This is a genomic window from Roseateles sp. FW305-36 (genome assembly GCF_058787015.1).
The window spans coordinates 55,644-109,596 of the sequence record NZ_JBYSZK010000002.1 but is presented as its reverse complement, the minus strand read 5'-3'; the positions used below and the strand labels follow the sequence as shown (position 1 = coordinate 109,596).

General features: G+C 68.3%; 51 protein-coding genes (2 of these 51 only partly in view). 25 read left to right on the top strand and 26 right to left on the bottom strand.

The window, feature by feature from the left end; genetic code table 11:
- The 3 genes from AC3WOE_RS04760 to AC3WOE_RS04750 form a co-directional block, all read left to right on the top strand.
- A protein-coding gene (locus tag AC3WOE_RS04760) for a hypothetical protein (protein WP_492688644.1) crosses the window boundary here: on the top strand, window positions 1-370 show its 3' portion. 11 nt of this gene lie to the left of the window's left edge; the window shows 370 of its 381 coding nt (coding positions 12-381); the start codon falls outside the window, past its left edge; its stop codon occupies window positions 368-370.
- 4 nt (window positions 371-374) lie between these two features.
- Complete coding sequence (locus AC3WOE_RS04755) at window positions 375-773, top strand: VOC family protein (RefSeq protein WP_492688642.1); 399 nt, start codon at window positions 375-377, stop codon at window positions 771-773.
- A 78-nt stretch (window positions 774-851) separates the two neighbouring features.
- A complete protein-coding gene (locus AC3WOE_RS04750) occupies window positions 852-1,142 on the top strand; it encodes a GlsB/YeaQ/YmgE family stress response membrane protein (RefSeq protein ID WP_492688641.1) in 291 nt (96 codons plus the stop codon).
- 33 nt (window positions 1,143-1,175) lie between these two features.
- Here the strand turns inward: AC3WOE_RS04750 and AC3WOE_RS04745 are convergent, their stop codons facing one another.
- The 5 genes from AC3WOE_RS04745 to AC3WOE_RS04725 form a co-directional block, all read right to left on the bottom strand.
- Window positions 1,176-2,684: a SpoVR family protein gene (locus AC3WOE_RS04745; RefSeq protein ID WP_492689212.1), complete on the bottom strand. Its 1,509-nt coding sequence runs from the start codon at window positions 2,682-2,684 to the stop codon at window positions 1,176-1,178.
- Window positions 2,685-2,773: 89 nt separating this feature from the next.
- Window positions 2,774-4,054 carry a YeaH/YhbH family protein gene (locus tag AC3WOE_RS04740; protein ID WP_492688639.1) on the bottom strand — a complete coding sequence of 427 codons (1,281 nt, stop codon included), beginning with the start codon at window positions 4,052-4,054 and terminating at the stop codon, window positions 2,774-2,776.
- Between the two features lie 15 nt (window positions 4,055-4,069).
- Window positions 4,070-5,992: a PrkA family serine protein kinase gene (locus AC3WOE_RS04735; protein WP_492688638.1), complete on the bottom strand. Its 1,923-nt coding sequence runs from the start codon at window positions 5,990-5,992 to the stop codon at window positions 4,070-4,072.
- 426 nt (window positions 5,993-6,418) lie between these two features.
- Entirely contained in the window at window positions 6,419-7,321 is a 903-nt protein-coding gene (locus tag AC3WOE_RS04730) for a ParB/RepB/Spo0J family partition protein (protein WP_492688637.1), read from the bottom strand.
- Window positions 7,322-7,420: 99 nt separating this feature from the next.
- On the bottom strand, window positions 7,421-7,960 hold the full coding sequence (locus AC3WOE_RS04725) for an RBBP9/YdeN family alpha/beta hydrolase (RefSeq protein ID WP_492688636.1): 540 nt from the start codon (window positions 7,958-7,960) through the stop codon (window positions 7,421-7,423).
- 51 nt (window positions 7,961-8,011) lie between these two features.
- Between AC3WOE_RS04725 and argC the strand changes: the two genes are divergently transcribed.
- From argC to AC3WOE_RS04705, 4 genes are all read left to right on the top strand, one after another.
- Window positions 8,012-8,959: an N-acetyl-gamma-glutamyl-phosphate reductase gene (gene argC / locus AC3WOE_RS04720; protein WP_492688635.1), complete on the top strand. Its 948-nt coding sequence runs from the start codon at window positions 8,012-8,014 to the stop codon at window positions 8,957-8,959.
- A 66-nt stretch (window positions 8,960-9,025) separates the two neighbouring features.
- The gene (locus AC3WOE_RS04715; protein WP_492688634.1) at window positions 9,026-11,320 is read left to right on the top strand and encodes a hypothetical protein; all 2,295 of its coding nucleotides are present in this window, start codon (window positions 9,026-9,028) and stop codon (window positions 11,318-11,320) included.
- Window positions 11,317-12,609 carry an esterase/lipase family protein gene (locus AC3WOE_RS04710; protein WP_492688633.1) on the top strand — a complete coding sequence of 431 codons (1,293 nt, stop codon included), beginning with the start codon at window positions 11,317-11,319 and terminating at the stop codon, window positions 12,607-12,609. The genes AC3WOE_RS04715 and AC3WOE_RS04710 overlap by 4 nt, the downstream gene beginning before the upstream one ends.
- Before the next feature lie 9 nt (window positions 12,610-12,618).
- Entirely contained in the window at window positions 12,619-12,993 is a 375-nt protein-coding gene (locus AC3WOE_RS04705; protein WP_492688632.1) for a VOC family protein, read from the top strand.
- Here AC3WOE_RS04705 and AC3WOE_RS04700 read toward each other — a convergent pair.
- From AC3WOE_RS04700 to AC3WOE_RS04645, 12 genes are all read right to left on the bottom strand, one after another.
- A complete protein-coding gene (locus tag AC3WOE_RS04700; protein ID WP_492688630.1) occupies window positions 12,987-14,015 on the bottom strand; it encodes an OmpA family protein in 1,029 nt (342 codons plus the stop codon). The genes AC3WOE_RS04705 and AC3WOE_RS04700 overlap by 7 nt on opposite strands.
- A gap of 17 nt (window positions 14,016-14,032) precedes the next feature.
- Window positions 14,033-14,227, bottom strand: a complete 195-nt coding sequence (locus AC3WOE_RS04695; RefSeq protein ID WP_492688628.1) for a hypothetical protein — start codon at window positions 14,225-14,227, stop codon at window positions 14,033-14,035.
- A 53-nt stretch (window positions 14,228-14,280) separates the two neighbouring features.
- Window positions 14,281-14,811, bottom strand: a complete 531-nt coding sequence (locus tag AC3WOE_RS04690; protein ID WP_492688626.1) for a GNAT family N-acetyltransferase — start codon at window positions 14,809-14,811, stop codon at window positions 14,281-14,283.
- Complete coding sequence (locus AC3WOE_RS04685; RefSeq protein ID WP_492688624.1) at window positions 14,808-15,554, bottom strand: GNAT family N-acetyltransferase; 747 nt, start codon at window positions 15,552-15,554, stop codon at window positions 14,808-14,810. Before AC3WOE_RS04685 ends, AC3WOE_RS04690 begins: the two co-directional genes overlap by 4 nt.
- Window positions 15,547-16,095 (bottom strand): GNAT family N-acetyltransferase, encoded by a 549-nt coding sequence (locus tag AC3WOE_RS04680; protein ID WP_492688623.1) that lies wholly within the window; start codon window positions 16,093-16,095, stop codon window positions 15,547-15,549. Before AC3WOE_RS04680 ends, AC3WOE_RS04685 begins: the two co-directional genes overlap by 8 nt.
- Window positions 16,088-16,543 (bottom strand): hypothetical protein, encoded by a 456-nt coding sequence (locus AC3WOE_RS04675; protein ID WP_492688621.1) that lies wholly within the window; start codon window positions 16,541-16,543, stop codon window positions 16,088-16,090. The genes AC3WOE_RS04680 and AC3WOE_RS04675 overlap by 8 nt, the downstream gene beginning before the upstream one ends.
- 14 nt (window positions 16,544-16,557) lie before the next feature.
- On the bottom strand, window positions 16,558-17,331 hold the full coding sequence (locus AC3WOE_RS04670; protein WP_492688619.1) for a ParA family protein: 774 nt from the start codon (window positions 17,329-17,331) through the stop codon (window positions 16,558-16,560).
- A 77-nt stretch (window positions 17,332-17,408) separates the two neighbouring features.
- Window positions 17,409-18,035 (bottom strand): 16S rRNA (guanine(527)-N(7))-methyltransferase RsmG, encoded by a 627-nt coding sequence (gene rsmG / locus AC3WOE_RS04665; RefSeq protein ID WP_492688617.1) that lies wholly within the window; start codon window positions 18,033-18,035, stop codon window positions 17,409-17,411.
- Entirely contained in the window at window positions 18,032-19,981 is a 1,950-nt protein-coding gene (gene mnmG, locus AC3WOE_RS04660; RefSeq protein ID WP_492688615.1) for a tRNA uridine-5-carboxymethylaminomethyl(34) synthesis enzyme MnmG, read from the bottom strand. The genes rsmG and mnmG overlap by 4 nt, the downstream gene beginning before the upstream one ends.
- 77 nt (window positions 19,982-20,058) lie before the next feature.
- Complete coding sequence (locus AC3WOE_RS04655; protein WP_492688613.1) at window positions 20,059-21,405, bottom strand: ATP-binding protein; 1,347 nt, start codon at window positions 21,403-21,405, stop codon at window positions 20,059-20,061.
- Window positions 21,402-22,061: a winged helix-turn-helix domain-containing protein gene (locus AC3WOE_RS04650; RefSeq protein WP_492688611.1), complete on the bottom strand. Its 660-nt coding sequence runs from the start codon at window positions 22,059-22,061 to the stop codon at window positions 21,402-21,404. Before AC3WOE_RS04650 ends, AC3WOE_RS04655 begins: the two co-directional genes overlap by 4 nt.
- Before the next feature lie 2 nt (window positions 22,062-22,063).
- Window positions 22,064-22,816: a cytochrome b/b6 domain-containing protein gene (locus AC3WOE_RS04645; protein ID WP_492688610.1), complete on the bottom strand. Its 753-nt coding sequence runs from the start codon at window positions 22,814-22,816 to the stop codon at window positions 22,064-22,066.
- Between the two features lie 77 nt (window positions 22,817-22,893).
- Between AC3WOE_RS04645 and AC3WOE_RS04640 the strand changes: the two genes are divergently transcribed.
- The 4 genes from AC3WOE_RS04640 (at window position 22,894) to AC3WOE_RS04625 (ending at window position 24,589) form a co-directional block, all read left to right on the top strand.
- Window positions 22,894-23,532 carry a Crp/Fnr family transcriptional regulator gene (locus AC3WOE_RS04640; protein WP_492688608.1) on the top strand — a complete coding sequence of 213 codons (639 nt, stop codon included), beginning with the start codon at window positions 22,894-22,896 and terminating at the stop codon, window positions 23,530-23,532.
- 68 nt (window positions 23,533-23,600) lie between these two features.
- Window positions 23,601-23,795, top strand: a complete 195-nt coding sequence (locus AC3WOE_RS04635) for a YgaP family membrane protein (protein WP_492688607.1) — start codon at window positions 23,601-23,603, stop codon at window positions 23,793-23,795.
- A gap of 24 nt (window positions 23,796-23,819) precedes the next feature.
- On the top strand, window positions 23,820-24,080 hold the full coding sequence (locus AC3WOE_RS04630; RefSeq protein ID WP_492688606.1) for a YkgJ family cysteine cluster protein: 261 nt from the start codon (window positions 23,820-23,822) through the stop codon (window positions 24,078-24,080).
- Window positions 24,081-24,091: 11 nt separating this feature from the next.
- A complete protein-coding gene (locus tag AC3WOE_RS04625) occupies window positions 24,092-24,589 on the top strand; it encodes a DUF2867 domain-containing protein (RefSeq protein WP_492688605.1) in 498 nt (165 codons plus the stop codon).
- A 27-nt stretch (window positions 24,590-24,616) separates the two neighbouring features.
- Here AC3WOE_RS04625 and AC3WOE_RS04620 read toward each other — a convergent pair whose 3' ends face one another.
- The 5 genes from AC3WOE_RS04620 to AC3WOE_RS04600 all read right to left on the bottom strand — a co-directional run bounded on the left by AC3WOE_RS04620 (window position 24,617) and on the right by AC3WOE_RS04600 (window position 30,325).
- A complete protein-coding gene (locus AC3WOE_RS04620) occupies window positions 24,617-26,290 on the bottom strand; it encodes a tetratricopeptide repeat-containing diguanylate cyclase (RefSeq protein WP_492688604.1) in 1,674 nt (557 codons plus the stop codon).
- Window positions 26,291-26,407: 117 nt separating this feature from the next.
- On the bottom strand, window positions 26,408-26,905 hold the full coding sequence (locus tag AC3WOE_RS04615) for a hypothetical protein (RefSeq protein ID WP_492688602.1): 498 nt from the start codon (window positions 26,903-26,905) through the stop codon (window positions 26,408-26,410).
- Window positions 26,902-28,065 carry an ABC transporter permease gene (locus AC3WOE_RS04610; protein WP_492688600.1) on the bottom strand — a complete coding sequence of 388 codons (1,164 nt, stop codon included), beginning with the start codon at window positions 28,063-28,065 and terminating at the stop codon, window positions 26,902-26,904. Before AC3WOE_RS04610 ends, AC3WOE_RS04615 begins: the two co-directional genes overlap by 4 nt.
- On the bottom strand, window positions 28,062-28,856 hold the full coding sequence (locus AC3WOE_RS04605) for an ABC transporter ATP-binding protein (RefSeq protein ID WP_492688599.1): 795 nt from the start codon (window positions 28,854-28,856) through the stop codon (window positions 28,062-28,064). Before AC3WOE_RS04605 ends, AC3WOE_RS04610 begins: the two co-directional genes overlap by 4 nt.
- Complete coding sequence (locus AC3WOE_RS04600) at window positions 28,853-30,325, bottom strand: alpha/beta fold hydrolase (RefSeq protein WP_492688597.1); 1,473 nt, start codon at window positions 30,323-30,325, stop codon at window positions 28,853-28,855. The genes AC3WOE_RS04605 and AC3WOE_RS04600 overlap by 4 nt, the downstream gene beginning before the upstream one ends.
- 189 nt (window positions 30,326-30,514) lie before the next feature.
- Between AC3WOE_RS04600 and AC3WOE_RS04595 the strand changes: the two genes are divergently transcribed.
- On the top strand, window positions 30,515-30,697 hold the full coding sequence (locus tag AC3WOE_RS04595) for a hypothetical protein (RefSeq protein ID WP_492688596.1): 183 nt from the start codon (window positions 30,515-30,517) through the stop codon (window positions 30,695-30,697).
- Here the strand turns inward: AC3WOE_RS04595 and AC3WOE_RS04590 are convergent.
- The 3 genes from AC3WOE_RS04590 to AC3WOE_RS04580 all read right to left on the bottom strand — a co-directional run bounded on the left by AC3WOE_RS04590 (window position 30,694) and on the right by AC3WOE_RS04580 (window position 33,380).
- Window positions 30,694-31,716: a DUF3667 domain-containing protein gene (locus AC3WOE_RS04590; protein WP_492688594.1), complete on the bottom strand. Its 1,023-nt coding sequence runs from the start codon at window positions 31,714-31,716 to the stop codon at window positions 30,694-30,696. The genes AC3WOE_RS04595 and AC3WOE_RS04590 overlap by 4 nt on opposite strands.
- Window positions 31,717-31,794: 78 nt before the next feature.
- Entirely contained in the window at window positions 31,795-32,493 is a 699-nt protein-coding gene (cuyB, locus tag AC3WOE_RS04585) for a cysteate racemase (protein ID WP_492688592.1), read from the bottom strand.
- Between the two features lie 2 nt (window positions 32,494-32,495).
- On the bottom strand, window positions 32,496-33,380 hold the full coding sequence (locus AC3WOE_RS04580; RefSeq protein ID WP_492688591.1) for an amino acid ABC transporter substrate-binding protein: 885 nt from the start codon (window positions 33,378-33,380) through the stop codon (window positions 32,496-32,498).
- A gap of 107 nt (window positions 33,381-33,487) precedes the next feature.
- Here AC3WOE_RS04580 and AC3WOE_RS04575 point away from each other — a divergent pair, with 107 nt between their 5' ends.
- A complete protein-coding gene (locus AC3WOE_RS04575) occupies window positions 33,488-34,372 on the top strand; it encodes a LysR family transcriptional regulator (protein WP_492688589.1) in 885 nt (294 codons plus the stop codon).
- Window positions 34,373-34,415: 43 nt separating this feature from the next.
- Entirely contained in the window at window positions 34,416-35,030 is a 615-nt protein-coding gene (gstA, locus tag AC3WOE_RS04570) for a glutathione transferase GstA (protein WP_492688588.1), read from the top strand.
- Here the strand turns inward: gstA and AC3WOE_RS04565 are convergent, their stop codons facing one another.
- Window positions 35,031-36,602 carry a thioredoxin family protein gene (locus AC3WOE_RS04565; protein ID WP_492688586.1) on the bottom strand — a complete coding sequence of 524 codons (1,572 nt, stop codon included), beginning with the start codon at window positions 36,600-36,602 and terminating at the stop codon, window positions 35,031-35,033.
- A gap of 66 nt (window positions 36,603-36,668) precedes the next feature.
- On the opposite strand from AC3WOE_RS04565, the gene AC3WOE_RS04560 reads away from it, so the two are divergent.
- From AC3WOE_RS04560 to AC3WOE_RS04510, 11 genes are all read left to right on the top strand, one after another.
- On the top strand, window positions 36,669-37,340 hold the full coding sequence (locus tag AC3WOE_RS04560; RefSeq protein WP_492688584.1) for a DNA alkylation repair protein: 672 nt from the start codon (window positions 36,669-36,671) through the stop codon (window positions 37,338-37,340).
- A gap of 257 nt (window positions 37,341-37,597) precedes the next feature.
- The gene (locus tag AC3WOE_RS04555; RefSeq protein WP_492688583.1) at window positions 37,598-40,477 is read left to right on the top strand and encodes a TonB-dependent receptor; all 2,880 of its coding nucleotides are present in this window, start codon (window positions 37,598-37,600) and stop codon (window positions 40,475-40,477) included.
- Window positions 40,478-40,548: 71 nt separating this feature from the next.
- Window positions 40,549-41,502, top strand: coding sequence for a glycoside hydrolase family 43 protein (locus AC3WOE_RS04550; RefSeq protein ID WP_492688582.1), 954 nt, complete (start codon window positions 40,549-40,551; stop codon window positions 41,500-41,502).
- 116 nt (window positions 41,503-41,618) lie between these two features.
- On the top strand, window positions 41,619-43,373 hold the full coding sequence (locus AC3WOE_RS04545; protein WP_492688580.1) for an IlvD/Edd family dehydratase: 1,755 nt from the start codon (window positions 41,619-41,621) through the stop codon (window positions 43,371-43,373).
- 7 nt (window positions 43,374-43,380) lie between these two features.
- Window positions 43,381-44,970: an aldehyde dehydrogenase (NADP(+)) gene (locus AC3WOE_RS04540; RefSeq protein WP_492688579.1), complete on the top strand. Its 1,590-nt coding sequence runs from the start codon at window positions 43,381-43,383 to the stop codon at window positions 44,968-44,970.
- A 35-nt stretch (window positions 44,971-45,005) separates the two neighbouring features.
- Window positions 45,006-46,547: an alpha-N-arabinofuranosidase gene (locus AC3WOE_RS04535; protein WP_492688577.1), complete on the top strand. Its 1,542-nt coding sequence runs from the start codon at window positions 45,006-45,008 to the stop codon at window positions 46,545-46,547.
- 203 nt (window positions 46,548-46,750) lie between these two features.
- A complete protein-coding gene (locus tag AC3WOE_RS04530) occupies window positions 46,751-48,307 on the top strand; it encodes a glycoside hydrolase family 43 protein (protein ID WP_492688576.1) in 1,557 nt (518 codons plus the stop codon).
- Window positions 48,307-50,661, top strand: a complete 2,355-nt coding sequence (locus tag AC3WOE_RS04525; protein WP_492688574.1) for a beta-L-arabinofuranosidase domain-containing protein — start codon at window positions 48,307-48,309, stop codon at window positions 50,659-50,661. Before AC3WOE_RS04530 ends, AC3WOE_RS04525 begins: the two co-directional genes overlap by 1 nt.
- Window positions 50,662-50,697: 36 nt before the next feature.
- Window positions 50,698-51,441: a substrate-binding periplasmic protein gene (locus tag AC3WOE_RS04520; RefSeq protein ID WP_492688573.1), complete on the top strand. Its 744-nt coding sequence runs from the start codon at window positions 50,698-50,700 to the stop codon at window positions 51,439-51,441.
- A gap of 102 nt (window positions 51,442-51,543) precedes the next feature.
- On the top strand, window positions 51,544-52,494 hold the full coding sequence (locus AC3WOE_RS04515; protein WP_492688571.1) for an ABC transporter substrate-binding protein: 951 nt from the start codon (window positions 51,544-51,546) through the stop codon (window positions 52,492-52,494).
- Window position 52,495: 1 nt separating this feature from the next.
- Window positions 52,496-53,953, top strand: partial view of a sugar ABC transporter ATP-binding protein gene (locus AC3WOE_RS04510; protein ID WP_492688569.1) — the 5' portion only. Its footprint extends 60 nt past the window's final position; the window shows 1,458 of its 1,518 coding nt (coding positions 1-1,458); the start codon lies at window positions 52,496-52,498; its stop codon lies beyond the right edge, outside the window.

Genomic DNA, 53,953 nt, shown 5'->3' with positions numbered 1-53,953 from the left:
GCGCTACTTCCAGGCCCTGTCCTTGGGCAAGATGGTGCTCTGGTGCTATCTGATCTGGTATGTCTGCACCGTCGTCGCCTACTTCGATCCGACACCTGCGATCTGGCTGAACTCCATCGGCATCAGCGTCATCGTCGGCGTGGCCCTGCTGCTCAGCGTGGGGGGACAGGTGGCGGCTTCGTGGCAGACCTTCCGGCTGTTCTTCATGCCCTTCGCCGTGTCCAGCTTCGCGGCCTTGATCAAGGGCCACGGCTTCTTGCTGGTGTTTCCGCCGTCGCTCGCGCAGGCGAGCCTGCAGCTCGGCGCCTGCGCGGCGTTTCTGTCGGCCGTGTGGCTGCTGAAGCGGCTGGCGTCATCGACTCCAAGGTGAACCCATGGCCACGCTCGACCACCTCATCCTCAAGGTCAACGACCTCGCCGACAGCGTGCGCTTCTACACCGAGGTGATGGGCTTCACCGACGCCGGCCGTGATGGCCCCTTCACCGTCATCAAGGCTGGGCCCGACTGCCAGTTGCAGCTGGCGCCCTGGGGCACGCCGGGCTTCGAGCACTACGCCTTCGCGGTCACGCCGGCCGAGTTCGACGCCATTTTCGGTCGCATCAAGGCCGCAGGCCTGGGCTATGGGCCGACTTTTGACTCGGTCGGCAGCAATACCGGACCCGGCAGCGAGGTAGGCGCGCGCGGCCCGGGGCCGACGCTGTACTTCAACGACCCCAACAAGCACCTCGTCGAGATCCGCACCTACGGGCCCTCGAACTTGTCGGAAGCCTGACGCTAAGGGTTCGCCTTGGTGCCGGCTGACAGGGCCTGCCTAAAGATCGCTCGGCCCGCCCGCCATGAGCGATGCGGCGTGGCCAGCCTTCGCTCCAACAACCGAGAGGTCTTCATGCTGCACCTGCTGTGGATGTTCATCGTCGGCGTCATCGTCGGCGCGATTGCCCGATTCATCATGCCGGGTTCCGAGCATCTTGGGATGCTGATGACCGGCGTGCTTGGCATTGCGGGTTCGTTCGTCGGCGGCTTCATCGCACGCCTTTTCAGCAAGCCCGCGGACGGCGCCGTCGTGCATCCGGCGGGCCTCGTCCTGTCCGTCGTCGGCGCCCTCATCCTGCTCTACGCCTGGAACCATTTCGGGCATTGAGCCCGATGGCCTGAGTGACCGCAGGCCCGGCGCTCAGCCGGCCTGGGCCGGCACGTTCCAGCGCTTGGTCACGTCGCCGCGGCCGTTGACGCTTTCGAGGTTGACGGCGAAGCCCCACAGCCGGCCGACATGCTTGAGCACCTCCTGCGCGCTGTCGTGCAGCGGCCGGTTGAGGTGCTGCACATGGCGCAGCGTGAGGGACCTGTCACCGCGCAGGTTGACGTTCCAGACCTGGATATTGGGCTCGCGGGTGGATAGGTCGTACTGGCGCGACAGGGCCTGGCGCAGATGGCGGTAGCCGCCTTCGTCGTGGATGGCCGAGATCTCGTACTCGCTCTTGGCTTCGTCGTCGAGGATGGAGAAGAGGCGGAAGTCGCGCATGATCTTCGGGCTCAGGTACTGGCCGATGAAGCTCTCGTCCTTGAAGTTGCGCATGGCATGGTCGAGTGTCGGCAGCCAGTCGCTGCCGGCGATGTCGGGGAACCAGTCGCGGTCCTCGGCCGTCGGGTTCTCGCAGATGCGCTTGATGTCGGTGTACATCGCAAAGCCCAGCGCATACGGATTCAGGTTGGCGCCCGGGTGCTGGTAGACGACGTTGGTGTGGGACTTGAGCCACTCGATCATCATGCCGTCGCTCAGATAGCCGTCGTCGTACATCTGGTTCAGCAGCTTGTGGTGCCAGAAGGTGGCCCAGCCCTCGTTCATGACCTGGGTCTGGCGCTGCGGGTAGAAGTACTGGGCGATCTTGCGCACGATGCGCACGACCTCGCGCTGCCAGGGGTCGAGCAGGGGCGCGTTCTTCTCGATGAAGTAGAGCAGGTTCTCCTGCGGCTCGTCGGGGAAGCGGCGGCTCTCGGCGGCCTCGTCGGGGCGGTCGGGCTTCTTGGGCAGGGTGCGCCAGAGGTCGTTGATCTGCAGCTGGGCATGCTGCTCGCGGTCCTTCAGCCGCGCGCGCTCTTCGGCCAGGGACAGCTTGGCCGGACGGCGGTAGCGGTCCACGCCGTGGTTCATCAGCGCGTGGCAGGAGTCGAGCAGGGACTCGACGGCATCCAGGCCGTAGCGCTCCTCGCAGTCGGCGACGTAGTTCTTGGCGTAGACGAGGTAGTCGATGATGGACGAGGCATCCGTCCACATGCGGAACAGGTAGTTCCCTTTGAAGAAGCTGTTGTGCCCGTAGCAGGCGTGGGCGATCACGAGGGCCTGCATGGCCAGCGTGTTCTCCTCCATCAGGTAGGCGATGCAGGGGTCGGAGTTGATGACGATCTCGTAGGCCAGGCCCATCTGGCCGCGCTTGTAGCTGCGCTCGGTGGCGATGAACTCCTTGCCGTAGCTCCAGTGGCGGTAGTTCACCGGCATGCCGACCGAGGCATAGGCGTCCATCATCTGCTCGGCGGTGATGACCTCGAGCTGGTTGGCATAGGTGTCCAGGCCGAAGCGCTCGGCGGTGTTCTTGATGACGGCGTGGTATTCCTCGATGAGCTCGAAGCTCCAGTCGTTGGGCGAGGGCAGGGTCTGGCTGGGGCGCTGGGCCAGCGGCTTCATGCGCTGCAGCGGCTGGCGCTGCCGGCGGTCGGCCACACCCGGTGGCGGGACGGCGGCGTGCTCGTGGTGACGTCTGTCTTCCTTGCTGCTCATGCCGCTGCCCCTTCCTTCTTGAACAGCTCGCGGAAGACCGGGTAGATCTGCGGGGCCTCGACAGCCTTGCGCATGGCGAAGTGCTTGGCGTCCTCGGCGAGCTTCTGGTATTCCTCCCAGAGGTTCTGCTCGGGCTCGGCCACCTGCACATAGGCGAAGTAGCGGCACAGCGGCAGGATCTTGTCGGCCAGCAGCTCGCGGCAGCGGCCGCTGTCGTGGTGCCAGTTGTCGCCGTCGCTGGCCTGGGCGCCGTAGATATTCCACTCGGTCGGCGAGTAGCGCTCCTTGATGATCTGCTCCATCAGTACCAAGGCCGACGAGACGACGGTGCCGCCGGTCTCGGTGGCGTGGAAGAAGTTCTGCTCGTCCACCTCCTGGGCTTGGGTGTGGTGGCGGATGAAGACGACGTCGATCTTCTCGTAGTGCCGCGTCAGGAAGAGATAGAGCAGGATGAAGAAGCGCTTGGCGAGGTCCTTGCGGCCTTCGTCCATGGAACCCGACACGTCCATCAGGCAGAACATGACGGCGCGCGTCGTCGGCACCGGGATGCGCACGCGGGCGCGAAAGCGCAGGTCGATGGGGTCGAGGAAGGGGATGGCCTTGAGGCGGTCGCGCAGATGCTGGATGCGCTCGCGGGTCTCGAGCAGCAGGCGCGGCGTCTCGGGGCGGTCCTCCTTCAGCAGCTCCTGCTCGCGCGCTTCGAGCTCGTGCAGTTCGCGGCGCTTGTCCATGCCCAGCGCAATGCGCCGGCCCAGGGCCCCGCGCATGGAGCGCACCACATGCAGATTGGTGGGTGTGCCGTCGGACACGAAGCCGGCGCGCTGGCTGCGCCACTCGGGCGTGTCGGCCAGCGTCGTGCGGGCGAGATTGGGCAAGGCCAGGTCCTCGAAGAAGACCTGCATGAACTCTTCCTTGCTGAGGTGGAAGACGAAGTCGTCCTCGCCCTCGCCCTGGTCGCTGGCCTCGCCACTGCCGCTGCCACCGCCCTGCCCGCCCTTGGGCTTGGCGATGCGATCGCCCTTCACATACTCCTGGTTGCCCGGCCGCACGACCTCACGCACGCCGCCGTCGCCATGGCCGAAGACGGGCTCGCTCAGATCCTTCTTGGGGATGTGGACGTCCTCGCCGCGTTCCATGTCGCGGATGCCGCGGCCGTCCACCGCGCGCTTCACCGCCTCGCGGATCTGCTCCTTGTGGCGGCGCAGGAAGCGCTCGCGGTTGCCGATGGACTTGTTCTTGCCCGACAGCCGTCTATCGATGATTTGCTGAAGCGACATCGAGGGCCTGCTTTCTTAGCTGGACTTCCTCACGCGCAGATACCACTCGCACAGCAACCTCACCTGCTTGGCCGTGTAGCCCTTGTCCACCATGCGCTGCACGAAGTTCTCGTGCTTCTTGGCGTCCTCGGCGCTGGCCTTGGCATTGAAGCTGATGACGGGCAGCAGCTCCTCGGTGTTGGAGAACATCTTCTTCTCGATGACGGTGCGCAGCTTCTCGTAGCTGGTCCACAGCGGGTTCTTGCCCGCGTTGTTGGCACGCGCCCGCAGCACGAAGTTGACGATCTCGTTGCGGAAGTCCTTGGGGTTGGAGATGCCGGCCGGCTTCTCGATCTTCTCGAGCTCGGCGTTCAGCGCCGCGCGGTCGAAGACCTCGCCGGTGTCGGTGTCGCGGTACTCCTGGTCCTGGATCCAGTAGTCGGCATAGGTCACGTAGCGGTCGAAGATGTTCTGGCCGTACTCGCTGTAGCTCTCCAGATAGGCGGTCTGGATCTCCTTGCCGATGAACTCGGCATAGCGCGGCGACAGCTGCTCCTTGATGTAGCTGACGAACTTCTCTTCGGTCTCCTTGGGGAACTGCTCGCGTTCGATCTGCTGCTCCAGCACATACATCAGGTGCACCGGGTTGGCGGCCACCTCCGACGAGTCGAAGTTGAAGACCTTGGACAGGATCTTGTAGGCGAAGCGCGTGCTGATGCCGCTCATGCCTTCGTCCACACCCGCGTAGTCGCGGTATTCCTGATAGCTCTTGGCGCGCGGGTCGGTGTCCTTGAGGTTCTCGCCGTCGTAGATCTGCATCTTGGAATACAGCGACGAGTTCTCCGGCTCCTTCAGCCGGGTCAGCACCGCGAACTGGCTCATCATCTTCAGCGTGCCGGGGGCGCACTTGGCCTCGGCCAGTGACGAGCCGCGGATCAGCTTCTCGTAGATCTTGACCTCTTCGCTGACGCGCAGGCAGTAGGGCACCTTGACGATGTAGACGCGGTCGAGGAAGGCCTCGTTGTTCTTGTTGTTGCGGAAGGTCTTCCACTCGCTCTCGTTGCTGTGGGCCAGCACGATGCCGTCGAAGGGGATGGCGCCGAAGCCCTCGGTGCCCTTGTAGTTGCTTTCCTGCGTGGCGGTCAGCAGCGGGTGCAGCACCTTGATGGGCGCCTTGAACATTTCGACGAACTCCAGCAGGCCCTGGTTGGCCAGGCAGAGGCCGCCGGAGTAGCTGTAGGCGTCGGGGTCGTCCTGGGCATAGGTCTCGAGCTTGCGGATGTCGACCTTGCCGACCAGGCTGGAGATGTCCTGGTTGTTCTCGTCGCCGGGTTCGGTCTTGGCCACTCCGAGCTGCTTGAGCACGCTGGGGTAGCGCTTGACTACCTTGAACTTGCGGATGTCGCCGCCGAACTCGTCCAGGCGCTTGACGGCCCAGGGCGACAGGATGCGGTTCAGGTAGCGGCGCGGGATGCCGTAGTCGCGCTCCAGCAGCGGGCCGTCTTCCACCGGGTCGAACAGGCCGAGTGGCGATTCGTTCACCGGCGAGCCGGCCAGCGCGTAGAAGGGCACATGCTCCATCAGCTGCTTGAGCCGCTCGGCGATGGAACTCTTGCCGCCGCCGACGGGGCCGAGCAGATAGAGGATCTGCTTCTTTTCCTCCAGGCCCTGCGCGGCGTGCCTGAAATAGGACACCACCTGCTCGATGGCCTCTTCCAGGCCATAGAACTCGGCAAAGGCCGGATAGATCTTGATGGTCTTGTTGGCGAAGAGACGCGACAGGCGCGGGTCGTTGCGCGTGTCGAGCATTTGCGGCTCGCCGATGGCCTGCAGCATGCGCTCGGCAGCCGTGGCGTAGGCCAGGGGGTTTTTCTTGCACTCCGCGAGGTAGTCCTCGAGCGAGAGTTCTTCCACCTTGCTGCGCTCGAATCGCGCTGCGAAATGACTGATGACGTCCATGCCCACCTCCTGCGGTTTGAACTCCACGCAGTCACAGGCACGATCCGTGCCCGAGGGGACTGGGGGGTTCTGATCGCGCCTCAACTGCAAGGCGTCATCAGAACTCTCCACTTGGCTGATCAGCAGCTTGGCGCTGCCGGTCACTCATCTATCTGAAGAATAAGCCGCTACACGCCCACCAACAAACCAGCTCGCTCTTCCGTTGACAGGGTGCCGGTCCAGCATACGCCCGCAGTTTGGGCAAGACCTGGCACTTTTCGGGCAAACCACACAAACATGGGGGCCTTGTGGCTGTGCGCAGACAGAGGCTGGCGGTGAAGAACTGTTGCGATCGGGACATGCGTCACGGATGCATGAGCAACCCTGCCGTACGCTAGTGTTGCGGCGCCGTAAGAGGGCGTCCTGTCGGACGCCGCCGCATTGCAATCAGCCGCCGCGCAGCTTGTCGAGGATGCCGGACAGGGCGTCCAGCGAGTCGAAGTGGATGGCGAGCTCGCCGCTCTGGCCGGCGCGCTTGGTTCGCTTCTTAACGCGCACCTCGACGGTGGCGCCGAGGGCATCGGCCAGCTCTTCTTCCAGCCGCAGCACGTCGCGGCTCTTGTCGCTCTTCACGCGCAGCAGCGGTGCCTGGCGGGCGGCGCCCTGCTGCTTGGCGACCAGCTTCTCGGCCTCGCGCACACTGAGCTTCTTGGCGGCGATTTCGTTGGCGGCGGTGATCTGCACGGCGCCGTCCAGCGGCAGCAGGGCACGGGCATGGCCCATGTCCAGGTCGCCGGCCATCAGCATGTTCTGCACCGGCGCCGCAAGGTTCAAAAGCCGCAGCAGATTGCTGGCGGCGCTGCGTGAACGACCGACGGCCTGGGCCGCCTGTTCGTGGGTCAGGCCGAACTCGTCGGTGAGCCGTTTCAGGCCGTGGGCCTCTTCCAGCGGATTCAGGTCTTCGCGCTGGATGTTCTCGATCAGCGCCATCGCGGCGGCCGATTCGTCCGGCACCGCCTTGACCAGCACCGGCACCTCGCGCAGGCCCGCAAGTCTTGCGGCGCGGAAGCGGCGTTCGCCAGCAATGATCTCGTAGGCGACGCCGCCGTTGGGCGTGATCGGCCGCACCAGGATCGGTTGCATGATCCCTTGCGCCTTGATCGACTCGGCGAGCTCGTACAGCGAGCCCTCGTCCATGCGCGTGCGCGGCTGGTATTTGCCGGCCTGCATCTGTTCCAGCTTCAGCGTGCTGGGCGTGCCGTCGCGCTCCGGCGCCGGGGCGTCGCTGACTTTGGGGCCGAGCAGGGCTTCCAGGCCGAGGCCGAGGCCTTTGGGTTTCTTCGTGACCATGGGCGCGGATTGTCGATGAATGGGCGGCCCCGAACCTGCCGCTTTGCGTCAGGCCCCCCGAGGGGGAGTGAAGCGGCTCGGGAGCGGCCGGTCGCCGCTTCAGCGCTTGGCCAGGCTTTCCAGCAGTTCCCGCCCCTGCGGCCAGTCGCCCAGGCCCGACTCGGCGTTCAGATGACCCCGCGGCCCGGCGATGACGACGCTGCTGCCCCAGTCGGCGGCCATCTGCGTGCTGCGCTCGGCGGCGCCGAAGGGGTCGTCGCTGCTGATGACGGTGATGCTGGGAAAGGGCAGGCGCGGGCGGCGGATGGGGCGCCAGTTGTGCAGCTGGGGCGGCATGTCCTCGCGCTCGGTATCGGGCGGCGCCACCAGCAGGGCGCCCTTGACCCGGTCGGTATGTCGGGAGTGCTCGGCCCAGGCCGCCACCAGCTGGCAGCCCAGGGAATGGGCCACCAGGATGGCCGGGGCGTCGTCCTGCAGCAGCACCTCGTCCAGGCGCGCCATCCAGTCGCCGCGCCGCGGCCAGTCCCAGTCGTGCTGCTCGACGCGCTCGTCACCGTGCAGGCGCTCCCAGCGGCTTTGCCAGTGCTCCGGGCCCGAGTTTTGCCAGCCGGGGAGAAGCAGTACACGTGAGGGATTCATGGTTTGCCCTTATCCTTGGTGGTTCGATTTTGAGTGCTTGGAGCAGCGGCAATGACGTTCAAGGTGTTTGTGGATGGCCAGGAAGGCACCACCGGCTTGCGGATTCACGAGTACCTCGCGGCCCGCACCGACATCGAGGTGCTGAAGATCGATGCCGACAAGCGCAAGGATCCGGCCGAGCGTTCGCGCCTGCTGAACGCCGCCGACGTGGCCTTTTTGTGCCTGCCCGACGCCGCCTCGCGGGAGGCGGCCTTCATGGTCAACAACGACCGCACCTGCCTCATCGACGCCAGCACCGCCCACCGCACGGCGCCGGGCTGGGCCTTCGGCCTGCCGGAACTGGCTCGTGGCCAGCGGGGTGCCATCCAGGCCAGCAAGCGCATCTCCAACCCGGGTTGCCATTCCAGCGCCTTCATCTTGGCGGTGCGCCCGCTGGTGGACGCCGGCCTGTTGCCGCGCGACGCGGCCGTCAGCGCCACCTCCATCACCGGCTACTCGGGTGGCGGCAAGTCCATGATCGCCGAGTACGAGCAGCAGCCCCTGCCGGCCCCTCTGCAGGCGCCGCGGCCCTATGGTCTTGGGCTCAAGCACAAGCACCTGCCGGAGATGGCAGCCCATACCGGCCTGGCCACGCCGCCGGTCTTCCAGCCCATCGTCGCCAGCTTCTACAAGGGCCTGGCCGTCAGCGTGCCCCTGCACCTGAGCCAGCTCAAGGCCGGCACGACGCCTGAAGCCGTCCATGCCGCCCTGGCCGCCCACTACGAGGGCGAGCGCTTCATCAACGTGAAGCCGCTGCGCGATGCCGTGGCGCTGGAGGCGGGCTTCTTCGACGTGCAGGCCTGCAACGACACCAACTGTGTCGACCTCTTCGTCTTCGCGTCGGACACCCAGGTGATGCTGATGAGCCGCCTGGACAACCTGGGCAAGGGTGCCAGCGGCGCGGCTGTGCAGAGCATGAACGTCCACCTGGGTATCGAGGAAAGCCTCGGGCTGGTCTGAACCGAAAATCGGGTCGCTGAGGCGCAGCCCGGCGACATAGGATGGCGCCTCTCGGTGGGAGGCGCGATGTCGAAGACTGCAGGCACTGATCCTGTTCTGGCCCGGATTTCATTGGTCATTCCGGGCCGCACGATCGCCTTGGGCGGCACGCCCGAGGAGGGTGTGTCCGCGTGCCGGCTCGACACCGAAGCCATGCGCTGGACCTATGTGCTGCGGGCGCGTGAGCGCTGGCTCAGTTCGAGCGAAGCCAGCAACAGTCGCGAGGAACAGGCCCACCGCACGCTGAAGGGCTTTGGCCTTAAGGACGCCGACCTGGAGGCCCTGGCCCGCGCGCCGCGCGTCGTCGTGCGCATGCCCTACGAGTCCGAGCACGAAGGCTGGCAGGGCCGCATCTTTCCCTGGGAATACCTGCTGGCCAAGGCCACGCGGCGCTATCGCAATGTGGACAACCACCGCGTCACCGTGATGCGCGAGGTGGTGTCCCGGACGCCGGTCACCTGGGAAAAGTCGCGGCAGCCCAGCCTGCTCTTCGTGCAGAGCGCACCCGGCGGCCTGCGGCAGACCTGGGATTTCAGCGCCGAGACCAAGCGGCTCAAGCGCGCCCTGGGCGGCATCCGCCTGATCGAGCTGCAGGACCCGAGCTGGCAGCAACTGCACGATGTGGTGAAGCAGCTCAAGCCCGACCTCATCCACCTGAGCGGCTTCGACAATCTGGAAGGCCTGAGGGCCCTGCGCGACCTGGTGCCGGAAGGCGAGACGGTGGAGGCCGAATTCGGCCCCATGCACCTGGAAGACGTGCTGGCCAAGGAGGCCAGCGTGCCCGACGGCATGCTGCTAGCCGGCGAATCCGCCGGCGCGGCCGTGATCGGTGCGCAGCGGCTGGCCGAGGCACTCCGGGCGGGCGGGGAGCATTGCGCCTATTTCGTCTCGGTGAGCCTCGAAAACTCGGCCGCGCGCACGGCGGCGCTGATCGTGGCGGAGCGCGCGGCGCTGTCGGCCGTCGGCTTCCAGGACGCGATCGAGAACCAGCTGGTGGACTTCTTCTTCGAGCTGGTCTACAGCCAGCTGGACCAGACGGTGTGGAATCTGCCGCTGGCCTTCGAGAGCGCCTGGATGCGAGCGCGCAAGGAGCCCCGGGCCACGCGGGCCACCGGCGTCACGCTGTGGATGGGCGCGCCGCTGAACGAGGCCGCCCTCACTCGGGGAGAGCCCGCTGCGGCCGAACTGCGCGACGCCGGCACGCCGCCGCGGCTGCAGGCCGTGCCCGAAGAAGAGCTCAACTACGCGGTGCTGCACAACAACGGGCGGCTGTTCCGCCAGATCGTCGTGGAGCGTGGCAGCGCCCAGCCCGACGACTGGCTGAGCATCGATGTGGAGCTGCAGCTCGGCCCCGAGCAGGCCCGCTGGCGCAAGCGCTTCGCGGCCGGCGAGACGCGCTTCGACCTCAGCAACGAAGTGCATGTGCCGCTGACGGCTGCGCTGATGCGCTCGTTGCAGGAAGCCGTCAACAGCACCTTGATGGTCCAGCTCAGCCACAACGACCAGGTGCTGACGCGCGACAGCCATCGCCTGCGCCTGCTGCCCGTGGACCAGTGGCGCGACAACGACAAGGACGGCCAGTGGCTGCCCTCCTTCGTGCTGCCGCGCGATCCGGCCGTCGTCGGCGCGGTGGAGCTGGCCCAGCGCTATGTGCGCATCCTGCGCGACAACCCGGCCGCCGGCTTCGAGGGCTACCAGGCCGCGCCCAGCACCGAGGAAGAACAGCTGCGCGAGGTGGACCTGCAGGTGCAGGCGATCTGGGCCGCCCTGCTGCACGAATGGAAGCTCGGCTATATCAACCCGCCGCCGTCCTACAGCAGCAAGCTCGACTCGCAGCGCCTGCGCACGCCCAGCGCCATCCTGGGCGGGCGGGCCGGCACCTGCATCGACCTGGCCCTGCTGTTCGCCGCCTGCCTGGAGCTGATCGACGTCTACCCGGTCATCTTCCTGCTCAACGGCCATGCGCTGCCGGGCTATTGGCGGCACAACAGCTTCCAGGCCGACTACCTGGCCGTCAGCGGCGAGGGTGCCCATGGCGCCATGGCCGGCGCGGCGGATCGCAACTCTTCCGCCAGCCTGCAGCGCTACGCCTGGCAGGCGATCGGCGATGCGCCCTACCGCGAGGTCAGGCAGCTGATCCGCGCGCGGCGCCTGGTGCCCATCGAGACGGTGCGGCTGACTGAGCATTGCGGTTTCGTGGAGGCGGTGGAGGCGGGCATCGATGCGCTGTCGGAAGCGGACGACTTCCACTCCGTGCTGGACGTCGTGACGGCGCGCATGAAGGGCATCACGCCCCTGCCCATCGTGGAGGAGAGGCCATGAGCAACGGCAATCTCTGGGCCGATGTGAGCGACAGGCTGGCGCTCGAAGAGCCGCCGACGCAGCTCAGCACCCTGCCCATCGGCCAGCGCCGCCGGCGCGCGGCGACGCGTGACGCCGATGGCCGCGCCAAGGTCGAGCTGGTGCGTGACGAGGACGGCCTGCTGCGCTGGGTCTACTCGCCGCCCACCACGCCCGGCGGCACGGGGCGGCGTTCCTACCGGTCCATCCGCGTGGCCCCGGACGATGTGGTGCAGAGCTTTCGCTTCAACGACTTCGGCAGCAATGCGGTCACCGACAAGTTGATCGATGCCGACAACTGGCTGACGCCCGACCAGGGCATGCAGCGCTGGCAGGACGGCCATCTGGTGAGCGACCCCCAGCCCAAGATCGCCAAGGGCCGCGTGCTGCTGCTGGTGCATGGCACCTTCAGCAAGTCGCAGATGTGGTTCGACGAGCTGCAGGCCACCGAGGCCGGCAGGAAGCTGCTGGCCGGCTGGCAGCAGAAGTACGACGCCATCCTGGCCTTCGGCCATGCCACCCTCTCGGTGGCGGCCTGGTCCAACGCCCTCGATCTGCATCGGGCCCTGCTGAACGTCAGCGCACCCATCGACGTGGTCTGCCACAGCCGGGGCGGCCTGGTGGTGGGCTGGTTGATGCGGCTGCGCGCCGTGCCGGTGGAGCGCGTCGTCTTCGTGGCCTCGCCGCTGGTGGGCACCAGCCTGGCGGCGCCGGACAAGCTGCGCGCCGCCCTTGACATGATCGCCAGCTACGCCGATGCGGTGTCGGCCGTCAGCAGGCAGGCGACGGGCATCGTGCCTTTTGCCGAAGGCGTGTCGCTGCTGGCCAAGATCTTCGGCAAGGTGCTGCACCTCGGTAGCACCACACCCATCGTCGATGCCGCCGTGGGACTGGTGCCGGGGCTGGCGACACAGCAGCTGGTCAGGAACAACGGCGATGTGCGCCAGCTGTTCGCCGACCCCTGGCTGTGCACGCCCAAGATGTTCGGCATCGGCGCGTCCTTCCAGCCCGACGAGAGCGCGCAGCCGATCTGGAAGTTCTGGCGCCGCTTCAGCCACGTCGGCGACCAGATCAAGTACGGCGCCGCCGACATGGTCTTCCCCGGCCCCAACGACCTGGTGGTGGACGTGGACTCGATGTTCCGCCTCGGCGAGGGCGGCAACATCACGTTCGAGGCTCTTGGCGTCGGCCCCACCACGCATCACACCAATTACTTCCGCGACGAGCGGGTCATCGATTTCCTGGGCGACCAGTTGTCGATCCAGAGCTGAGAGCCGCCCATGTTCGACCACGTCAAGTTCGGCGTCAGCGACTTCGCCGCCAGCAAGGCCTTCTATGCCGCCGCCCTGGCGCCGCTGGGTGTCGCGATCATCGCGGAAGGCGTGCCGACCTACGGCGCCGAGCTCTGCGGCGGCGGCAGCAACTGCTCGCTCTGCATCTTCCAGACCGACGAGAAGCCGGCCCATCTGCACCTGGCCTTCGTCGCCAGCACGCGCGCGCAGGTCGATGCCTTCTACAGCGCCGCGCTGGCCGCCGGCGCGCGCGACAACGGCCCGCCGGGCCTGCGGCCCCAGTACAACGCGAACTACTACGCCGCCTTCGTCATCGGCCCGGATGGGCACAACCTCGAGGCGGTCTGCCAGGCCGCCTACTGAGCCACCAGCTCCACGCGCCGGTTCTTCGCTCGGCCCGCTTCGTCGCCATTGCCGGCCACGGGGGCGAGCGATGCCAGGCCCTTGGCGCTGAGGCGCTTGGCATCGACCTTGTAGGGCGCGGTGGTCAGGGCCAGCACGACGGCGCGGGCGCGCTCCATGCTCAGCGCCTGGTTGGCCTCGAAGCCGCCGACGTTGTCGGTGTGGCCAACGATCCAGGCCTTCAGCGTGGGCTGGTTCTTCAGCAGCTCGGCCATGGCGTCGAGCTGGGCCTTGGACTCGGGTTTGAGCTCGGTCTTGCCGGTGTCGAAGAACAGGCCCGTCAACGTCACGCGGCCTTCAGCGGCGAGGCCGGCCTGCAGGGCAGCGGGATCGACCGTGACCTGGCCGGTCTCCATGGGCTTGGGCTCGACGACCTGCACATAGGTGGCGACCAGGCCCGTCGTCGCGTTGGCGGCCAGCGAGTTGTAGATCAGCACCGTGGCTTCCTGGCCCGGCTTGCCCAGGGTGCCGACCAGCATGCGGCCCTCGTCGGCGGACAAGGCCGAGGTCAGGCTGTAGCGGCCGCTGGTGGGCGTTTCGACCGAGCCCTTGGCCCAGACCATGCCCTTCATCGGTTCGCTCAGCTTGAGCCAGGCGAAGTAGAGGTCGAAGCAGTCGCGCTCGCAGGCGAAGCGCTTCTTGAAGCCGGCCGCGTTCAGCGCCTGCTCGTAGTTGCGCCACACCTCCAGATTGGCCTTGCCGCGTGGGGCGATATAGACCGTCTGAGTGACCTTGCCTTCGAGGTTGAGCGGCGTGTCCTTGAACTGGCGCCTGTCGGACTTGGACAGCTCGACGCTGGCGGGTACGGCCGCGGCGTCCCAGTTGGAGACGCGCTGGCCGGCCAGCCAGGAGCCGGCGAAGCGCTTGATGAGGGGATGGTCGACGGCACCCGGCACATCGGCAACGGGCGCGTCGGCGGCCATCACGGCGGCATGGGTGACGGCGACGAGCAGGGCAGTGGCCAGGCGAGCGAATGTCTTCATGGCGTTCGGTTGGGGAGTTATTGCAGGACCCTCTCGACGCGGCGGTTCCTGGCGCGGCCGTCCTCGGCGGCGTTGAAAGCCAAGGGCGCGATGTTGGCGACGCCGCGCTGGGTCAGCGCCGCGGCCGTCTGGTCGGCGCTCTCGGCGACGTCGACAAAGGCCGCCGTGCAGAGGAGCAGGGAAGCGAGGAGGGCGGCGCGGAGAGGCGTCATGGAGGGCGGCGGGTGGCGAGGCGCGATGTTGACGCAGGCAACGCGCGAGACCCTCACCCCGATGAACTGCAAACGTGGGACGCGAAGCCCTGACGGCGGCTCAACTCGTAACGAAATTCAACGCAGGCCTCGCCGCGGAATTCGGTGGCGATGCGCTCGACGAGGTGGGCGCCCAGACGCTCCAGCAGGCGGATGCAGGCGAGGTTGCGGGCATCGGTCTGGGCGTGGATGTATTCGACGGCCGTTTGGTCGAAGACGAGGGCGATGGCCGCGCGCACGGCCGCCGTCGCCATGCCGCGACCTTGGGAGTGGCGGGCCAGCGTGAAGCCGAACTCGGCCTCGCGGCCATCGGCGCTGATGTGGATGCCGAGGTCGCCGAGCAGCTTGTCGCTGGGCTCGTCGGCGATGGCGAGCTGGGTCCATTGGCCCGGCTCGAAGGCGGGCACGACGGCCATCTCGTTCAGGAAGTCCAGGGCCTGCTCATCGGGCAGCGGCGTCCAGCCTTGCCAGCGGCCGACCTCGGGATCGCCGCGATAGGCCTGGAAGGCGGCCAGGTCGGTGGCGGCGAGCCGGCGCAGCTTCACACCAGCTCGGCTTCCGGGCTGCGGTAGTGGTAGCGGTAGGCGAAGACGAAGCCCATGCGCGAGTACAGGCGCTGGGCGACGGCGTTGTCGCTGCCCACCTGCAGATAGGCCCGGCGGGCGCCCTGGTCGTGGGCGAGGGCGAGCAGCGCGCGGCACAGGCGCTCGGCATGGCCCTGGCGCGGCACGGCCGAGAAGATGTCGTAGAGGCCGACGATGTCGCCGTCGACCACCATCTGGCCGCAGGCCAGCAGCCGGCCGTCGGCATCGTTCAGCGCAAAGCCCTGGTAGGTGACCGGGGCGTTAGCGATGCGCTCGGCGTGGGCATCGATGGCGGTCTGGGACGAGCCGCGCAGCGCGCCGACCGTGGCGGCATAGGTGGGCGCGTCCAGCGCCTGGAGGGCGACCGGCGCGGGTTCGGGCACGAGGCTGGCCATGACCATGACGTCGGCCGCATCGAAGCTGCCCCAGCCCTTGGAGGCGAGCAGCTCGTCGAGATTGCCGGGCTGGCTCCAGGGCGTCACGCGCACGGCCAGCGGCAGGCCGGCCGCGTCATAGGCCTGCTGGCAGCGCGCCAGCAACTCGTCCAGCGGCAGGGTCCCGGCGCGCAGTGCGTTGATGCAGCGCGAGCGCTTGGCCTTGCCCGGCGACAGGCGGATCAGCCAGCCGTCGATGTCGGCCTGCTGGGGTGGGGCGCTGGCGTCAAGGCCGGCGTGTTCGGCGCGCAGGGCGAGGGAATCAAGCATGGGAGAGCAATGTGGACGGGGCGCGCCAGACGCAGCGCCACTTGGGCAGGGACACGCCGCCGAAGGGCGTGCTCATGCCCTGGTCGGTGAACTCGGCGCCCATGCGGGCGTAGAAGCGCTTGGCGGGCTCGTTGGCGTCAAGCACCCAGAGGAAGAGGGGTTGGGTGTGCGCGGGGCCGAGCTCGCGCGCCACGGCCTGCAGCAGCTGGCGACCGATGCCGCCGCCCTTGGCTTCGGGGTGGACGTGCAGGTTGTCGACCAGTGTGCCCCACTCGGCGTCGTGGTCGGGCATCACATAGGCGAAGCCGATCATCCGGCCGTTGGCATCCTCGGCCACGACGCCGAAGGCGGATGCGGCGTCAGGCCCCTGCAGGCGGCCGCGCCAGACGGACTGGCGGTCGGCATCGACCTCGTGGTCCAGGTACTGGTCGGTCAGCATGCCGCGGTAGGCGCTGCGCCAGCTGGTGGCGTGAAGGTGGGCGACGGCATCGGCGTCGGCCGGCCGCATGTGGCGCAGCGTGGTGACGGCGGCTTCAGACATGCGCATGGATCTGTCGCAGCGGCCCGCCCAGGACTTGGCCCAGCTCAAGCAGGGCCTGTTCCGACAGGCCGGCCCCGTTCGGGTTGCGGGCCTCCAGGATGAAGCGACCGAAGGCCACCGGCCAGCCGTACTTGAGTTCGTTCAGAGAGACATGGGCGCCGCAGCAGGCCGCGTGGACATGGAGATCTTCAAAGTGTCTCTGCCCCTTGCTGGCCAGGCTCATGGCTTCTCCCCACCAATCGTCGGCATCGGCATCGCAGGCAGGACAGCGGACGCCTTCCCAATTCTCACCAGCGTCCACGAAGACCATTTGTGCTTCGACACGGCTGCCGATGTGCTGAGCCATGGGCAGGCAGCGGGAAAGCAGCTGGGTGGCTCGCGCCACCTGTCCGGCGTCTGGGACGTAGCCTGGATCGGCGGGCACGTAGCGGAGCAGGGCGTCGGACATGGCGCGGTGCGCGGCTAGCGCATCGTCTCGATCCGCTTCACCATCTCCTTGGCGAAGTCGACAAAGGCTTGCGCGCCCTTGGATGCCGGGTCGAAGACGACACCGGGCAGGCCGTAGCTGGGCGCCTCGGCCAGTCGGACGTTGCGCGGGATGACGGTGTCGAAGACCTTGTTGCCGAAGTGGGCCTTGAGCTGGTCGCTGACCTGCTGCTGCAGCGTGATGCGCGGGTCGAACATGACGCGCAGCAGGCCGATGATCTCCAGGTCCGCGTTCAGGTTGGCGTGGATCTGCTTGATGGTGTTGACCAGGTCGGTCAAACCTTCCAGCGCGAAGTACTCGCACTGCATCGGCACGATGACGCCGTGCGCGCTGCACAGGCCGTTCAGCGTCAGCATGGACAGTGAAGGCGGGCAGTCGATGAGGATGAAGTCGTAGTCCTTGCCAGCCTCGACCAATGCTGCCTTCAGACGGGCCTCGCGGCGCTCCAGCGCGACCAGATCCACCTCGGCGCCGGCCAGTTCACGGTTGGCGCCGAGCACGTCATAGCCGGCCTTCTCGGCACGGGCCTTGGCCTCGGCCAGCGTCGCGGACTCCAACAGCACGTCGTAGACGGTCAGCTCCAGCTTGCGCTTGTCGATGCCCGAACCCATGGTCGCGTTGCCTTGCGGGTCCAGGTCGACGACCAGCACCCGCTGGCCGATCTGCGCCAAGCCGGCGGCGAGGTTGACGGTGGTGGTGGTCTTGCCGACGCCGCCCTTCTGGTTGGCGATGCAGAAAATCTTGGCCATGGGTTCCAGTTCTCGACTGCCGGCATCGTACCGGGGAGAGGGCGGGTCGACCCTCGGGCGCGACCCGTGAAGTGACTTCAGCGCGGCTTCATCCAGATGATGCAGCGCTGGGCGTCCAGGCCCGGGACGGTCAGTTGTTCCACGTGAAACACGTCGACGTCGGCGGGCAGGGCGGCGATTTCGTCGGCCGGGTGCTGGCCTTTCATGGCCATCCAGACCGCACCCTGGGGCAGATGCTGGCGGGTCAGGCTGGTGAAGTCGAGCAGCGATGCGAAGGCGCGGGAGGTGATGACGCCGAAGGGCTCCGTCTTCAGCTGTTCGACCCGGCTGTGCACGCCGTGCAGATTGGGCAGCTTCAGCTCGGCCGCGACCTGCTGGATGAAGGTGGCCTTTTTGGCAACGGCGTCCACGCAGCTGACATCGGTTCCGGGGAAGCAGATGGCGATGACCACGCCCGGCAGGCCGCCGCCGGCGCCGACGTCCATCAACCGGGCCGGCGCGCCGTGGCGCTTCAGCGGTGCGATGACGGACAGGCTGTCCACCAAGTGGTGGCTCAGCATCTGCGCCGGATCACGGACGGCAGTCAGGTTGTAGACCTTGTTCCACTTCTGCAGCAGCGCCAGGTAGGCCAGCAGCTGGTCGAGTTGGATGTCCGTGAGTTCAAGACCGAGTTCGGTGGCGGCGGCTTCGAGTTGTTCCCTCATGCCGCCTCAGCCTCTGTGAAACCCTTGAACTTGCCCTTCTTCAGGTGCACCAGCAGCAGCGATATGGCCGCCGGGGTGATGCCGGAGATTCGCGAAGCCTGGCCCAGGGTCTCGGGCTTGTGCTTGTTCAGCTTTTGCCGCGCCTCGAAGGAGAGGGCGTGGACCAGGCCGTAGTCCAGATCCTCGGGCAGCTTCAGGTGCTCGAAGTGGGCGGCGCGGGCGACGTCGTCGACCTGCTTGTTGATGTAGCCGGCGTACTTGGTGCTGATCTCGACCTGCTCGGTGACGAGGGCTGCCAGCTCGGCGCCCAACTCGGCATTCAGCGTTTCACGTGAAACACCGGCCTCGGGACGTGCAATGGCGGCGACTTCCGCGACCGTGTCGAAGACGACACCGGGCCGGCGCAGCAGGTCGGCCAGGTTGTACTCGCGCTCCAGGGCCTTGCCGACCAGGCGTTCGGCATCCACCGCCGGCAGCACGCCAGGATGAACCCAGGTGCTCTTCAGCTTCTCGGTTTCACGTGAAACAGCGTCGCGCTTGCGGTTGAAGGCGGTCCAGCGCTCGTCGTCCACCAGGCCGAGCTGGCGGCCGGTTTCGGTCAGGCGCAGGTCGGCGTTGTCCTCGCGCAGCTGCAGCCGGAACTCGGCGCGGCTGGTGAACATGCGGTAGGGCTCGGTCACGCCCTTGGTGATGAGGTCGTCCACCAGCACGCCCAGGTAAGCCTGGTCGCGCGCCGGCGTCCACGGGCCGTCGCCGCGGACTTGCAGCGCGGCGTTCAGGCCGGCGAACAGGCCTTGGGCTGCCGCTTCCTCGTAGCCGGTCGTGCCGTTGATCTGGCCGGCGAAGAACAGGCCCTGGATGACCTTGGTCTCGAACGACGCCTTCAGCCCGCGCGGGTCGAAGTAGTCGTATTCGATGGCATAGCCGGGGCGCAGGATGTCGGCGTTCTCCAGGCCCGGGATGCTGCGCACCGCGGCGAGCTGGATGTCGAAGGGCAGGGAGGTGGAGATGCCATTCGGGTAGAACTCGTGCGTCGTCAGGCCCTCGGGCTCCAGGAAGATCTGGTGCGAGTCCTTGTCGGCGAAGCGGTTGACCTTGTCCTCGATGCTGGGGCAGTAGCGCGGGCCCACGCCTTCGATGACGCCGGTGAACATCGGGCTGCGGTCGAAGCCGCTGCGGATGATGTCGTGCGTCTTCAGATTGGTGTGCGTGATCCAGCACGGCAGCTGCTGGGGGTGCATGGCGGTGTTGCCCATGAAGCTGAACACCGGCACCGGGTCGAGGTCACCCGGCTGCGCCTCGCACTTGGAGAAGTCGATGGTGCGGCCGTCGAGGCGCGGCGGCGTGCCGGTCTTGAGCCGCCCTTGCGGCAGCTTCAGTTCCTTGAGCCGGGCCGACAGCGAAACGGCTGGCGGGTCGCCCGCACGGCCGGCGCTGTAGTTTTCCAGGCCGACGTGGATGCGGCCGTCCAGGAAGGTGCCGGCCGTCAGCACGACGGCGCGGCCACGGAAACGGATGCCGGCCTGGGTGATGGCGCCAACCACGCGGTCGCCTTCCACCATCAGGTCGTCGACGGCCTGCTGGAACAGCGTCAGATTCTTCTGGTTCTCCAGGCGGCGGCGGATGGCGGCCTTGTAGAGGATGCGGTCGGCCTGGGCGCGGGTGGCGCGCACGGCCGGGCCCTTGCTGCCGTTGAGGATGCGGAACTGGATGCCGCCTTCGTCGGTGGCCAGGGCCATCGCGCCGCCCAGGGCGTCGACCTCCTTGACGAGGTGGCCCTTGCCGATGCCGCCGATGCTGGGGTTGCAGCTCATCTGGCCCAGGGTCTCGATGTTGTGGGTCAGCAGCAGCGTCTGCGCGCCCATGCGGGCAGCGGCGAGCGCCGCCTCGGTGCCGGCATGGCCGCCGCCGACGACGATGACATCGAATTCCTTGGGGTAGAGCATCTCGGTCCTGGGAAAAGAGCACAGCCCACGCGAGGGCTCGGGCAAACCCGGAATTTTACGGAGCGGCTGTGGATAAGTCACCCGTCGGATTTCTCGGGCTCCAGCCTCACGCGCAGGCCGCCCAGCGAAGGCGAGCGATCGGCCGCGACGGCCCAGCCCTGCAGTGCCGCGATGCGCCGCACGATGGACCAGCCCAGGCCGCTGCCCGGCTGGACGCTGCCGTCGCCGCGCTGGAAGCGCTGGCCCAGCCGGGCCAGGCCGGCGTCGCCCAGGCCCGGCCCGCCATCCTCGACGGCCAGCCGCCAGCCCGCCGCCGTGGCGGCCAAGGTCAGCGTCACCGGGCTGCCGGGCGGGCTGTAGCGCAGTGCGTTGTCCAGCAGATTGCGCAGCAGCACCTGGGTCAGCAGCGCGTCGCCCTGGGCTTGGACCGGGCTGGCCGCCTCCAGCGCCAGCGCGTGACCCTCGTTGAGCGGGCTCTCGGCGGCGTCTGCCACCGCCTGGCGGGCCAGCTCTGCCAAGGCCAGCGGCGCGCGTGGCGGCGCGGTGGCAGCCTCCAGCCGGGCCAGCATCAGCAGCTGGTCGATGAGGCGGGCGGCGCGGTCGCAGCCGGACAGCGTGGCGGCCAGCGCGTGGCGGCGCTCGGCGTCGTCGCGCGCGCCCAGCGCCACCTGGGCCTGGGTGCGGATGGCGGCGATGGGCGTGCGCAGCTCGTGCGCGGCGTCAGCAGTGAGCCGGCGCTCACCTTGCAGCAAGGCCTCGATACGCGAGAACAGCGCGTTCAGGGCTGACATCAGCGGTACCAGCTCGGTCGGCGCATCGGCCAGCGCCAGCGGCGCGAGTTGCTCGGGCTGGCGCGCGGCCAGCTCGGCGCGCAGGCGGCGCAGCGGCGCCAGCCCCCAGCGCAGCACACCGGCGCCGAGCAGCGCGATCAGGCCCAGGGCCGCGCCGCCCAGTCCGAGCAGCGGCCCCAGCACGGCCCACAGGATTTCCCGCCGCGCCGATTCGCGCTCGCCGACGAGCACGGTCACGTCATTGCCGGCGCCCTGCGCGACGAGGACGCGCCAGCTGACGTCGCCGCGCGTGACGGTGTGGAAGCCGGCGGCCATGCCTGCCACCAGCGGGGCGGACGGCGCCTGCGAGGACCGCAGGGCGAGCCGCCCTTCGTGGAAGACCTGGAACACGGCGCGCGGCGCGTAGCGGTGCAGGCTGGGCGCGTCCAGCACCGCGTCGTCGTCATGCGCCAGCTGGCCACTGTGCTGCACGACGAGCAGGGCGGCGGCCTGGCTCAGGTGGGCGTCCAGCAGCTCGCCGAGTTCGTGCTCGGCCTGGCGCAGCGCCAGCATGGCGGTCAGCCCGCCGACGCCCAGCGCCACCGCCAGCACGCCGGCCAGCAGCCGCGCCTGCAGCGAGGCCAGCCGCCTCATGGCCGTGGCACCCGGTAGCCAACGCCGCGCACCGTCTCGATCAGCCCCGCGCCGAGCTTGCGCCGCAGGTGGTGCACATGCACTTCGATGGCATTGCTCTCCACCTCCTGGCCCCAGGCATAGAGCTGGGCCTCCAGCTGCTCGCGGCTCAGCACGCGGCCGGCCTGGCGCAGCAGCAGGGTCAGCAAGTCGAACTCGCGCGCCGACAGCGCCACCTCGGCGCCGCCCCGCGTCACGCGCCGGGCGGCTGGGTCCAGCAGCACGTCCTGCCAGACCAGCTGCTCCTGCGGCTGGCCGTGGGCGCGGCGCACCAGCGCGCGCAGCCGCGCGCCCAGCTCGAACAGGTCCACCGGCTTGACGACGTAGTCGTCGGCCCCGCCGTCCAGGCCGCGGATGCGGTCGGGCACGGCATCGCGCGCGGTCAGCACCAGCACCGGCACCATGCAGCCGGCCGCGCGGGCGCGGGCCAGCACCTCGAAGCCGTCCAGCCGAGGCAGGCCCAGGTCCAGCACGGCGGCGGCATAGGGCGCGGCGCGCAGCTCGCGCTCGGCGGCTTCGCCGTCGCGCACCCAGTCGACCTGGAAGCCCTGCTGGCGCAGGCCGGCGCGCAGGCCGTCGCCCAGCAGCGGGTCATCCTCGGCAAGCAGGAGGCGCATCGTCAGTCGTCATCGCGGTCATGGCCGCGATGATGCCGCGCTTCGCCGCCATGGCCCGTCTCGGCCGAGGCGCCGGCGTCGCGCCAGAGCGAGGAGGGGCCAAGGCTCCAGGCCCAGAAACCCAGCGTCGCGGCCAGCAGCGCCACGGCCAGGCCGCGGTGCATGCTGCGCGTCGGCGGCGTGCCGGCGGGCACGGCCTTGCGGCCGGTCAGCATGGCCGGCACGAGGCGGTCGCGCGCCAGCCAGCCCGTCAGCAGCACGGCGGCCACGTGCACGCCCACCAGCAGCAGCAGCCCGTTGGCGACCGCCTCGTGCAGCTCTTCCCACGCGTCGCCACCCTGCCAGGCCAGCCAGCCGCTGCCAGCGGCCGCGAGACCCGTGGCGAGCAGGGCCAGCACAGCCCAGCCGCCGGCCGGGTTGTGACCGGCATGAGGCCCGGCGCGGCCGGCCAGCAGCTCGCGCAGATGGCCGATGACGGCGGCCGGCCCGCGCACGAAGTTCGCGAAGCGTGCCGGCGGCGTGCCGATGAAGCCCCACAGCAGTCGCAGCACCATGGCGCCGGCCAGCGTGAAGCCGAAACTGATGTGCACCGCCCGCCAGCCATGGCCTTCGGCGGTCAGCCAGGCGCCTGCCAGGCTCAGGGCCATCAGCCCGTGCAGCAGTCGCACGGGGGCGTCCCACAGCGGCTGGGTGACTGTGGCTGCCGGATGGGCCGGTGAGTCGGCGGCGGGCAGTTCGGTGGAAGTCGAGGTCATGCGAGGCTCCTGAAGCGGATGCCGGCATGCTGGCGCCGCCGGCTTAGGGTTGTCTGAAGGCGTGCTGCAATCGCCCCATGCCCATCCCGCCCGACCCCACGCTGGCGCCCCTGGCCGAGCTCGCCGCGCGCGCCCAGCCGCTGCGCGTGCCGGCCGGCACACGCCTCTTTGACGCCGGCCACCCCTGTCCGGGCTTTCCCATCGTCGACGAGGGCAGCGTCAGCGTGTCGCTGCTCGCGCCGGACGGCCGGCGCATGGAGCTCTACCGCGTCGAGCCCGGTGAGGTCTGCGTCGTGTCGGCCACCTGCCTGTTCGCCCACCGCGTGGCCACGGCCAGTGGCGAGGCGCGCACCGAGACGGCGCTGCGCCTCATCGGCCCGGCGGATTTCGAGGCCGTCTGCGAGCGCGACCCCGTGCTGCGTCGCTACGTCATGGGCCTGATGGCCGAGCGCCTGGCCGACCTGATGGCGCTGGTGGAGGCCGTCGCCTTCCAGCGTCTGGACCAGCGCCTGGCCGCGCTGCTGTGCGCCCGCGGGCCACGGCTGCTGGCCACCCACCAGCAGCTCGCCGACGAACTCGGCACCGTGCGCGAGATCGTCAGCCGGCTGCTGCGCCGCTTCGAGCGCGACGGCTGGGTGGCCCTGGGCCGCGAGCGCCTCGACGTGGTCGACGCGGCCGCGCTGCAGCGGGTTTGCGCAGGATCAAGCCCTGTGTGACCGCAGTCACCGACAGCGCCTGCCCGGGCGCCCGAGGATGGCGTCATTCCACCTCGAAGGAGCGCCTCATGTTCAAGATCAACGTTGGCGGCATCGACCGCATCGCCCGCATCCTGGCCGGCCTCGTGCTGCTGGCGCTGACCCTCATGGGCACGATTGGCGTGTGGGGTTGGATCGGCCTCGTGCCCCTGGCCACCGGCCTGCTCGGCTCCTGCCCGCTCTACAGCATCCTGGGTTTCAACACCTGCCCGATGAAGCACTGAGCTCGGGCGGCAGACAATGCCGCCATGGACTGCCGCCCCCGCTGTGCCGCCTGCTGCATCGCACCGTCGATCAGCTCGCCCATCCCCGGCCACCCGAACGGCAAGCCGGCCGGGGTGCGCTGCGTGCAGCTGGACGACGAAGACCGTTGCCGCATTTTTGGGCAACCTGAACGCCCGGCGGTCTGCGGCTCGCTGCAGCCCAGCGAGATCATGTGCGGCGACAACCGCGAGCAGGCCATGCGCTGGCTGGGCTGGATGGAGCAGCAGACGGCGCCGGGCGGTTAGGCTTCGCGGCCATGACGCCTTCGGAAACGCCACTCCCTCCCGACAGCCTGCTGGCCCGCCTCGCCCAGGAACGCGGCGCCTATGCCGATGCCTACACGCTGCGCCTGCCGCGCGCCGTGAGCCTGGCCGAGTTCGTCGAGGCCTTCTACACGACGCGCCTCTTCAAGATCGAACGTGGCTTGATCGCGCTGTTCGGTCGTCCGTCCAGCGATGCCATGGCGCGTGCCGTGGCCCGCGGCGAGGGTGAAAGGCTGGCGGTCTGGACCATCGAGGCGCGCAAGCCCGACGAGCTGCTGATGCACGAGGACAGCGGCGCCACGCGCTCCTGGTTCAAGGCCGAAGCCGGCGCGTCGGGCACCACGCTGTGGTTCGGCTCGGCCGTCGTGCCGCGCCGGCGCAGCCCCGACGGCCAGCCGCGCTTTGGCTGGGTCTTCCACGTCCTGCTGGGCTTTCACCGCTGGTACTCGCGCGCCCTGCTGGCCGCGGCGGCGAAAGGCCTGCCGGCTTAGGGCCCGTTGCCGTAGCGTTAACAGTCCCTAGGACACGGCGGTCGGCGCCGGCCCCGGGCGGCTGGCCGTCTTGTCGCGGTACATGCCGGCATCGCTGCGCTCCAGCAGCGAGGCCAGCGATTCCCCCGGGCTGGCCTGCTGGACGCCAACGCTGATGCTGACCTCCAGGCCGCGCGCCACGACATCCCAGTCGGCGGCCTTCACGGCCGCCTTCAGGCGCTCGCAGCAGGCCCGGGCGATGGTTTCCTCGGTGCGCTCGAACAGGATGACGAATTCGTCGCCCGCCAGTCGCACGACCAGATCGTCCTGGCGCACGCTGGCCTGGAACAGGGCCGCGAGTCGAACCAACACCTCGTCGCCGACCAGATGCGAATAGCGGTCGTTGACCTGCTTGAAGCGGTCGACGTCGATGACGGCCAGGCACAGCGGCGGGGCATGGCCATCGGCGGTGGCGCTCAACTCCTCCAGTCGCCGCTGGAAGCCGCGGCGATTCAGCAGGCCGGTCAGCGGGTCTTCATGGGCGAGCTTCTCCAGCATGCGGGACTGCGACTCCAGCGCATCGATGCGCACGCGGGCCTGGCGCGATTCCAGCTGCCAGGCGACGACGCGGGCCCGGCTGTCCTGGCTTTCCAGGCGGATGTTCTCCTCGCGTTGCCGCAGCAGGCGCAGCTGCACATTGGCCTCGGCGTGGCGCCCGCGAGCGCTCAGCAGGTTGCTGGCGATGGCATGGCCCAGGCCGGCCAGCGGTTCGTGTTCGGCCTCGGCACCGGCGGCAGCCATGGCCTGGGCGTGCTGGAAGGCCTCCTCGTCGCGGCCGGCCGACCAGGCCAGCTCGGCCTGCAGCCAGGCCCTGATCGCCACCAGCCAGGTGTGGGCTCCATAACGCCGACTCCAGTCGGTGCCGAGATCGAGTTCGCGCTGCGCGAGCGCCGGGTCGCCGGTCCAGCAAGCGAGCAGGCCCGCGAGCAGATGCGCCATCGCCTGGCCCGTGACGGTGATGCCCGGCATCAGGCCGGCCGCGTTGCTCCAGTGGCCCTGGGCGGCCTGCAGGGCCTGGATGCGCGCGGCCATGGCCGGCAGCGCATCACCGGGCGCGCCATGGAAGCGCTGCATGACGAAGCGCAGCGCTTCCAGATAGGCGAGGTTGGCCAGCGGCTGCGTCGGGTTGACGGGCGGCTCCAGCGCCTGCGCCAGCTGCAGGGCGCGCTCGAAGGCCTGCCGGGCCTGGGCGTAGTTGAAGGTCCAGAAATAGGCCGTTCCCAGGTAGTTGAATGCCAGCGGCAGATGCGGCCCGAGGGCGATGCGCTCGCCCAGGGCCACGCTCATCAGCCCGGCCTCGAGGGCGTCCTCGCTGCGCCCGAGGCTGGCGGCCGTGTGCGCCAGCGTGGACAGCGCCGCGACTTCGGAGGCGACATCGCCCAGCTCGCGGAACAGATAGGCCGCCCGCTGGCTGACCGCATGAGCCCGTCTGAGCCGAGACAGCTGCCTGTCGACGTGGGCCAGCAAGGCGAGGCAGCGGGCCTCGCCCAGTGCGTCGCCCGTCGCCTTGGCCCATTGCGCCGCTTCGCGAGCGAAGCCGCCGGCCTCGTGGGCTCGGCCTTCATCGAGCGCGGCCTGGGCCTGCGCCAGCAAATTCGCGCTGCCTGCCAACGGCAGCGCCGCCACGCCGGACGGCGCGGCCCCTCCCTCAACCTTGTTCAAACGAGCGATCCCCCAGGCTGGCGCTCCGAGCGAGCGGGTCAGGACGCCTGCTTTGCGGGCCTGTCAGGCCCGTCGCTTCGGGAGCGGCGCCATGCTACTGGAGGCCGCGGCTCGAGCCTAGGAGCCGCTGCCCTTGCCGCTTACTTTCGTCGTCACGGGCTGCTTCGTCGCCACATCCTCGATCCACACTTCGCAGGCCTCGGCCGCGATGCGACCGGCCACGCGATAGGCCTTGCCCGGCTCGGGCGTGAAGTCCACTTCGCCCTGCACGCGGCAGGTCGGGTTCGTCATGGCGAGGATGGGGGCGGCGTACTGCGTCGTGGCCAGCAACTGCACGCGGGCCGGGCGTGGCGGCAGCTCGTTGCTGAGCGCCACCGGCGCCACGGAAAAACCGCGGCCCTGGTTAGCGCGCACCGTGGCCATGCTGGTGGTGGCCAGGCGCCGGCCGTCCACCTGCGTCAGCTCGAAGACGTGCAGCAGCTTGCCGCTGACCTGCACCGCCTGGTCGGCCACGTTGACGGTGGGGCCGGTGTAGTCGGGCGGCGTGGCGGGCTCCAGGCCGGAGCAACCGGCCAGGGCCAGCGCAGCGGCACAGGCGAAGGCCGTCGCTCTCATCGGGCGACCGCCGCACGCATCGAGCGTGCGACGTAGGCCAGGGCCACGGCGGCCAGCGCGAAGCCGACGATGACGCCCGGCATCACCTGGTTCCAGCGCAGGGCCTCGCCCTTGAGCACGGCCATCATCAGCGTGTTCTGAGCAAGACCTGGCACCCAGTAGTACCAGGGCGCCTCGCCGCCGGGGTTGAAGATGCTGATCATGGGCATCAACGTGATGGCCGTGATGACCAGGGTGCTGCCGGCCTGGGCCTCCTTGAAGGTCTTGGAGCGGATGGCCAGGGCCATCAGCAGGGCCGATAGGCCCGCGGCCAGCGGAATCTGCAGCAGCCAGAAGGCCAGCACCTCGCCGCCGCCGAAGCTGAACTGAGCCTGAAGCACGTCGCTTTTCAGCAGCCACTGCGCGGGCACGAAGCTGGCCGACGACAGCAGGGCCACGGCCATGCCCAGCAGCGCGACGGCGCCCCATTTGCCGGCCACGATGGCGCCGTGCGGTGCGGGGTTCATCAGCAGCGGCTCCAACGAACCGCGTTCGCGTTCACCGGCCGTGCTGTCCAAGGCCGCGGTCAGCGCGCCGTAGAGCACGGCCATGATGACGAACATCGGGATGATGCCGGTGAAGCGCGAAGCGCGAGCCTGGGCGCTGGCGAGGTCGCGCTCCTGCACGTCGACGGGTTCGAGCAGCTCGGTGGACACGCCGCGCATGGCCAGGTTGAGCATGGCGCGCTCGCGGTTGAAGCCACCGAGCAGACGCGCGATGGAGCCGACGCCGGCGCTGGCGCGCTGGTTGGCGCTGTCGCTGACGATCTCCACGGTCGGCGCCTCGCCGGCCAGCAGCTTGGCCTCGAAGTCCTTGGGCACGACCAGCACCGGCTCCAGCAACGTCGTGCCGCGCAGCGCGGCCTCGTAGTCGGCCGGCGCGGCCTTTAGCGTGAAGGTCTGGCGCTCGAGGTAGTTCTTCAGCGTCGGTGCGTTCTCCATGCCCACCACCAGGATCTCGCGTTTGTCGGCGCGCTCCTCCAGCGAGGCGATGAGGCCGGACAGGGCCATCAGCAGCAGCGGCCCCATCAGCACGGCGGGGATGAGCAGGCGCAGCAGGGTGCGGCGGTCGCGCAGCGCGTCGCTGAGTTCTTTCGCGAAGACGATGAGTGCTTGTTTCATGCGGCCACCTCTTCAGGGAAAGCGAGTTTGACGAAGGCGTCCTCGAAGCGGGATTCACCCGCCTGTTCGAGCAGGTCCGGCACGCTGCCGTGGGCAACACTGCGGCCCTTGGAGACGATGATGACCTCGTCGCAGAGCTGCTCCACCTCTTGCATGATGTGGGTCGAGAAGACGATGCATTTGCTGCCGCCCTCGGGGCTGCGCAGCCAGCGCAGGGCCTCGCGCAGGGCGCGCGTGGCCAGCACGTCCAGGCCGTTGGTGGGCTCGTCCAGCACGATGTTGGCGGGGTCGTGCACCAGGGCACGGGCCAGGGCCGTCTTCATGCGCTCGCCTTGGCTGAAGCCGTCGGCGCGGCGGTCCAGGATGGCGCCCATGTCGAGCAGCTTGGCGAGCGTCTCGGCGCGCGCATTGGCGGCGTCGGGGCTCATGCCCTGCAGGCGGCCGTAGTAGACGATGTTCTCGCGTGCCGACAGCCGCGGGTAGAGGCCGTGGGCGTCGCCGAGGATGCCCATGCGCGACAAGGCCTTCAGGGCATCGTCCTTCACCGCAATGCCGTCGACGCTGATCTGGCCGCGGTCCGGCGGGAAGAGGCCGGCCAGCATGCGCAGCGTCGTCGTCTTGCCGGCGCCGTTGGCGCCCAGCAGGCCGGTGATGCGGCCGTTGGCAGCCTTCACGCTGACGCCCTGTACCGCATGCACGATGCGCTTGGTGTCTTTGGCGTTTCGGCGCTTGAACAGGCTGCCGCCGCTCTGGGCGATGAACTGCTTGTGAACGTCCTGGATGTCGATCATTTGGCGGCTCCTGCGGAGCTGGCTTGAACCGGTTCGAAGGCGACGGGCCGCGGGATGCGCGTGGCGCAGGCGGCGTCCTGGGGTAGGGCGGCGGCGTCGGTCTTGGCGTCGATGAAGCGGAACACGAGATCCCGCATGCAGCCCACCGGCATCACGCCGTGGCCGGCCTCGGCGACGACGACATGCTGGACGCGCTCCGGATGGCCGGCGCTCAAGGCCTTGGCGACATGCTCACCATGGCGCGGCGGTGTGGCGGGGTCGGCTCCACCGCTGAGCAGGAGGACGGGGCTGGGCGCGGGCGGCATCTTGTAAAAGTCCGGCGTCACCTCGCCACGCGGCCAGGTCTTGCAGACGCGGCCGTACATTTCGGCGTCGACGGCGCGGAAGTCCGCGCCCGGGGCGTCCCTGGACTCGGCGATGCGCGGTGCGTCCTCGGCGCAGATGACCGAGAAGTGCATGCCCATGGCCAGGCGCATCGAGGGGCTGGAGCCGAAGGCCGTCGTCAGGCCGAAGAGGGGCGCGAAGTTGCCATCGCTGGCCGCGTGGATGGCCGCGGGCAGGGCGGCGGCCAGGGCCGGCTGGTAGAGCGGCCCGCGCACCGAACGCATCACCAGGTCGCGGTCGACGGTGAAGCGTTCCAGCACGCCGGTCAGCGGCTGCTGCACGGCGACCGGGCGGGGCAGCGAGGCCATCAGCTTCTGCCAGTCGCCGCGCAGTTCCGGGTGGGCCTTGGCGTTGGCCTCGAAGAGCTTGTCCAGCGCGGCCTGGCCGTCGGTGGAGAAGCTGGCCGGCAGCACCATGTCGGGCGGCGCAACGCCGTCGATGACCGTGCGGCGGACCTTAGTCGGGAAGAGCCGCAGGTACTCCACGGCAGCGCGCGTGCCGTAGCTGGCACCGACGAGGTTCCACTGCGGCACGCCCAATTGCTCGCGCACGGCGTCCATGTCCTGCATGGCGATCGTCGTCGTGAAGAAGCGCAGGCCACCCTCCTTGCCGTAGGGCAGCTTCTCCAGCGTGGCGCGGCATTCGTCGATGCGGCGCATCTGGGCGTTCGGCTCGAGCTGCTCGGCAACCGAAAGCTTGCTGTCGTCCGGGCAGTCCAGCGGCGCCGACTTGCCGGTGCCACGCTGGTCGATGAAGACGAGGTCGCGGCGGTTGTTCAGCCGCGAGAGCCGGGGCAGCACGCGCGACGCCACCTTGATGGCGCTCTGGCCGGGGCCGCCGGCCAGCAGCAGCACCGCGTCGGGCTGCTTGTTGCGCGCCAGGGCCGGCACGACGAGGTAATGGACATCGATCTTCACGCCGTCCGGCCTGGACGGGTCCAGCGGGCGCTGCAGGCTGCCGCATTGCAGCTCGTTGGGAATGCCGTCGACGCGGCAGGGCTTGAGCGGCGAAGCCGCCGCTGCCGCCGTGCCGCACAGGCCGGCCAGCGCCAGGGCCGCCAGCAGGCGTCCTCTCCAGTCACGCATGCCAATCTCTTCTTGTCGTTGGGATGGCGCGCAGTATCTGCCTTGGCCCCGGCATCTCCAGGCGCCGCAGGACGAGTGGCAAGTGCGGCCGCATGAATGGCGACTCAACGGGGCGGATGGCGGCTATGCTGCGCTCACCTCACCGGACGGTGGCGTAGAAAGGCTGTACTCGTGCAGACACTCGATGAAATGCGGGACCGTGGGCTGCTGACTTGCTCACAGCACGCCGAGATCGGCGCCTGGGTCGGCAAGGCGCGCACGCCCGAGGCCATCCTGGCCATGCCCGAGTCCTTGTGGCGCACGCTGGAGCTGGCCAGCGTGCTGATGGATGTGGACGCCGACCTGCGCCGCCCACCGCTGCTGGCCTTCTAGCCAGCCGCCAGCGCCCCGGCCATCACCAGGGCCAGCAGGCCCAGGCCGATGATGAACCAGTGCAGCACCGCCAGCACGGCGGCGCGCAGCACCGTCGTCCACCAACTGGCTGCATGGACCCGCTTCAGCGCCACCACCGGGTAGATGTTGGACCAGGCCCAGGCGCCGAACGCCACCCAGCCCCAGGGCAGCAGCACGGCCACCAGCAGCATGCCGTACCAGGCCGCGTGCAGGTGCATGGCGAAGACGAAATGGGCGCCATAGGGCTGGCGCCAGAACAGCAGCTTGAGCAGGCCGGCGAAGAAGGGCAGGGAGCACAGCACCGCATAGGGTGCCAGGCCCATCATGGTGGCGCCCATGGCGTGCATGGAGCCCTTGGGGTCGGCGCGCCAGTGGTCCTCGGCGCGGTGGACGCGGTCCTGTGCACCCTGGGGCAGTTGGGTGGCCAGATCGGGCGAGAGGACGTGGAAGTCGCTGCGGTGCTCGGCAAGCTTCTTCGTGACCTTGGCCATCTTGGAGGATGCCGCCGACGCTGCCGACGCGCCTTCCATGGCCACTTGTGCCACCTCGTCGCCGTCCTCATCGTCCAGGCCCAGCGTGTGCGTGCTGCCGGGCATCAGCTTCAGCGCCATGAAGAACAGCAGGCCCAGGGTCAGCAGCAGGCGCAGCGGCAGCACATAGCGCTGCTTGCGGCCGGCGAGGTATTCCCGCGTCAGGAAGCCGGGCTTGGCCATCAGGCCCCACAGGCTCTTCCACAGCGTGCCTTCGACGGCGACGTAGTGGCTGACGAACTCGTGCGCGAACTCCATCAGCGAGGGCGGATGGTTGGCGGTGTCCTGGCCGCACAGGCTGCAAAAGCGCGCGCCTTCCATCAGCGTCGTGCCGCAGTTCAGGCAGGCGCCGCTGGCGCCATGGCCGTGGTGGGCCGGGCCGCCGCTGGCCGCCAGGCTGGCCAGATCGGCCGAGGCCACCACCGCGGCGGTCCCGCCGGCCAGGCCGCTCAAGCCTCCGTCATCCATATTCCATCCCTCCGCAGCTTGGGTGCGCGCGGCCTCGTGCCGCCGGGGCGGAGTGTGCCGCAGCCGCCGCCTGCCGGCTCAGGCGGACGAGCTTCTCAGCACGACTTCGCGTGCCAGGGCCGCAGTGGCGTCCACCACCGGCAGGCCGCAGGCCGCGGCGTCGAGCACCAGGGGGATCTCGGTGCAACCGAGCACCAGCACGTCGGCACCACGCCGCGCCAGGGCACGCGCGGCCTCGGCCAGCAGGGCCTGGCCGTCGCCCAGCCGACCCGCCTTGACGGCTTCAATGCCGGGCATGACCTGCTCCAGCATCTCGCCGGCCGTGGGCAGCAGCCAGGACGGCGCGGGCAGGTCGGGCAGGCGGCGGTTGATGTAGAGGCCCGAGGCGATGGTCGCGTCCGTCGCCAACAGGCCCACGCGGGCATCGCGCCCGGCCAGGGCCAGGGCTTCGCGCAGGGCGGCGTCCACCAGATGCAGCATGGGCCGCTGCAGCTGGGCCTGGACCGCGTCGAACCACAGATGGGCCGTGTTGCAGGGCATGACGATGAGGTCGGCACCGGCCGATTCCAGGCGCCGGCCGCAGGCGACGATGGCCTCCAGCGGTGAATCCCCCGCGCCGCGGAAGGCGGCGGTGCGGTCGGGGATCTGCGGCAGGCAACTGACGATCATGGGCACATGGTCCTGGTCGCGCGCCGCGGGCGTCGCGTCCAGCACCTTGCGCATGAAGTCGATCGTCGCCAGCGGGCCCATGCCGCCGAGAACGCCTACGACCTCCATGATCAGATCGCGGGCTTGTCAGACAGCTGCTTGAGGTTGTCGCGCAGCTCCTTGCTCATCGGCGCATTCAGGTTGATGCCGCGGGGCGGGATGGGCGACAGGAACCACTTCTTGTACAGGGCCTCGAACTCGCCGTTCTTCATCATGGCGCCCAGCGTGTCGTCGACCAGCTTCTTGAACGCCGGGTCGTCCTTGCGCAGCATGATGGCGTAGGGCTCCACCTGCAGCGGATCGCCGACGACGGCCAGTGAAGCAGGGTCCTGAGCGCTGGCGCGCAGGCCGAACAGCAAGATGTCGTCCATGCCGAAGCCGTCGGCGCGGCCCTGCTGCACCAGCAGCGCCGCCTCGGCGTGATCCTTGGCGCCCAGCAGCTCGAAGCCCGCCTCTTCCTCGGCGTTGAAGCGGCGCAGCACCAGCATATTGGTGGTGCCGGTGGTGGACACGAGCTTGCGGCCCTTCAGGTCGTTGAAGCCGTGCACCGGCGAACCCGTCTTCACCAGCAGCCGCGTGCCGGTGTAGAAGTAGTTGATGGAGAACGCGACCTGCTTGCCGCGGCTGCTGTTGTTGGTGGTGGAGCCGCACTCGATGTCGATGGTGCCGTTCAACAGCAGCGGGATGCGGTTGGACGAGGTGACGGCTTGCGTGGCCAGCTGCAGGTCGGCGCGGCCGGTGGCCTTCTTCACCTGCTCGACGACCTTGGCGCAGATCTCCCAGCCGAAGCCGGTGGGCTTGGCTTCCGAGCCGAGGTAGGAGAAGGGAATGGACGAATCCCGGTAGGCGACGGTGAAGGTGCCGGACGCCTTCACCTTGTCGAGGGTGCCGGGCTCGGCGTGGGCGCTGTGTGTGGTGCAGGCGAGGACGGAGGCGGCGAGGGCGATGAGCTTCATGGCGTTCCCGGGTGTGTGGATCGGATGCATGGAATGCTAGGAAAACGACCCTGCGTTGTGCATCGCGTTTGACCTCGAGTTCATAAGCTGGGCTAATGAAGTCCACCATGCGCATCAAGCACGTCGAAGTCTTCCACGCCGTCATGCTGACCGGCTCCGTCGGCGCCGCCGCCAAGCTGCTGCATGTCACGCAGCCGGCCATCACGCAGACGCTGCAGCATGCCGAGCTGCAGCTGGGCTATGCCCTCTTCACGCGCCAGAAGCGCCGCCTCGTGCCCACGCGCGAGGCCCAGGCGCTGTATCCCGAGGTGCAGGCGCTGATGCTGCAGCTGGAGTCGCTGCGCCGCATGGCCTCGGCGCTGCGGCAGGACCAGGACAGCCCTTTTCGCATCCTCATCGTGCCGTCGCTGGCCGTGCGCGCGCTGCCCGACGCGCTGCGCATCTTCCGCAAGGCGCATGCGAACACGCCGGTGTCGGTGCGCACCCTGCACTCCAACGACATCGCCCGCGCCATGGCCCTGCAGGAGGCCGACGTGGGCATCGTCTACGGCAAGCTGCCGCACCCGGCCCTGCAGGACGAGCTGGTGGCGACGGGTCGCCTGGTCTGCGTGTCCGCCCGCAAGACGCGCGCCGACAAGCGCATGACAGTGACGATGCAGGAGGTGCTGCGCGAACCCTTCATCCGCATCGACGAACGCGACCCGCTGGGCGCCGTGCTGGCCGACCACTGGTCGCGCCTGGGCCTGCAGGCCAAGGCCGGCATGACCGTGCAGACGCACCACATCGCCATGGTCATGGCCGAGCAGGGCTTCGGCCCGGCCATCATCGATTCCTTCACCGCCCAGGCCGCCTCGGGCGAAGGCTTGCAGGTGCGCACCCTGCTGCCCGAGGTGCCGGTGGAGATCCACGCCGTGCAGCCGCAAGGCCTGCGCTCGCCGCGCGCGGTGGCCGACTTCATCGCCGCCTTCCGCAGCGTCACCACGTCGGCATAGGATTTGCCGGGATCTTGAACCCTTCAACCTGGAGACGCCCGCCATGAAGCTCTATTTCAGCCCCGGTGCCTGTTCGCTGTGCCCGCACATCGTGTTGCACGAAGCCGGTCTGGACCACGAGGCCGTGAAGGTCAACCTGAAGACCCACCAGCTGCCCGACGGCAGCGACTACTACGCCATCAATCCGCGCGGCTACGTGCCGCTGCTGGAGCTGGACAGCGGCGAGCGCCTGACCGAGAACGCCGCGCTGGTGCAGTACATCGCCGACCTGGCACCCGGCCGCGAACTGCTGCCGCCGGCCGGCACCCTCGAACGCACGCGGGTGCAGTCGTGGCTGGCCTTCATCGGCAGCGAGCTGCACAAGACTTTCTCGCCCTTGTTCAACCCCGCCATGCCGGACGAGGCCAAGGCCCTTTTCAAGAAGAAGCTGGCCGAACGCTTCGCCTGGGTGGATGGCCAGCTGGCCGGCAACTCGTATCTGATGGGCGAGGCCTTCTCGGTGGCCGACGCCTATCTCTTCGTCATGACCGTCTGGGCTGGGCGAACCGGCGTCGACATCGCGGGCCTGGAGAACCTGGCCGCCCACCAAGCGCGCATGAAGGACCGTCCGGCGGTGCAGGCCGCGCTGAAGATGGAAGCCGCTGCCGCGGCTACCTGATCAGGCCTTCTTGGTCTTCAGCACGCCCTCACAGGCCGACTTGGCCTTGGCGTCGCTGGCGTCCAGCTTGCCGCAAACGCCGTCGAGCTGGGCCTTTAGCCGGCCCACCACGGCGGCCTGGGTCGGGCCCTGGTTCCAGGTCGTCAGCAGGCTGCCGACCTTCTTCAGCGAACGCTCGCTACGCTCGTAGAAGGCGCCGGGATCCTTCTCGGCCTCGGCGAAAAGCTGGGCGGCAACCTTCTCGATGCGTGGCGTGTCTTCGGGGCTCAGCTCGATCAGCGCGCCCAGGTAGTTGGAGCCCCATTGCAGGCGCGTGGCCGGGCCCTCGCTCTTGTTGAAGGCTTCCTCGTACCACCGCAACGCGTCCGCCTTCTTGCCCTGCTTCTTGGCGTTGCCGCCGAGCTGGCTCATCAGGTAGTAGGGCGAGTGGCTGCGCGCCAGGGCCGACTTCAGCAGCTCGTCGCTCTCCTTCCACAGGCCGGCGCGGCCGAGCAGGTGGGCGGCCTCGGTGACCACGGCCTGGCGCTCGTAGCCGTCGGTGATCTCGCGGTTGGCCTTGCCGGCCTGGTCGCGCGCTTGCGTCAGCAGGGCGGCGGGGAGGTTCTTCGGGTTGGGGTCGTCCTTGGCCGAGTCCAGGCGGGCCAGGTCGATGCGGCCCTGCAGCGCGTTCAGGCGGTCGGCGCGCGACAGCGTCGGGTCTTCGTTGAGCTTCTTCAGCGCGGCGTCGAACTCGGCCACCAGCGCATTGCGCGCGTCGCCGGGCTGGGGCGCGAAGGCCTTGACGAGGTCGGGTGCCTCGTTGGTCAGCACGTCCATCTGGGCGTGGGCCTGGGCGGCGTCGCCCAGCACGGCGCGCAGGCGCGGCAGCTGGGTGGGGTCAGCGGCCTTGCCTTCGGCCAGGGCTCCGACGGACTTCAACCACAGCCGCGTCGCCGTCTCGGCATCGACGCCCTCGCTGACCTTGGCCAGCTGGGTCAGCGTGGCCGGGCGCTCGGCAACGGGCAACAGTTGCTGCTCATCGGTCTCCCAGCCGTAGAAACCCAGCAGCCGCCATTCGTTGGCATTGAGCTTCTTGCCGGCCCTGGCGTCGGCCAGCACGGCCTTGACCGGGCGGCCGCTGGACAGGCCCAGCTGCAGCACCTTCATGACCTGGGCCGCGTCGGCCTCGCCGGGCAGGCGGGTGATCTCGTTGCCGGCCGGGTTGAAGAGGATCAGCGTCGGGTAGCCGCGCACCTTGAAGCGCGTGCCCAGCTTCTGCGCACCGGGCGCGTCGCCGTCGATGCCCACGGCCACGAAGGCCTTGCTCTGCTCGATGAAGTCGGCGCGGTTGAAGAGGGTGGCCTTGAGCTGGTTGCAGGGCGGGCACCACTTGGCGCCCCAGTACAGCAGCACGGGCTTCTTCTCGGCCTTGGCCTGGACGAAGTAGCGGTCGATGTCGGCGTCAGCCGCGGCGGCCTGCCAGGAGACGCCCGGGCCGGTGACGGCGTGGGCCGCGGGCGTCGCGGTGACGAGGAGGGCGGTGGCCAGGGCGGCCAGGACGGGCGTGACGCGCACAGGGTGGCTGGGCTTCATCGGGCGGTGGTCTCGATCGTGTCGAAGCTGCCATTGTCCTGCCGCGGCGGACCGCAGAATCTGCGCATGCCGAATAAGCTTGCTCATCGCCTGGATGAAGCCCTGGCCGCCCTGCGCGCCGCCGCCCGGCCCGATCAGCTCGAAGCCATGGCCCGCTTCGGCCTGACCGGCGAGGCTCGCCTGGGCCTGGCCGTGCCGACGCTGCGCGCCCTGGCCAAGGAGTTCAAGCGCGACCACGAGCTGGCCCTGGCGCTGTGGGACAGTGGCATTCCCGACGCCCAGATCCTGGCCGGCATGGTGGCCGAGCCCGAGAAGCTGACCCTGAAGCAGATGGACCACTGGGTGGCCGGCATGCGGGCCTGGGATGTCTGCGACCAGGCCTGTACCAATGTCTTCGTGAAGAGCCCCCTGGCCTGGGAGGCCATCCCACGCTGGGCCAGGCGCAAGCCGGAGTTCGAGAAGCGAGCCGCCTTCAGCCTGCTGGCCGTCGCCGCCGTGCATCAGAAGACGCGGCCCGACGCCGACTTCATCGCCTATCTGCCCCTCATCGAAGCGGCCGCCGCCGACGATCGCAACTTCGTCAGGAAGTCCGTCAACTGGGCGCTGCGCCAGATCGGCAAGCGCAGCGGGGCCCTGCGTGAGCCTGCGCTCACTGTGGCGCAGCGTTTGTGTGGGCGTGAGGAAAAGTCGGCGCGCTGGATAGGCAGCGATGCGCGGCGGGAGCTGAGCCGCGCCTAGGCCGTTGTTCGGCTTCCACAACGCGCGCGGCAAGTGGCGCATCCTCCTCGCCGACAGGGCCTGAGCGCCCCTGGGGAGCCTCGGGCTAACCCGGACATCCGATGTGAAAACCAGCATCGAGAAGTCCAAAAATGTGATTAGTCGCGAATCGGTCGGCCCCCTAGCATGAATTCCAGACCCGAGCCACAGGCCCGCCAGAGGCCCAGAGCGGCTGCCAGGGTTGGATCAGCCTACCCATAACGAATCCCGGAGACACGATGAAGAACCAAGGCCTGGCGCCGCTGCGTGAGCGCGCCCCAATCGCAAGCCGTCCGAGCTTTGCCCTCAGCCTGACCGCCGCCGCCGCGCTGGCCGTCCTGTCCGGCAGCGCCCTGGCCCAGGAAGCCGCCAAGTCCGAGTCGCTGGAAACGGTGACCGTCACTGGTGTTCGGGCCTCGCTCACCAAGAGCCTGGCGAACAAGCGCACCAACGACCAGGTCGTGGAATCGGTCGTGGCCGAAGACATCGGCAAGCTGCCCGACAACAACGTCGTCGAGGCGCTGCAGCGCGTGACCGGTATCCAGGTCACCAACCGCGCCGGCGGCGAAGTGGGCACCATTTCCATTCGCGGCCTGCCCGACATCGCCACCACCTGGAACGGCCGCAACATCTTCACTGCTTCCGGCACCCAGGTGGCGCTGCAGGACATCCCGTCGACCCTGGTGCGCCAGATCGACGTTTACAAGACGCGCGACGCCAGCCAGCTGGAGAACGGCATCGCCGGCCAGATCGACGTCAAGTCGCTGCGCCCCTTCGATTTCAAGGGCTCCAAGTTCTCGCTCTTGGCGCGTGAAACCTATCTCGACCCCGCGAAGAAGGCGAACCCGCAGCTGAGCGCGATGGCCAGCAACCGCTGGAAGACCGACGCCGGTGACTTCGGTGCCCTGGTGAATCTGTCGATGGTCAAGACGGACTACCGCAACGAGAGCGTGACGCCCGGGGCCATGGTGCCCTTCGTCAGCCCCAATGCCGCCGAAGTACCTGCGGGCTACACCCCGTTGCAGCGCGTCTTCGACAACAACATCTGGACGCCCGGCACCTATACCGGCTTGCCGCAACAGGCCGGCTCGACGCTGAACTTCAACGGCACGGCACGTCCTTACTACCTTGCGCGTGATGCCGTTTTCCAGAGCGATGTTCAAGGCGAGCGCAAGCGCCCGGCCGCCAACCTCGCCCTGCAGTGGCAACCGAACGCCGATTCCGTCTACACGTTCGAGACGATGTACAACGGTTATCGCGACAAGTCCTTCAACAGGCTGCTGTTCAGCTTCGTGGACTGGTGGGGCAATCTCGGCAGCAACCCCGCGGGGACGATCACGACTTTCCCGGGTACGAACGTCATCAAGACGCGCGTCGTGAATGACGTCTATGGCTTCAACAGCGGCGACTACACCACCTCGGCCACCGATTCCCGCATCTATGCCTTGAACGGCAAGTGGAATTTCGGTGACCGGCTGAAGCTGGACGGCGATGTGTCCTACCAGACCAGCAAGTACCACTCGGAATTCACCGCCACCCGCATCGATCGCGTTGCGCCGCAGATCACCGTCGACTTCAATTCGGGCGGCGGCAACATGGCGTTCAAGTTCAACAACAACGCCGACCTGGTGGATCCCGCCAAGTGGAACGTGGCGCAGTTCTACGACAACGCCAACCGCAACGAGGGCAGCGCTGCAACCGCCAGCCTGAACGGCTCCTACGACGCCGACTGGGGTCCGCTGAAGACGCTGAATTTCGGTGCGCGCTTCGACAGTCGCAAGGCCTCCGAAGCCAACCGCACGCAATCGGCCTTCCTGGGCCGCAACCTGGCCTCGCTGGGCTCTGACTACTATCACATCAACTCGAATTTCGGCAGCGACATCTCTGACGTTCCACGCTCCTGGATCGAGCCGAATGCCTACTTCATTCGCGACAACATCGACGCCTGGCGCAAGCTCTACAACTCGGTCGATGCGAACTTCCTGACGACTGACAAGCTGAGCCTGCAGAAGACCTTCGACGTCAAGGAAGACACCGCCAACCTCTTCCTGATGGCGGACACAGAGAGCCAGTTGTTCGGCCGTCCCCTGCGCGCCAATTTCGGCGTGCGCTATGTGCAGGTCGACACCAGCATGACCGCCTACAGCGTCAACGCCACCACCAAGGTGGTGACGCCGACCAACGGCGAGAAGACGGCCCGGAAGTTCCTGCCCAGCGTGACGCTGCGCTACGAGCCGGTCAAGGATGTGCTGGTGCGCTTCAACTACGGTGAAACGCTGCGCCGTCCGAACTTCGGCGATCTCAACCCCATCATCCAGCCGAGTGACGATGTGTCCAAGGTGGGCTACGGCGGCGGTAGCGGCGGCAACCCCGGCCTGGAGCCGACCCGCTCCAAGAACCTCGACCTGACGGGCGAGTGGTATTTCCAGAAGGACAGCGCGCTGTACGGCACCCTGTTCCAGCGCAAGATCGAAGGCCTGGTCGTGCCGCTGCGCCGCCGCATCCACCTGGATGCAGCCAACGACCCGTTCCGCAACTCCACCTCGGGTCTCAGCCACGCCAACGGCTATGACTACGTCATCAGCTCGCCGGTCAATGCGTCCAACGGCAAGATCAGCGGCCTTGAACTGGGCACGATCTACTTCCCCAAGGGCCTGCCGGGCCTGCTGGACGGCCTGGGCTTCCAGGGCAGCGTGACGCGCCTGACCTCCTCGCAGAACGTGCCGATCGCCAACAACGCCGGCGAGATCACCTCGCAGCTCGAGGGCCCGTTCTTCGGCGTGTCCAAGCTGTCGTGGAATGCCACCCTGGCCTACGAAAAGGGTCCGGTCGGCGCACGCCTGTCCTATGTGCGCCGCTCCGCCTTCCTGGCCGCCAACGAAGCCGCGCTGTTCGCCAATCCGATCGGCATCTGGCGCCAGCCCGAAAAGAGCGTGGACTTCCAGCTGACCTACAACATCAACGATCAGATGGCGCTGGACATCAGCGGCGTCAACCTGACCAACGAGATGCAGCAGCAGTACTACCACTTCGGCAACGCCGGCAATCCGGAGCTGACCAACTTCGGCACGGTCCAGATCGGCCGCGCGTTCTCGGTCGGTTTCCGCTGGAAGCTTTAAGACGAGCCTGTGCTCGCAGGGCGTTGCAGGGTCCTCCCCGGCAACGCCCTTTTTCTATCTGGCAGTGACCCATGTCCGACCTGATTGAGCCGCTGATCCGCCAGCGCGCCGACCCCCATATCTCCCGCCACGCCGACGGTTTCTATTACTTCACCGCCTCGGTGCCGCAGTACGACCGCATCGAGATCCGGCGCGCCGTCACCGTCGAGGGCTTGGTGGACGCGCCGGTCTTCGACGTCTGGCACAAGCCCTCCACCGGGCCGTGGTCGGAGCTGGTCTGGGCGCCCGAGCTGCATTTCAACGACGGCGCCTGGTATGTCTACTTTGCCGCTGCGCACACGCGTGCGCTGGACCACCTCGGCATGTTCCAGCACCGCATGTACGCGATCCGGAACACCGCCAAGGACACGCTCGGCGGTGAATGGGAATTCCTCGGTCAGGTGGAGACGGGCATGGACAGCTTTTGCCTGGACGCCACGACCTTCACCCACAAAGGCCGGCTCTACTACCTTTGGGCGCAGAAGGACCCGGCCATCCCCGGCAACTCCAACCTCTACATCGCGCCGATGAAAACGCCCTGGCAGCTCGCCAGTGCACCGGTGCTGCTGAGCCGCCCCGAGTACGACTGGGAATGCCGCGGCTTTCTCGTCAACGAGGGGCCGTCGGTGTTGATCCGCCAGGGCCGCGTCTTCATCAGCTACTCGGCCAGCGCCACCGACGAGAACTACGCCATGGGCCTGCTGTGGGCGGACGAGAGCGCCGACCTGATGGACCCGGCGAGCTGGCGCAAGTCCGTCCAGCCGGTCATGCGCAGCGCCGCCGAGGACAGCGTCTTCGGCCCCGGCCACAACAGCTTCACCGTGACCGACGACCCCGACGAGGTGCTGCTGGTCTATCACGCTCGCACCTACACCGAGATCGAAGGTGACCCGCTGTGGAACCCGGATCGGCACACGTTTGTGAAGCCGCTGCGCTGGTCGGCGGATGGCATGCCGGTCTTCGGCAAGCCCTCCCGACTCGATTGATGCCGGTTTCGGTATCGGTACAGCGAGTTAATTGATTGGATTGCGTATCGCCTCGCTCCTAGCATCGTTTCCAGACGGCAAACCTGCGTGCCGGCAGAACGACACCGAGACAAGACATGACGACTGACGACAAGAAGAGCAAGGTCAAGCTGCGCTCCGCCGAGTGGTTCGGTACCCAGGACAAGAACGGTTTCATGTACCGCTCCTGGATGAAGAACCAGGGCATCCCCGACCACGAGTTCCAGGGCAAGCCCATCATCGGCATCTGCAACACCTGGAGCGAGCTGACGCCCTGCAACGCCCACTTCCGCAAGCTGGCCGAGCACGTCAAGCGCGGCATCATCGAAGCGGGTGGCTGGCCGGTGGAGTTCCCGGTGTTCTCCAACGGCGAGAGCAATCTGCGCCCCACCGCCATGCTGACGCGCAACCTCGCCAGCATGGACGTCGAGGAAAGCATCCGCGGCAATCCGATGGACGCCGTCGTGCTGCTGGTGGGCTGCGACAAGACCACGCCAGCCCTGCTGATGGGGGCGGCCAGCGTCGACGTGCCGGCCATCGTCGTCACCGGCGGCCCGATGCTGAACGGCAAGCTCAAGGGCAAGAACATCGGCTCGGGCACGGCCGTGTGGCAGCTGCACGAGCAGGTCAAGGCCGGCGAACTCAGCATGCATGACTTCATGGCCGCCGAGGCCGGCCACTCGCGTTCGGCCGGCACCTGCAACACCATGGGCACGGCTTCCACCATGGCCTGCATGGCCGAGGCCCTGGGCACCTCGCTGCCGCACAACGCCGCGATCCCCGCGGTCGATGCACGCCGTTATGTGCTGGCCCATCTGTCCGGCATGCGAATCGTCGAGATGGTCTGGGAACAGCTGACCCTGTCCAAGGTGCTGACCAAGCAGGCCTTCGAGAACGCCATCCGCGTCAACGCCGCCATCGGCGGCTCGACCAATGCCGTCATCCACCTGAAGGCCATCGCCGGCCGCGTCGGCGTGGAACTGGAGCTGGAAGACTGGACCCGCATCGGCCGCGGCACGCCCACCCTCGTGGACCTGCTGCCCTCGGGCCGCTTCCTGATGGAAGAGTTCTATTACGCCGGCGGCCTGCCCGCCGTTCTGCGCCGCCTCGGCGAGGCCGACCTACTGCCGCACAAGGACGCGCTGACCGTCAACGGCAAAAGCCTGTGGGCCAACGTCGTCGACGCGCCCATCTACGACGACGAGGTCATCCGCACCCTGGACAACCCGTTGATCAAGGACGGCGGCATCTGCATCCTGCGCGGCAACCTCGCGCCGCGCGGCGCCGTGCTCAAGCCCTCGGCCGCCACGCCCGAGCTGATGAAGCATCGCGGCCGCGCCGTCGTCTTCGAGAACTTCGACGACTACAAGGCCCGCATCATGGATCCGGACCTGGACGTCGACGCCAGCTGCATCCTCGTCATGAAGAACTGCGGCCCCAAGGGCTACCCCGGCATGGCCGAGGTCGGCAATATGGGCCTGCCGCCCAAGCTGCTCGCCGCCGGCGTGAAGGACATGGTGCGCATCTCCGACGCTCGCATGAGCGGCACCGCCTACGGCACCGTCGTGCTGCATGTGGCGCCCGAGGCACGTGCCGGCGGCCCGCTGGCCGTCGTCCAGGAAGGCGACTTCATCGAGCTCGATTGCGCCGCCGGCCGCCTGCACCTGGACGTCTCCGAGGAAGAGCTGAAGACCCGCCTCGAGGCCTGGGCCGCCGCGCAGACGGTCGACGCCCAGGACGCCACTGGCTACCGCAGCCTCTATGTGCAGCACGTGCTGCAGGCCGACGAGGGCTGCGACTTCGACTTCCTGCGCGGCAAGCGCGGCTCCGCCGTGCCGCGCCATTCACACTGAGATGTCCATGAGCAACAGCAGCATCCAGGGCCTGGCCCTGATCGGCGGCCAGCCCGTGCGCGGCGCGGGCGCTGCCTTCCAGGCCTTCGACCCGAGCAAGAACGAAGCCCTCGGCCCCGACTTCAATGCCGTCGATGCCGCCCAGGTCAGCGAGGCCTGCGCCCTCGCCGGCGCCGCCTTCGATGCCTTCCGCGCGACGAGCGACCACGAGCGCGCTGACTTCCTCGACGAGATCGCGGCCCAGATCCTCGCGCTGGGCGACGAGCTCGTCGTGCGCGCCATGGCCGAGACCGGCCTGCCCCGCCTGCGCCTGGAAGGCGAGCGCGGCCGCACGATGAACCAGCTCAAGCTCTTCGCCGAATTGCTGCGCGAAGGCAGCTGGCAGGACGCCCGCATCGACACCGCCCTGCCGCAGCGCCAGCCGCCGCGGCCCGACCTGCGCCTGCGCTTCGTCGGCGTCGGCCCCGTTGCCGTCTTCGGCGCCAGCAACTTTCCGCTGGCCTTCTCGGTCGCCGGTGGCGACACCGCCGCGGCCCTGGCCGCCGGCTGCCCCGTCGTCGTCAAGGCCCACTCGGCCCACCCCGGCACCTCGGAACTCGTCGGCCGCGCCGTAGTTGCCGCCGTGCAGAAGTGCAATCTGCCTGCCGGCGTCTTCGCGCTGCTGACCGGCAGCGGCCATGGCATTGGCGACACGCTGGTGCGTCACCCCGCCATCCAGGCCGTCGGCTTCACCGGCTCGCGCAGCGGCGGTATCGCGCTGATGGCCGCCGCCGCAGCTCGCCCGCAACCCATCCCGGTCTATGCCGAGATGAGCAGCATCAACCCCGTCGTCCTGCTGCCCGGTGCCCTCGCCGCGCGCGGTGCCGACATCGCGACCGGCTTCGCCGCCTCGCTGACCATGGGCGTGGGCCAGTTCTGCACCAACCCCGGCCTGGTGCTGGGCATCGCCGGCGCTGACTTCGACCGCTTCGCCGCGGCCGCCGCCGAAGCCCTCAAGCCCGTCTCGCCCGGCACCATGCTGACGCCGGGCATCGCCGGCGCTTATCAACGCGGTGAAGACCAGCTCGCCGGCCAGGCCCAGGTCGACACCTTGCTGCGCGGCACCTCCGCCGGCTGCCAGGGCGCGCCCAGCCTGTTCAAGACAACCGGCGCGGCCTTCCTGGCCAACCACGCGATGTCGTCGGAAATCTTCGGCCCCGCCTCGCTGCTGGTCGCCTGCCAGGACCTGGCCGAACTGCTCGCCGTCATCGAGGGCCTGGAAGGCCAGCTGACCGCCACGTTGCAGCTGCAGGACGACGACGAGGCCGACATCGCAGCCGCCCGCGCCCTGCTGCCGGCGCTGGAGCGCAAGGTCGGCCGCATCCTTGCCAATGGCTATCCCACCGGCGTCGAGGTCTCGACGGCGATGGTCCACGGTGGGCCCTTCCCGGCGACTTCCGACGGCCGCAGCAGCTCGGTGGGTACGGCGGCCATCCAGCGCTTCCTGCGCCCGGTCTGCTACCAGAACCTGCCGCGCGCGCTGTTGCCGGCGGTGCTGCGTGAACCCAACGAGCGCGGCGTCTGGCGGCGCCGCGACGGGGCGCTGACCCGGAACTGAAAAACACAAGACAGACGACAACAGGAGACAAGACGATGAAGAAGCAACTGCTGGCCCTCGTGGCCACGCTGGCCGTCAGCGCCAGCGCCCTGGCCGCGGACATCAAGCTGGTCGTCAACGCCGACCAGCCCGGCCCCGTCATCCACCGCAACATTTACGGTCAGTTCGCCGAGCACCTCGGCACCGGCATCTACGAAGGCATGTGGGTGGGCCCCGAGTCCAAGATCCCCAACGTGCGCGGCTGGCGCAAGGACGTCGTCGCGGCGCTGAAGGAGCTCAAGGTGCCGCTGGTGCGCTGGCCCGGGGGCTGCTTCGCCGACGAATACCACTGGCGCGATGGCATCGGCCCGCGCAAGAACCGCCCCGTCAAGATCAACACCAACTGGGGCGGCGTGCCTGAGGACAACGCCGTCGGCACGCATGAGTTCTTCGACCTTGTCGAGCAGCTCGGCGCCGAGGCCTATGTGAATGGCAACCTCGGCACCGGCAGCGCGCAGGAAATGTCGGAGTGGCTGGAGTACATGACCGGCGAAGGCAAGTCCACGCTGACCGACCTGCGCCGCAAGAACGGCCGCGACAAGCCCTTCCGCGTGCACTACTTCGCCGTCGGCAACGAGGCCTGGGGTTGCGGCGGCAATATGCGCCCCGAGTACTACGCCGACCAGTACCGCCAGGTCGCGAGCTTTTTGAAGACCCCCGGCAACAACCGTCCCATTTTCATCGCCAGCGGTGGCAACGGCCTGCAGACCGAATGGACCGAGGCTCTCAGCAAGGGCGTGCACAGCGTCAACGCGATCTCCCACCATTCCTACACCCTGCCCACCGGCAAGTGGGAGCACAAGGGCTCGGCCATCGGCTTCCCCGAGGGCGAGTGGATCTCGACGCTGGCCAACGTCAAGAACATCGACGAGATCATCACCAGGAACACGGCCGTCCTCGACAAGAACGATCCGTCCAAGAAGATCGGCTTCTACTTCGACGAGTGGGGCAGCTGGTACGACCCTGATCCCGGCAGCAACCCCGGCTTCCTGGTCCAGCGCAACACCCTGCGTGACGCCCTGCTGGCGGCCCTGCACTTCAACGTCTTCCACGCCCACGCCGACCGCGTGCAGATGACCAACATCGCACAGATGGTCAATGTGCTGCAGGCCATGATCCAGACAACGAAGACGACGATGGTGCTGACGCCGACGTATCACGCCTTCGCGCTGTACACGCCCTTCCAGGACGCGACCTCGCTGCCTGCCAGGATCGAGAACAACCCGGTCTACAAGGTCGGCGCCGTCGAGATGCCGGGCCTGTCCGCCACCGCCGCCCGCGGCAAGGACGGCAAGCTCTACATCGGCCTCGTCAACTCGAATGCGAACCAGTCTGCCGAGCTGACCTTGCAGGTCGGCACCGCCGCGCCCAAGGCCGTCAAGGGCAAGCTGCTGACCGCGGCGACGATGGACGCGCAGAACGAACTCGGCAAGCCCGCCCAGGTCGTCCCGCAAGCCTTCGAGGCCCAGGCCGCCGACGGCAAGCTGACGCTGAAGCTGCCGGCCAAGTCAGTCGTCGTCGTCGCCGTCGAGGGCTGATCGCCCAGCTCGACGAGCGTCATCCGTGAAGCTGTAACGCCTGGGCCCGCCATGCTGCTTGCCCAGGCGTTGCGCTGCGTGCGGGGTCCGCACGTGGCATATCAAAACCCGGATCGACCGCGTCTGCAATGTCATTGGTGCGCTGCCGCCGGGCCTTCTAGGCTGCAGCGACCACAAACAACAGACCCGGAGACACACCCATCATGGCCTTTCAGAACCGACGCGACTTCCTCGCAGGCTCGGCCGCCCTTGCGCTGACCGGCTGCGGCGGAGGCGGCGGTGCGTCCGCACCTGCGCCTTCCCCGGCGCCCGCGCCGACGCCAGCCCCCACACCCGCGCCGACACCGGCACCGGCACCCACGCCTGCTCCTGCCCCGGCGCCAGCGCCTTCGCAGTCGCCCCTCAGCTTCGCCAACGTCTCCGTGCACGACCCGTCCGTCATCAATGTCGACGGCAGCTTCTATGTCTTCGGCTCCCACCTGGCGGCGGCCAAGACGACGGACCTGATGAACTGGACCAAGATCGCCGACGGCGTCGACAACAACAACGCGCTGTTCGGCAAGAAGGTCACCACCGAGCTGGCCGCCACCTTCGCCTGGACCACGGTGACCGACCTGTGGGCGCCCGACGTCCACAAGTTGGCCGACGGCAAGTTCTACATGTACTACTGCTCCTGCCAGGGCAGCTCGCCGCTGTCGGCGCTGGGCGTGGCGGTGGCGGACAAGGTCGACGGCCCCTACGTCAACAAACAGATCGTGCTGAAGTCCGGCATGGTCGGCGTCTCGGAAGACGGCACGAACTACGACGCCACGAGGATGCCCAACGTCGTCGACCCGCAGGTCTTCGCCGATGCGACGGGCAAGCTGTGGATGGTCTACGGCTCTTACTCGGGCGGCATCTTCATCATGGCCATCGACCCGGCGACCGGCTTGCCGGTGGCCGGCCAGGGCTATGGCAAGCACCTGATGGGCGGCAACCATGCCGAGATCGAGGGCGCCTACATCCTCTACAGCCCGCAGAGCCAGTACTACTACCTCTTCGTGTCCATGGGCGGCCTGGCCGCCAACGGCGGCTACAACGTGCGCATCTCGCGCTCGCGCAACCCCGACGGCCCCTATGTGGACGGTGGCGGCACCGACATGGCCAGCGTGCGCGCCAGCGTGGCCTTCGACCGGCCCAGCATCGCCCCCTACGCGATGAAGCTGATGGGCAACCACCAGTACGCGCTGGCCGCCGGTGAAACCGGCACGGCCCTCGGCTATGTGTCCCCGGGCCACAACTCGGCCTGGTACGACGCGACGACGGGCCAGTACTTCATCATCTTCCACACCCGCTTCCCCGGCACCGGCGAATTCCATGAGGTGCGCGTGCACGAGATGCACATCAACGAGGACGGCTGGTTCGTCATCGCACCGCTGCGCTATGCCCCGCTGAACCTGGCTGCGCCGTCGCAGGCGGCCGACGTCAGCGCCGTGCAGGCCGCAGGCAGCTACAAGCTCGTCAACCACGGCAAGGACATCAGCGCGACGATCAACCCGTCCAGCGTCGTCCAGCTCAACAGCGACGGCAGCGTCAGTGGCGCGTCGACCGGCACCTGGGTGCACAAGGGCAGCAACAAGCTCACGGTGACGATCGCCGGCACGGCCTATATGGGCGTGCTGTCCAGGCAATGGAACACCAATGCCAGTGCCTTCGTCGTGAGCTTCAGCGCGATGTCCACCGGTGGCGTGTCGCTGTGGGCGGTCCGCACGGGGGCCTGATGCGGTCCTGGCTGCTGCTGCTCACCCTCGTCGTCACCGGCGCGGGCGCCGCCACGCAGCCCTTTCCGCTCAGCAGCGTCCGCCTGCTCGACGGGCCTTTCCTCGAAGCGCAGACCACCGATCTGCACTATTTGATGGCGCTCGACCCCGAGCGTCTGCTGGCACCCTTTCGCCGCGAGGCCGGCCTGCCCGTGCCGGTGGCCAGCTACGGCAACTGGGAGTCCAGCGGCCTGGACGGCCATATGGGCGGGCACTACGTTTCGGCGCTGGCCTTGATGTATGCGTCCACCGGCGATGCCGAGGTCAAGAAGCGACTTGACCACGTCATCGCCGAACTCAAGCGCTGCCAGGATCAGCTGGGCACTGGCTATATCGGCGGCATTCCCGACGGTGGCAAAGCCTGGAGCGAGATCGCCGCAGGCCAACTCAAGGTCGACAGCTTCTCCGTCAACGGGCGCTGGGTGCCTTGGTACAACCTGCACAAGCTCTTCGCCGGCCTGCGCGACGCCTGGGTCCATGCCGGCAATGCCGATGCCAAGGCCATGCTGATTCGCATGAGCGACTGGGCGCTGCGGCTGACGGCACCGCTGACTGACCCGCAGATGCAGGACATGCTGCGCGCCGAGCACGGCGGCATGAACGAGGTGCTGGCCGACGTGGCCGAGATGACGGGCGACACGCGCTATCTGGCCCTGGCCCGTCGCTTCTCCCACCAGGCCATCCTGCAGCCGCTGGCCGCGGGCCAGGACAAGCTGACCGGCCTGCACGCCAACACCCAGATCCCCAAGGTCATCGGCTTCGCGCGCATTGCCCAGCTCGGCGGCGAGGATGAGGGCCGCCGCGCCGCCGAGTTCTTCTGGCACACCGTGACCGAGAAACGCAGCGTCGCCATCGGCGGCAACAGCGTCAAGGAACACTTCCATCCGGCCGACGACTTCCGGCCCATGCTGAACGAGGTCGAAGGCCCCGAAACCTGCAACAGCTACAACATGCTGAAGCTGACCGCGCTGCTGCAGCACGAGCAGCCGGAGCAGGGCGCTTATGCCGACTTCTACGAGCGCACCCTCTACAACCACATCCTCGCCTCCCAGCACCCGGGTGAGGGCGGCTTTGTCTACTTCACGCCGATGCGGCCCCAGCACTACCGCGTCTATTCGCAGGTCGACCAGGGCATGTGGTGCTGCGTCGGCTCCGGCATCGAGAGTCATGCGCGGCATGGCGAGTTCATCTACTCGCACGATGAGGACTCGCTGTATGTGAACCTCTTTATCGCCTCCCGGCTCGACTGGCGCGAGCGCGGCATTCACATCACGCAGTCCACCCGCTTCCCCGACGAGCCGCGCACGCGGCTGACGGTGCACGACGCGGGCGAGTTCGCGCTGAAGATCCGCTATCCCGGCTGGGTGGCGCCCGGTGCGCTCAAGGTCAAGCTCAACGGCAAGCCGGTCAAGGTGACGGCCAAGCCGGGCGGCCATGTCGAACTGCGCCGCACGTGGCGTGCCGGCGACCAGGTCGACGTCGAGCTGCCGATGCGCACGACGCTGGAGCCCATGCCCGGCCTCAAGCACTATGTCGCCGTGCTGCACGGCCCCATCGCTCTGGCCGCCAAGACGCCCAAGCCCGGCGAGGCGCTCAGCTTCAAGGCCGACGACTCGCGCATGGGGCACATCGCTCAAGGGCCCGTCTGCCCGCAGGAGGCCGCCCCCGTCTTCGTCAGCGACCGTGCCGACTTCGCGCGCCGCTTCAAGCCCGTGCCCGGCCAGCCGCTGACCTTCACCGCCCCCGGCCTCATCCAGGGCGCAAAACCTGGGTCGGGTGCGGAGAAGCTGCAGCTGATTCCCTTCTTCCGCCTGCACGACTCGCGCTACATGCTGTACTGGGGCCACACGACGCGGGCCCAGCAGAGCCTGCTGCACGTCGAACTGGCCAATGCGGAGGCCGCGCGCCTGGCCCTGGATGCGCAGACCATAGACCAGGTTGCACCCGGCGAGCAGCAACCCGAGTCCGACCACGCCTTCAAGGGCGAGGGCGTCGAGACCGGCATCGCGCCTGCCGGCCGCTGGCGGCATGCGCGGCAATGGTTCGGCTACACGCTGAACGACCCGCAGGCCCAGGCCCGCACGCTGCGGCTGACCCTCGCCAGCGGCGACGCTGGTCGGCGCTTCGACGTCGTCGTCAATAGCCGCGTCGTCGCCGAGCTGGAACTGGCCACCGAGGCCCAGCCCCTCTATGCCCGCGACATCGCTCTGCCGGCCGATCTGGTCGCTGCCGCGGGCGGAAAGCTGGACCTGCGCTTCGTGGCAAAACCTGGCTCCATCGCGGGTGGCCTCTACGGCCTGAGGCTGCTGCGTTAGGTTGACGTCGAGTGGCCGCGGCCTTCCACTGTCCGCATGACGCTGACCCGACGCACCTGCCTCGCCCTCGCCGCCACCCCTCTCGCCACCCGCGCCGCCACTCCAGAAATCGTCATCGCCCTCGACGCGCAGAACCCGCCCTTCATGTACGCCGACCGTGACGGCCAGCCGCACGGCGTCTATGCGCTGCTGCTGCGCACGCTGTTCACGCGGCTGGATGTGCCGATGCGCCTGGTCTGCCTGCCCTGGCCGCGTGCGCTGGCGGGGCTGGACCGGGCCGAGCACGGCGTCGGCGGCATCTACTCGACGGCCGAGCGCCAGGCCAGGCACGACTTCAGCCAGCCCCTGCATGTCGAGACCATCAAGGTCTACACCCGCCGCGGCGGCCTGCGCCTGTTCGACCGCATCGACGACCTGCGCGGCCTGCGCGTGGGCGTGCTGCGCGGCTGGAGCTATGGCGACGCCTTCGACGCCGCAGCCCGCACCGGCCTCTTCCAGGCCGAGCCGGTGTCATCCGACGCGCAGAACTTCGGCAAGCTGGAGCGTGGCTTCCTGGACGTGGCGGTGGCCATCGAGCAGTCGGGCGACACCCTGCTGGCCATGGGCGACTACCCGTCGGTGCGAGCTTTACCCAACCCGCTGACCGAGAACCCGACCTATCTGGCCTTCAACAAGAGCGCCCAGCACAAGGCCCTGATCGCTCGTTTCGATGAGCAATTGGAGAAGCTGCGCCGCAGCGGCGAGCATGCACGTATCGTGTCCCTGGGGCTGAGGGACTAGGCATACCGGTTTCGGTATGTCTTGGCCGAGAAATGTCATTGGTCGCGCATCACCGGCCTTCCTACCATCGGCCTGACAAGACCGATCCCAATGGAGACAGACATGAAGATCCTGCGCCGCAGCCTGCTGGCCGCCGCTTTGCTGACCCCCGCCTTCGCGGCCTTTGCCGCCCCCCTCGTGATGGGCTTCTCCCAGGTGGGTGCCGAGAGCGAATGGCGCACCGCCAACACCGCCTCGGTCAAGGCCGCGGCCAAGGACGCCGGCATCACGCTGAAGTTCGCCGACGCGCAGCAGAAGCAGGAGAACCAGGTCAAGGCCATCCGCAGCTATATCGCCCAGAAGGTCGACGTCATCGCCTTCTCGCCGGTCGTGGAAAGTGGCTGGGACACAGTGCTGAAGGAGGCCAAGGCCGCTGGCATCCCCGTGATCCTGACCGACCGCGCCGTCAAGGTCGCCGACCCGTCGCTCTACGTGACCTTCATCGGTTCGGACTTCGTCGAGGAAGGCCGCAAGGCCGGCAAGTGGGTGATGGAGCGCGCCGCCAAGGCACCGGGTGGCGCGCTGAACATCGTCGAGCTGCAGGGCACCGTGGGCTCGGCCCCGGCCATCGACCGCAAGAAGGGCTTCGAAGAGGTCATCAAGGCCAACCCCAAGCTGCAGATCATCCGCTCCCAGTCCGGCGAGTTCACGCGCGCCAAGGGCAAGGAGGTCATGGAAGCCTTCCTGAAGGCGCGTGACAAGAAGATCGACGTGCTGTTCGCCCACAACGACGACATGGCCATCGGCGCCATCCAGGCCATCGAAGAAGCCGGCCTGAAGCCGGGCCAGGACATCGCCATCGTCTCCATCGACGGCGTGCGCGGCGCCTTCGAGGCCATGAAGGCCGGCAAGCTCAACGTGACCGTCGAATGCAACCCGCTGCTCGGTCCGCAGCTGATGCAGCTGGCCAAGGACATCGTCGCAAAGAAGCCGGTGGACAAGCGCATAACGGTGACCGAGAGCGTCTACACGGCCGACGTCGCGGCCAAAGAGCTGCCGAATCGAAAGTACTGAAGTGGCCAGCAGTACCCCGGTGCTGGCGCTGTCCGGCATCCACAAGGGCTTCCCCGGCGTCAAGGCGCTGAGCGACGTCAGCCTGCGCCTCTTCCCCGGTGAAGTCCATGCGCTGATGGGCCAGAACGGCGCCGGCAAGTCCACGCTGATCAAGGTGCTGACGGGCCTCTACCAGCCCGACGCCGGCAGCATCACGCTGGACGGCAAGACGATCGCGCCCAAGCGCACCGAGGACGCCCAGGACCTCGGCATCCGCACCGTCTACCAGGAGGTCAACCTCTGCCCCAACCTCAGCGTGGCGGAGAACATCTGCGCGGGTCGTTTCCCCAGGCGCTGGGGCCGCATCGACTGGGCCGCCGTGCGCGCCGAGGCCAAGCGCGTGCTGTCGCAGATGGACCTGGACATCGACGTGACGGCGCCGCTGTCGCGCTATTCGCTGTCGGTGCAGCAGATGGTGGCCATCGCCCGCGCCCTGCGCATCTCGGCGCGAGTCCTCATCCTCGATGAGCCCACGTCCAGCCTGGACGACGCGGCCGTGCAGCGCCTGTTCACTGTTCTGCGCCGCCTGCGCGACCAGGGCCTGGCCGTCCTCTTCGTCACCCATTTCCTGGACCAGACCTATGCGCTGGCCGATCGCATCACCGTGATGCGCAACGGTGAGACCGAGGGCGAATACCTGGCTGCCGACCTGAGCCGCCTGGCTCTGGTCAACAAGATGGTGGGCGCGCCGCCCGATCAGCAGCCCAGCCGACTGGACAGCCGCGCCTCGCAATCCGGTGCCCCTGTCCTGAAGGCCGAGGGCCTGGGCCGGCGCGGCGCCCTGCACCCGCTGGACCTGGAGCTCAAGCGCGGCGAGGTCGTCGGTCTCGCGGGCCTGCTCGGCTCCGGCCGCACCGAGGCCGCGCGCCTGCTCTTCGGCGCCGACGCGGCCGATGCCGGCCATGTCGACATGGCCGGCCGCACCCGCCGCTGGCATTCGCCGCGCGAGGCCATCGCTGCCGGCATCGCCTTCTGCTCCGAGGACCGCAAGCACGAGGGTGCCATCCTCGAACTCTCGGTCCGCGACAACATCCTGCTGGCCCTGCAGGCTAGAGCTGGCCTGCGCCTGGTCATGAGCCGCGAGCAGCAGCAGGCCCTGGCCGACGACTACATCAAGCGCCTGGGCATCAAGACGGCCAGCGCCAACACGCCCATCGGCCAGCTCTCCGGCGGCAACCAGCAAAAGGCCTTGCTGGCGCGCTGGCTGGCCACCGAGCCGGTCGTCCTCATCCTCGACGAGCCCACCCGCGGCATCGACGTACGCGCCAAGGAAGACCTGATGGACGCCGTGCGCGCGCTGGCCCACAAGGACGACGGCACGGGCATGTCCATCCTTTTCATTTCCTCCGAGCTGCCCGAGGTGCTGCACTGCAGCGACCGCCTGCTCGTGCTGCGCGACCGCCGCGCCGCCGGCGAATAC

What these genes read in the sequence shown, in the direction of transcription:
- AC3WOE_RS04550 (WP_492688582.1), top strand. Translation starts at nt 40,549, where the DNA reads ATGTCCGACCTGATTGAGCCGCTGATCCGCCAGCGCGCCGACCCCCAT.
- AC3WOE_RS04615 (WP_492688602.1), bottom strand. Translation starts at nt 26,905, where the DNA reads ATGAGAGCGACGGCCTTCGCCTGTGCCGCTGCGCTGGCCCTGGCCGGT.
- AC3WOE_RS04560 (WP_492688584.1), top strand. Translation starts at nt 36,669, where the DNA reads ATGCCGAATAAGCTTGCTCATCGCCTGGATGAAGCCCTGGCCGCCCTG.
- AC3WOE_RS04755 (WP_492688642.1), top strand. Translation starts at nt 375, where the DNA reads ATGGCCACGCTCGACCACCTCATCCTCAAGGTCAACGACCTCGCCGAC.
- AC3WOE_RS04710 (WP_492688633.1), top strand. Translation starts at nt 11,317, where the DNA reads ATGAGCAACGGCAATCTCTGGGCCGATGTGAGCGACAGGCTGGCGCTC.
- AC3WOE_RS04700 (WP_492688630.1), bottom strand. Translation starts at nt 14,015, where the DNA reads ATGAAGACATTCGCTCGCCTGGCCACTGCCCTGCTCGTCGCCGTCACC.
- AC3WOE_RS04670 (WP_492688619.1), bottom strand. Translation starts at nt 17,331, where the DNA reads ATGGCCAAGATTTTCTGCATCGCCAACCAGAAGGGCGGCGTCGGCAAG.
- AC3WOE_RS04680 (WP_492688623.1), bottom strand. Translation starts at nt 16,095, where the DNA reads ATGTCTGAAGCCGCCGTCACCACGCTGCGCCACATGCGGCCGGCCGAC.
- AC3WOE_RS04695 (WP_492688628.1), bottom strand. Translation starts at nt 14,227, where the DNA reads ATGACGCCTCTCCGCGCCGCCCTCCTCGCTTCCCTGCTCCTCTGCACG.
- AC3WOE_RS04590 (WP_492688594.1), bottom strand. Translation starts at nt 31,716, where the DNA reads ATGGATGACGGAGGCTTGAGCGGCCTGGCCGGCGGGACCGCCGCGGTG.
- AC3WOE_RS04635 (WP_492688607.1), top strand. Translation starts at nt 23,601, where the DNA reads ATGTTCAAGATCAACGTTGGCGGCATCGACCGCATCGCCCGCATCCTG.
- AC3WOE_RS04645 (WP_492688610.1), bottom strand. Translation starts at nt 22,816, where the DNA reads ATGACCTCGACTTCCACCGAACTGCCCGCCGCCGACTCACCGGCCCAT.
- AC3WOE_RS04525 (WP_492688574.1), top strand. Translation starts at nt 48,307, where the DNA reads ATGCGGTCCTGGCTGCTGCTGCTCACCCTCGTCGTCACCGGCGCGGGC.
- rsmG (WP_492688617.1), bottom strand. Translation starts at nt 18,035, where the DNA reads ATGAGGGAACAACTCGAAGCCGCCGCCACCGAACTCGGTCTTGAACTC.
- AC3WOE_RS04600 (WP_492688597.1), bottom strand. Translation starts at nt 30,325, where the DNA reads ATGCGTGACTGGAGAGGACGCCTGCTGGCGGCCCTGGCGCTGGCCGGC.
- AC3WOE_RS04605 (WP_492688599.1), bottom strand. Translation starts at nt 28,856, where the DNA reads ATGATCGACATCCAGGACGTTCACAAGCAGTTCATCGCCCAGAGCGGC.
- AC3WOE_RS04520 (WP_492688573.1), top strand. Translation starts at nt 50,698, where the DNA reads ATGACGCTGACCCGACGCACCTGCCTCGCCCTCGCCGCCACCCCTCTC.
- AC3WOE_RS04640 (WP_492688608.1), top strand. Translation starts at nt 22,894, where the DNA reads ATGCCCATCCCGCCCGACCCCACGCTGGCGCCCCTGGCCGAGCTCGCC.
- AC3WOE_RS04705 (WP_492688632.1), top strand. Translation starts at nt 12,619, where the DNA reads ATGTTCGACCACGTCAAGTTCGGCGTCAGCGACTTCGCCGCCAGCAAG.
- AC3WOE_RS04740 (WP_492688639.1), bottom strand. Translation starts at nt 4,054, where the DNA reads ATGTCGCTTCAGCAAATCATCGATAGACGGCTGTCGGGCAAGAACAAG.
- AC3WOE_RS04555 (WP_492688583.1), top strand. Translation starts at nt 37,598, where the DNA reads ATGAAGAACCAAGGCCTGGCGCCGCTGCGTGAGCGCGCCCCAATCGCA.
- AC3WOE_RS04575 (WP_492688589.1), top strand. Translation starts at nt 33,488, where the DNA reads ATGCGCATCAAGCACGTCGAAGTCTTCCACGCCGTCATGCTGACCGGC.
- AC3WOE_RS04540 (WP_492688579.1), top strand. Translation starts at nt 43,381, where the DNA reads ATGAGCAACAGCAGCATCCAGGGCCTGGCCCTGATCGGCGGCCAGCCC.
- AC3WOE_RS04725 (WP_492688636.1), bottom strand. Translation starts at nt 7,960, where the DNA reads ATGAATCCCTCACGTGTACTGCTTCTCCCCGGCTGGCAAAACTCGGGC.
- AC3WOE_RS04715 (WP_492688634.1), top strand. Translation starts at nt 9,026, where the DNA reads ATGTCGAAGACTGCAGGCACTGATCCTGTTCTGGCCCGGATTTCATTG.
- AC3WOE_RS04580 (WP_492688591.1), bottom strand. Translation starts at nt 33,380, where the DNA reads ATGAAGCTCATCGCCCTCGCCGCCTCCGTCCTCGCCTGCACCACACAC.
- AC3WOE_RS04535 (WP_492688577.1), top strand. Translation starts at nt 45,006, where the DNA reads ATGAAGAAGCAACTGCTGGCCCTCGTGGCCACGCTGGCCGTCAGCGCC.
- AC3WOE_RS04610 (WP_492688600.1), bottom strand. Translation starts at nt 28,065, where the DNA reads ATGAAACAAGCACTCATCGTCTTCGCGAAAGAACTCAGCGACGCGCTG.
- AC3WOE_RS04650 (WP_492688611.1), bottom strand. Translation starts at nt 22,061, where the DNA reads ATGCGCCTCCTGCTTGCCGAGGATGACCCGCTGCTGGGCGACGGCCTG.
- AC3WOE_RS04735 (WP_492688638.1), bottom strand. Translation starts at nt 5,992, where the DNA reads ATGGACGTCATCAGTCATTTCGCAGCGCGATTCGAGCGCAGCAAGGTG.
- AC3WOE_RS04745 (WP_492689212.1), bottom strand. Translation starts at nt 2,684, where the DNA reads ATGAAGCCGCTGGCCCAGCGCCCCAGCCAGACCCTGCCCTCGCCCAAC.
- cuyB (WP_492688592.1), bottom strand. Translation starts at nt 32,493, where the DNA reads ATGGAGGTCGTAGGCGTTCTCGGCGGCATGGGCCCGCTGGCGACGATC.
- AC3WOE_RS04630 (WP_492688606.1), top strand. Translation starts at nt 23,820, where the DNA reads ATGGACTGCCGCCCCCGCTGTGCCGCCTGCTGCATCGCACCGTCGATC.
- AC3WOE_RS04545 (WP_492688580.1), top strand. Translation starts at nt 41,619, where the DNA reads ATGACGACTGACGACAAGAAGAGCAAGGTCAAGCTGCGCTCCGCCGAG.
- AC3WOE_RS04530 (WP_492688576.1), top strand. Translation starts at nt 46,751, where the DNA reads ATGGCCTTTCAGAACCGACGCGACTTCCTCGCAGGCTCGGCCGCCCTT.
- AC3WOE_RS04655 (WP_492688613.1), bottom strand. Translation starts at nt 21,405, where the DNA reads ATGAGGCGGCTGGCCTCGCTGCAGGCGCGGCTGCTGGCCGGCGTGCTG.
- AC3WOE_RS04675 (WP_492688621.1), bottom strand. Translation starts at nt 16,543, where the DNA reads ATGTCCGACGCCCTGCTCCGCTACGTGCCCGCCGATCCAGGCTACGTC.
- AC3WOE_RS04730 (WP_492688637.1), bottom strand. Translation starts at nt 7,321, where the DNA reads ATGGTCACGAAGAAACCCAAAGGCCTCGGCCTCGGCCTGGAAGCCCTG.
- AC3WOE_RS04685 (WP_492688624.1), bottom strand. Translation starts at nt 15,554, where the DNA reads ATGCTTGATTCCCTCGCCCTGCGCGCCGAACACGCCGGCCTTGACGCC.
- gstA (WP_492688588.1), top strand. Translation starts at nt 34,416, where the DNA reads ATGAAGCTCTATTTCAGCCCCGGTGCCTGTTCGCTGTGCCCGCACATC.
- mnmG (WP_492688615.1), bottom strand. Translation starts at nt 19,981, where the DNA reads ATGCTCTACCCCAAGGAATTCGATGTCATCGTCGTCGGCGGCGGCCAT.
- AC3WOE_RS04515 (WP_492688571.1), top strand. Translation starts at nt 51,544, where the DNA reads ATGAAGATCCTGCGCCGCAGCCTGCTGGCCGCCGCTTTGCTGACCCCC.
- argC (WP_492688635.1), top strand. Translation starts at nt 8,012, where the DNA reads ATGACGTTCAAGGTGTTTGTGGATGGCCAGGAAGGCACCACCGGCTTG.
- AC3WOE_RS04565 (WP_492688586.1), bottom strand. Translation starts at nt 36,602, where the DNA reads ATGAAGCCCAGCCACCCTGTGCGCGTCACGCCCGTCCTGGCCGCCCTG.
- AC3WOE_RS04595 (WP_492688596.1), top strand. Translation starts at nt 30,515, where the DNA reads ATGCGGGACCGTGGGCTGCTGACTTGCTCACAGCACGCCGAGATCGGC.
- AC3WOE_RS04625 (WP_492688605.1), top strand. Translation starts at nt 24,092, where the DNA reads ATGACGCCTTCGGAAACGCCACTCCCTCCCGACAGCCTGCTGGCCCGC.